The sequence below is a fragment of the Brevibacterium aurantiacum genome (assembly GCF_007558825.1).
GTDB lineage: Bacteria > Actinomycetota > Actinomycetes > Actinomycetales > Brevibacteriaceae > Brevibacterium > Brevibacterium aurantiacum_A.
The window spans coordinates 1-57,671 of sequence record NZ_VLTK01000003.1 but is presented as its reverse complement, the minus strand read 5'-3'; the positions used below and the strand labels follow the sequence as shown (position 1 = coordinate 57,671).

Annotated in this window: 44 protein-coding genes (1 of these 44 running past the window's edge); 16 read left to right on the top strand and 28 right to left on the bottom strand. The window is 58.5% G+C overall.

All coding sequences use genetic code 11. From position 1 onward, the window contains the following. Positions 1-1,049: the 5' portion of a trigger factor gene (gene tig, locus FO013_RS05125; RefSeq protein WP_143921516.1), read on the bottom strand. Its footprint begins 301 nt before the window's first position; the window shows 1,049 of its 1,350 coding nt (coding positions 1-1,049); the start codon lies at positions 1,047-1,049; its stop codon lies off the left edge, out of view. Positions 1,050-1,304: 255 nt separating this feature from the next. Then, positions 1,305-2,678 carry a hypothetical protein gene (locus tag FO013_RS05120; protein WP_260848003.1) on the bottom strand — a complete coding sequence of 458 codons (1,374 nt, stop codon included), beginning with the start codon at positions 2,676-2,678 and terminating at the stop codon, positions 1,305-1,307. A 426-nt stretch (positions 2,679-3,104) separates the two neighbouring features. Between FO013_RS05120 and FO013_RS05115 the strand changes: the two genes are divergently transcribed. Then, positions 3,105-3,551, top strand: a complete 447-nt coding sequence (locus FO013_RS05115) for a helix-turn-helix domain-containing protein (protein WP_186292999.1) — start codon at positions 3,105-3,107, stop codon at positions 3,549-3,551. A 214-nt stretch (positions 3,552-3,765) separates the two neighbouring features. On the opposite strand, the gene FO013_RS23235 is transcribed toward FO013_RS05115, so the two are convergent. From FO013_RS23235 to FO013_RS05100, 3 genes are all read right to left on the bottom strand, one after another. Then, on the bottom strand, positions 3,766-4,185 hold the full coding sequence (locus tag FO013_RS23235) for a DUF2283 domain-containing protein (protein ID WP_186292998.1): 420 nt from the start codon (positions 4,183-4,185) through the stop codon (positions 3,766-3,768). Positions 4,186-5,655: 1,470 nt separating this feature from the next. After that, on the bottom strand, positions 5,656-6,057 hold the full coding sequence (locus FO013_RS05105) for a GlcG/HbpS family heme-binding protein (RefSeq protein WP_143921513.1): 402 nt from the start codon (positions 6,055-6,057) through the stop codon (positions 5,656-5,658). A 31-nt stretch (positions 6,058-6,088) separates the two neighbouring features. Continuing rightward, positions 6,089-6,865, bottom strand: a complete 777-nt coding sequence (locus FO013_RS05100) for an SDR family oxidoreductase (RefSeq protein ID WP_143921512.1) — start codon at positions 6,863-6,865, stop codon at positions 6,089-6,091. Between the two features lie 99 nt (positions 6,866-6,964). Between FO013_RS05100 and FO013_RS22620 the strand changes: the two genes are divergently transcribed. Beyond that, positions 6,965-7,279, top strand: a complete 315-nt coding sequence (locus FO013_RS22620) for a TetR/AcrR family transcriptional regulator (RefSeq protein ID WP_222103583.1) — start codon at positions 6,965-6,967, stop codon at positions 7,277-7,279. Positions 7,280-7,533: 254 nt separating this feature from the next. Here FO013_RS22620 and FO013_RS05090 read toward each other — a convergent pair whose 3' ends face one another. The 13 genes from FO013_RS05090 to FO013_RS05035 form a co-directional block, all read right to left on the bottom strand. Beyond that, positions 7,534-8,922, bottom strand: a complete 1,389-nt coding sequence (locus FO013_RS05090; RefSeq protein ID WP_186292997.1) for an Ig-like domain-containing protein — start codon at positions 8,920-8,922, stop codon at positions 7,534-7,536. A gap of 202 nt (positions 8,923-9,124) precedes the next feature. Further along, a complete protein-coding gene (locus tag FO013_RS05085) occupies positions 9,125-9,616 on the bottom strand; it encodes a hypothetical protein (RefSeq protein ID WP_143921510.1) in 492 nt (163 codons plus the stop codon). A gap of 37 nt (positions 9,617-9,653) precedes the next feature. Further along, entirely contained in the window at positions 9,654-12,014 is a 2,361-nt protein-coding gene (locus FO013_RS05080) for a hypothetical protein (protein ID WP_143921509.1), read from the bottom strand. Beyond that, positions 12,011-13,750 (bottom strand): FtsK/SpoIIIE domain-containing protein, encoded by a 1,740-nt coding sequence (locus FO013_RS05075; RefSeq protein ID WP_143921508.1) that lies wholly within the window; start codon positions 13,748-13,750, stop codon positions 12,011-12,013. Before FO013_RS05075 ends, FO013_RS05080 begins: the two co-directional genes overlap by 4 nt. A 34-nt stretch (positions 13,751-13,784) precedes the next feature. After that, positions 13,785-15,047, bottom strand: a complete 1,263-nt coding sequence (locus tag FO013_RS05070; RefSeq protein WP_143921507.1) for a hypothetical protein — start codon at positions 15,045-15,047, stop codon at positions 13,785-13,787. A 143-nt stretch (positions 15,048-15,190) separates the two neighbouring features. Further along, positions 15,191-18,592: an ATP-binding protein gene (locus FO013_RS05065; RefSeq protein ID WP_143921506.1), complete on the bottom strand. Its 3,402-nt coding sequence runs from the start codon at positions 18,590-18,592 to the stop codon at positions 15,191-15,193. 26 nt (positions 18,593-18,618) lie between these two features. Next, positions 18,619-19,761: a hypothetical protein gene (locus tag FO013_RS05060; RefSeq protein ID WP_143921505.1), complete on the bottom strand. Its 1,143-nt coding sequence runs from the start codon at positions 19,759-19,761 to the stop codon at positions 18,619-18,621. Between the two features lie 3 nt (positions 19,762-19,764). Next, entirely contained in the window at positions 19,765-19,893 is a 129-nt protein-coding gene (locus FO013_RS22785) for a hypothetical protein (RefSeq protein WP_257930295.1), read from the bottom strand. Between the two features lie 177 nt (positions 19,894-20,070). Then, positions 20,071-20,697 carry a hypothetical protein gene (locus FO013_RS05055; RefSeq protein WP_143921504.1) on the bottom strand — a complete coding sequence of 209 codons (627 nt, stop codon included), beginning with the start codon at positions 20,695-20,697 and terminating at the stop codon, positions 20,071-20,073. Positions 20,698-20,813: 116 nt separating this feature from the next. After that, a complete protein-coding gene (locus tag FO013_RS05050; RefSeq protein ID WP_143921503.1) occupies positions 20,814-21,329 on the bottom strand; it encodes a hypothetical protein in 516 nt (171 codons plus the stop codon). A gap of 50 nt (positions 21,330-21,379) precedes the next feature. Further along, positions 21,380-23,050: a RecB family exonuclease gene (locus FO013_RS05045; RefSeq protein ID WP_143921502.1), complete on the bottom strand. Its 1,671-nt coding sequence runs from the start codon at positions 23,048-23,050 to the stop codon at positions 21,380-21,382. Between the two features lie 158 nt (positions 23,051-23,208). Next, entirely contained in the window at positions 23,209-27,474 is a 4,266-nt protein-coding gene (locus tag FO013_RS05040; protein ID WP_143921501.1) for a hypothetical protein, read from the bottom strand. A gap of 40 nt (positions 27,475-27,514) precedes the next feature. After that, the gene (locus tag FO013_RS05035) at positions 27,515-28,231 is read right to left on the bottom strand and encodes a hypothetical protein (RefSeq protein ID WP_143921500.1); all 717 of its coding nucleotides are present in this window, start codon (positions 28,229-28,231) and stop codon (positions 27,515-27,517) included. A 1,489-nt stretch (positions 28,232-29,720) separates the two neighbouring features. Here FO013_RS05035 and FO013_RS22310 point away from each other — a divergent pair. Genes FO013_RS22310 through FO013_RS05015 form a run of 4 tightly spaced genes read left to right on the top strand, consistent with a single transcriptional unit; the run spans position 29,721 to position 33,247 of the window. Next, on the top strand, positions 29,721-30,809 hold the full coding sequence (locus FO013_RS22310; protein WP_186292996.1) for a ParA family protein: 1,089 nt from the start codon (positions 29,721-29,723) through the stop codon (positions 30,807-30,809). Next, complete coding sequence (locus FO013_RS05025) at positions 30,799-31,893, top strand: hypothetical protein (RefSeq protein ID WP_143921498.1); 1,095 nt, start codon at positions 30,799-30,801, stop codon at positions 31,891-31,893. The genes FO013_RS22310 and FO013_RS05025 overlap by 11 nt, the downstream gene beginning before the upstream one ends. Positions 31,894-31,923: 30 nt before the next feature. Beyond that, positions 31,924-32,397 carry a hypothetical protein gene (locus FO013_RS05020; protein ID WP_143921497.1) on the top strand — a complete coding sequence of 158 codons (474 nt, stop codon included), beginning with the start codon at positions 31,924-31,926 and terminating at the stop codon, positions 32,395-32,397. Beyond that, entirely contained in the window at positions 32,390-33,247 is an 858-nt protein-coding gene (locus tag FO013_RS05015) for a hypothetical protein (protein WP_143921496.1), read from the top strand. The genes FO013_RS05020 and FO013_RS05015 overlap by 8 nt, the downstream gene beginning before the upstream one ends. 184 nt (positions 33,248-33,431) lie before the next feature. Here FO013_RS05015 and FO013_RS05010 read toward each other — a convergent pair whose 3' ends face one another. Genes FO013_RS05010 through FO013_RS04985 form a run of 7 tightly spaced genes read right to left on the bottom strand, consistent with a single transcriptional unit; the run spans position 33,432 to position 44,444 of the window. Then, complete coding sequence (locus tag FO013_RS05010; RefSeq protein WP_143921495.1) at positions 33,432-33,926, bottom strand: hypothetical protein; 495 nt, start codon at positions 33,924-33,926, stop codon at positions 33,432-33,434. A 44-nt stretch (positions 33,927-33,970) separates the two neighbouring features. Further along, positions 33,971-34,798: a metal-dependent hydrolase gene (locus FO013_RS05005; RefSeq protein ID WP_260848038.1), complete on the bottom strand. Its 828-nt coding sequence runs from the start codon at positions 34,796-34,798 to the stop codon at positions 33,971-33,973. 26 nt (positions 34,799-34,824) lie between these two features. Then, positions 34,825-39,564, bottom strand: coding sequence for an FtsK/SpoIIIE domain-containing protein (locus FO013_RS05000; protein WP_143921493.1), 4,740 nt, complete (start codon positions 39,562-39,564; stop codon positions 34,825-34,827). Continuing rightward, positions 39,561-40,313 (bottom strand): nuclease-related domain-containing protein, encoded by a 753-nt coding sequence (locus tag FO013_RS04995; RefSeq protein WP_143921492.1) that lies wholly within the window; start codon positions 40,311-40,313, stop codon positions 39,561-39,563. Before FO013_RS04995 ends, FO013_RS05000 begins: the two co-directional genes overlap by 4 nt. 10 nt (positions 40,314-40,323) lie before the next feature. Further along, entirely contained in the window at positions 40,324-40,494 is a 171-nt protein-coding gene (locus FO013_RS22305; RefSeq protein ID WP_186292995.1) for a hypothetical protein, read from the bottom strand. A gap of 39 nt (positions 40,495-40,533) precedes the next feature. After that, the gene (locus tag FO013_RS04990) at positions 40,534-41,934 is read right to left on the bottom strand and encodes a hypothetical protein (RefSeq protein WP_143921491.1); all 1,401 of its coding nucleotides are present in this window, start codon (positions 41,932-41,934) and stop codon (positions 40,534-40,536) included. Then, entirely contained in the window at positions 41,931-44,444 is a 2,514-nt protein-coding gene (locus tag FO013_RS04985) for an ATP-binding protein (protein WP_143921490.1), read from the bottom strand. The genes FO013_RS04990 and FO013_RS04985 overlap by 4 nt, the downstream gene beginning before the upstream one ends. A gap of 1,046 nt (positions 44,445-45,490) precedes the next feature. Here FO013_RS04985 and FO013_RS04980 point away from each other — a divergent pair. Both FO013_RS04980 and FO013_RS04975 read left to right on the top strand, forming a co-directional pair. Beyond that, the gene (locus FO013_RS04980) at positions 45,491-45,760 is read left to right on the top strand and encodes a hypothetical protein (protein ID WP_143921489.1); all 270 of its coding nucleotides are present in this window, start codon (positions 45,491-45,493) and stop codon (positions 45,758-45,760) included. A 194-nt stretch (positions 45,761-45,954) separates the two neighbouring features. Next, positions 45,955-47,592: a zinc-ribbon domain-containing protein gene (locus FO013_RS04975; RefSeq protein ID WP_143921488.1), complete on the top strand. Its 1,638-nt coding sequence runs from the start codon at positions 45,955-45,957 to the stop codon at positions 47,590-47,592. A 197-nt stretch (positions 47,593-47,789) separates the two neighbouring features. Here the strand turns inward: FO013_RS04975 and FO013_RS22300 are convergent, their stop codons facing one another. Further along, entirely contained in the window at positions 47,790-47,963 is a 174-nt protein-coding gene (locus tag FO013_RS22300) for a hypothetical protein (protein WP_186292994.1), read from the bottom strand. Positions 47,964-48,735: 772 nt separating this feature from the next. Between FO013_RS22300 and FO013_RS04970 the strand changes: the two genes are divergently transcribed. From FO013_RS04970 to FO013_RS04950, 7 genes are all read left to right on the top strand, one after another. Then, a complete protein-coding gene (locus FO013_RS04970) occupies positions 48,736-49,467 on the top strand; it encodes a hypothetical protein (RefSeq protein WP_143921487.1) in 732 nt (243 codons plus the stop codon). 198 nt (positions 49,468-49,665) lie between these two features. After that, positions 49,666-50,838 (top strand): FUSC family protein, encoded by a 1,173-nt coding sequence (locus FO013_RS04965; protein ID WP_143921486.1) that lies wholly within the window; start codon positions 49,666-49,668, stop codon positions 50,836-50,838. 137 nt (positions 50,839-50,975) lie between these two features. Then, positions 50,976-51,293 carry a hypothetical protein gene (locus FO013_RS04960; RefSeq protein ID WP_143921485.1) on the top strand — a complete coding sequence of 106 codons (318 nt, stop codon included), beginning with the start codon at positions 50,976-50,978 and terminating at the stop codon, positions 51,291-51,293. A gap of 101 nt (positions 51,294-51,394) precedes the next feature. Continuing rightward, positions 51,395-51,565, top strand: a complete 171-nt coding sequence (locus FO013_RS22295) for a hypothetical protein (protein ID WP_186292993.1) — start codon at positions 51,395-51,397, stop codon at positions 51,563-51,565. A 75-nt stretch (positions 51,566-51,640) separates the two neighbouring features. Next, positions 51,641-51,823, top strand: coding sequence for a hypothetical protein (locus FO013_RS04955; RefSeq protein ID WP_143921484.1), 183 nt, complete (start codon positions 51,641-51,643; stop codon positions 51,821-51,823). A gap of 1,215 nt (positions 51,824-53,038) precedes the next feature. After that, a complete protein-coding gene (locus tag FO013_RS22780) occupies positions 53,039-53,167 on the top strand; it encodes a hypothetical protein (RefSeq protein WP_260848002.1) in 129 nt (42 codons plus the stop codon). Continuing rightward, complete coding sequence (locus FO013_RS04950) at positions 53,157-53,516, top strand: hypothetical protein (protein ID WP_143921483.1); 360 nt, start codon at positions 53,157-53,159, stop codon at positions 53,514-53,516. Before FO013_RS22780 ends, FO013_RS04950 begins: the two co-directional genes overlap by 11 nt. Positions 53,517-53,768: 252 nt before the next feature. On the opposite strand, the gene FO013_RS23230 is transcribed toward FO013_RS04950, so the two are convergent. Further along, complete coding sequence (locus FO013_RS23230) at positions 53,769-54,620, bottom strand: helix-turn-helix transcriptional regulator (RefSeq protein WP_143921482.1); 852 nt, start codon at positions 54,618-54,620, stop codon at positions 53,769-53,771. Between the two features lie 101 nt (positions 54,621-54,721). Here FO013_RS23230 and FO013_RS04940 point away from each other — a divergent pair, with 101 nt between their 5' ends. Further along, positions 54,722-56,215 carry an MFS transporter gene (locus FO013_RS04940; protein ID WP_143921481.1) on the top strand — a complete coding sequence of 498 codons (1,494 nt, stop codon included), beginning with the start codon at positions 54,722-54,724 and terminating at the stop codon, positions 56,213-56,215. A 348-nt stretch (positions 56,216-56,563) separates the two neighbouring features. Here FO013_RS04940 and FO013_RS04935 read toward each other — a convergent pair whose 3' ends face one another. Further along, positions 56,564-57,052 (bottom strand): hypothetical protein, encoded by a 489-nt coding sequence (locus tag FO013_RS04935; RefSeq protein WP_143921480.1) that lies wholly within the window; start codon positions 57,050-57,052, stop codon positions 56,564-56,566. Positions 57,053-57,671: the final 619 nt, after the last annotated feature.

Here is a 57,671-nt window from a genome sequence, read left to right as displayed (position 1 = left end):
TCGGCTTCGGCGATCGAGTCGAGGATGAACTGGGTGCGGAGATTGCGCTCGGTCTCCTCGGTGACCTCCTTACGGTGCTCATCGTCATCCACGCGGCTCTCGGACTCGAGGTGACGCTCAACCTCGTCGGTGACGACCTTCTCGGGAACGGGCACGTTGAGGGTCTCGATCAGTGATTCGAGGACCTTGTCGCGTGCCTGTGCACCCTGGTCGGTCTCCTTCTGCTTCGCAGCCTGCTCGCGCAGGTCCGTACGCAGCTCGTCGATCGTGTCGAATTCGCTGGCCAGCTGAGCGAAGTCATCGTCAGCCTCTGGCAGCTCGCGAACCTTGACCGCGCTGAGTGTGATGGAGACTGTTCCGGTTTCGCCGGCGTGCTCTCCGCCCGCGAAGGTGGTCTCGAAGGTGGTGGTCTCGTCTGCCGACAGACCGTCGAGGGCTTCGTCCATGCCATCGAGCATGGTCCCGGCGCCAACCTGGTAGGAGATGTCGGAGGCGGTGTCGATCTCTTCGCCGTCGATGGTGGCGACGAGGTCGAGGGTCACGAAGTCGTCCTTGGCTGCAGGACGGTCAACGGAGCTCAGCGTTCCGAAGCGGGTGCGCAGCTGCTCAAGCTCGGCATCGACGTCTTCATCGGTGACCTCGATCGGGTCGACCTCGACACTGATGGTGTCGTAGGCAGGCAGTTCGATCGTGGGGCGCACGTCGACCTCGACAGTGAAGGTCAGGTCGCCGTCTTCGGTGCCGTCGAGGCCGGGGACTTCGGAGATCTCGACCTCGGGCTGGCCCAATGGCTTGAGATCGTGCTCTTCGACGGACTCGCGGTAGAACCCGTCAAGACCGTTGTTCACGGCCTCCTGGATCACTGCGGGTCGGCCAACGCGCTGATCGATGATGCGCGCAGGGACCTTGCCCTGGCGGAAGCCCGGAATGGTGACCTGGCCACCGATGGTCTTGTATGCCTCGTCGATGCTCGGCTTGAGTTCGGCGTATGGGACATCCACGCTGATCTTGACCCGCGTGGGGTCGAGTTGCTCGACGGAGCTCTTCACAGTGCGACCTTTCAATTTCGACAGTCATGCATAATCGGCCATCTGGTGACCTGGAGGGAGCGAAAGTCCACGATGAGATCGCGCACGTCCGCAAGACGCAGTCACCCATATTACGCGAAACACGGGACAAAACACGAAACAGACGGGCCGCCGCAGTTCCGGAGTTCGCGAGGAGCGCAATCGATGCCGGTTCTGATGGACAGCGGAGCCGTGCACCGTGAACACATGCCGCCACGGAGGCACCGGCAGCTCGGGTCAGGATCGGGGGCGATGGAGCTCGTCGAGAGTGATGATCACATTGGATGCCGTCCACGACAGAGGTGCCACGGACACTGCCGCGCCTTCTGCACTGACCTTCTCGGGAAGGGAGCCGGCTTGCGTGCGATGGCTGCCCAACCAGTCGAGCACCCCATCGGCCTGTGTTGTGGCGCCGATGCGGGCGAACCCGACTCCCATGAGTGATGTCGACGGAGTCCAGCTCGTGTGATCGAAGATCCACCCATGCCCCGGTTTGATCCCGCCAGCGGGTTGGCGCAGTCTCTCCCAGACGTGATCAAGGGTCGATTCTCCAAGGTCCAGGCCCGCCCCGGCCGCGGGCAGATAGGCCACCGCCGAATCGAGTCCTCCCGAGGTCGGGTAGCGTTGCAGTCCATTGGCGATGAATGTTCGAGAGAATGTCGCTTCGAACGCATTGCAGCTGTCGCCGAGCGCGTCGGCTCCCCCATCGATGTGATCCCACAGTCCACTGCTGTGCTCTGCCAGTCTGACAAGTGCCTGCAGGCCCAACAATGTGGGTCCCGCTGTGCCGAGCGTGACTTGGGATTCACTGACCTCCCAGTAATCGGACGACACCGGGGGCAGCACTGTTCCCCGCTCGGTGAGGTGAAGCAGGCGCTGGGAAGAGCGACGCAGCATCGGTGCCATCGTCTCGAGGGCGACCACTCCCTCATTTCGTCCGGTGGTCCGGGCCCCCACAGCATGGACGTCGCTGACGGCCCAGAGCAGGAGTCCAAGCGCGTCGAACTGAGATGGGCGCTCGTCCGGGGCCAGCCCCAGGTCTGGGGTGAACCGTGCCGCGAATGACCCGTCCTCCGATTGCAGTGACTGCAGGTGAAGAAGGTGCTGCCACGCCAGGTCGAGCATTCCGACTCGGGCCAAAGCAACCGCAGCGAACGCCGCATCCCGCGGCCAGATGTATCGCCACGGCCGGTCCCAGCTGGCCACCGTCGCCGGAAGGGAGTCGGTGAGCACCCACAGATCGAGAAGCGCCGAGGTGGCAAGATCGCGACGGTGTTCGGGCAGCTGCGTGATCCATGCAGTGCACCGGTCCAGGAATTGCTGTTGTCGTGCCGCCGGCCCCAGGTCTTCTATTCCGGGCATGACACGTGAGTTCGCCTCCAAGTGCTGCGCCATCTCGATGCCGATGCCTTCGCGCGCGGTCCCAGAGGTGAAGGCGACGGTGGCGGAGCGGAGGGGATCAGTCCGGCGCGCAGGGGCGAGAAAGTCCGTGCCTGAGGAAGTCACGAAGCCTGCGCCGAGGAGACCTGCACCTGCGAGTGCACCTGTGAGGACCTGTCGGCGGTTCAGTCGGGGCCAGGGCACTCGCCGCTGCTGGGGCTCGGGACTCATATGGGAAATGGCTTTCTGCCGTGGGCCACCATCAGTGATGAACGGTGCCGCCTCGGTCGTGCAGAATTGATGCGGGAACCCGGGCACACGGTGCTGGGCAGAAGGAGATTCTACCGGAACCCACCGCGCTGCGGCCGACAGAGCGATCGGGAACCGAAAAACCGGCCGGACCACATGGTCCGACCGGCAGCTGGAGGGGATGACGGGAATCGAACCCGCTTGAAGCCTCTTTTGGCACCATATCGTTCGTTGGATTCTAGGGGTTTAACGATGATGATGGGTTTGGAATAGCAGTTCGTTCAGCTCCATTGGCCGCATGATGCGGCCACCGTGCGGCACCCCCTTCGGGAGGCTCCCGAGTGAAGATTTTCAAAGAATTTGCGAACTTCTACGAACATGAGCCGAACTGCCGCACGTAGAGAGGGTATGAGCAAAGAATCGCAGACTTCAGTAGATGCACCCTCGCTTGAGCCCACCCACTCTCCCCTGGCCGTCATGCACACCCAGGGGCAGGACATTTACGTTCCCAATGGAATGCCGTGTGTCTATACCCCCGAGCAAGCCGCGACCATCTTGCAATGCGGTGTCCATTTCCTTCGCGATGGGACTCGCAATGGCGAACTGCCGCATTTGCGCATCAATCGATCTGCCGTCCGATTCACCTCCGATGACATCAAAGAGATCATGTCGATGTTTGCGGTCAAGCCGATGCCACAGGACGAACCGGAGCAGACGACTCCAGAGACGATGGCCATCCCCGAAACGCATGAGGACGAAGACCTTTCCGAATACCCCGGTGGAAGTCTCAAAACCAGGCGTCGGATGAAGAAGCTCATCGACGAACGCAACGCTGAGCTCGCCGCTAAGAAATAGACGAATCCAGGGCAAGGGATAGCCGCATTGATTCAAATCGATGCGGCGACCTGCTTCGCTGACCACGAGATTGGCGGCAGGTGGCCGCGATGCACATAAATTACCTCGCCCAGCTTTCAATTCCCCGCGAGCAAGTTTAGAAATCGACGCGGAGACACAGAATATCCGTTGGGAACCCTGGCAGAGAAATCAACACACGATCCTAGCATGATTGCTAAAAACGCACTGCCTCCGAAAACTTTATACCAACGAGAACTCCCTGACTCGAAAATAAACAGCGAGCCTCCAGATCGTTTAACGAGCTGCGCAAAGTCGTTTGCGAGACCGGTTCTAGCGTATCGGAATTATCGAATATTATATAATCACTTAACAATGTCAAAGTAAGTTTACCGGAAGAGCGGCTTCCCATCTCTTGCAGCACAAGTTTAGGAAGATATTTGTCGAAAGAAAGTATTTCAATTCCAGCTAGTCGACCGTCATGAAAGATATCCACGTTGATTTGAGGATCATCGCGCTTGACTGAATGTAAGGTAATGACCGAATCGGCTGCAGCATGCGCCTTAGAAAAGTTTATATACGTTATATTATGCTCAGAGTCAGTAGTATAATGAAACTTTTCGAAATCATAATTCATGTAAATCACAACCGAGTAGCTGTAACACATGCACCGCTGTTATTGAGCGAAATAAGTACGCTTTTGTCTTGATATTGCCAAGTTCCATGCTGCCTGTCTTTATAAGCCTTGCGCCAGTTCGTCTCAACCACAGACTCGGCATGGCCCTTGCTTATACCGCGTTGCTTGAGTCGCAGTTCACAGTGGCTAGTATAGCCCGTAATGTATCTTGGCGCGCTAGCGAGCACGTCTGCTGGAGCGGCGACGCTGTCTGCTCCGCGTGAAGCTGGGCTCGAAGTACTATTAAGAGCATGAGCGCTTGCAGGTGCAGCAATAACGGCCGTGGCGATTAAGGCCGTGCAAGCCAGGCCAAGCGCCAATTTACGGTGTCCCTGTCGGTATTTTATAGACATCTTTACGGTCACTCCTTGCCGGATAGTCACGATTGGAATACATAAGCCTTAACGGTCTTGCCGGTGCCACGGAGTTGAAACGACTTTTTGCTACCTTTCGGGCAAGCGCGGGGCGACAATTTTGTAGTTCCATTGCTCCATGTTGCCTTAACTTGAATACATTTTCCGTCCGACCGCGTATCTTGTACCCAACCGCTTATGCCTGCGTTTCCGTTTACACAGTCGATAGTCCAATGAGCTTTTCCGCCCCTGATTGTTGGATTGAAGGATTGCCCGCAAGTCCGCTGGGTCGGTACAGATATAACTCCTAAGGCTTCCCCGGAATACGCGGCGTCTTCGGCCGCAGACGCGGACCCAGCGGTTGAGAGCGAAAGCATTCCTGCGAATGCTATGGCTGTCACCAGAACCCGAAGCTGGCTCTTCTTGCGCATTGGAACCTCCATCGTGTGTAGATGTGAAGCGTATCACTTCGGGAGTTGTATAGGAATAGGGCGGTACAGTCGCTGTAGTGTGCGATTAGGTGCGGTGCGTCTGACTACCAGGTTGGAAGCGGCTAGGTTGCCAAGCATGTACATTCGAAATTTTGAGATGAAGGCAGGAAGCCTTCGGCATCGGCCCCTCCACCGGTACGAATCCCATGGCGGGTTCGCCGACAGCTAGGTCCAAGTTATTTTGCAGTGAATATCGGCACGCAATGGCAGAGAGAGTTGAGAGAAACCCACCGGCAGGAGATCGCCTACGCTTTGATCGACGCGGTCGAGTGCAGCCTATTGCCTTTCGGTTCGCGCTTGTTTCTATTCGTCGGCTCCGATAAGTTCCCGAACCGTGCGAATCCCATCCATGCTTGAATGCTGGCTGTTAAGCCATCGGAGCATCGGTGAATGACGCTGAAGGCAGCCAATGCTCATCCACGCAACTGAGCATCCAATCTTGGCTCGGTTGACATAGTGCCTCCTGGCCGAATGAAATGCTGTCGTTGAATAGAGGAGTGGGGAACCGAGATGGCTCGATTCCCCACTTGCCTGTTGATTACTTCAACGCTTCGCTCGTCGTACAGTCATGCGGCAGTGGATGTTGCTTAGCTGGTTGCTGCTTGGGCGATCTCAGCATCCTGCTCCGGAGTCCCACCCGAGACTCCGAGCCCGCCGATGAGCTGTCCCTCGTCGTCGAGTATCGGGACTCCCCCACCCATAAGAAGGAGCCCTCCGTTCGTATGGTCAAAGTGTGGGAACGGCTCTCCAATTTGTAATGGCGAGTTCAGGGCCTCGCTCGGTGCTTCGAACATGACCGAGGTTCGCGACTTCGCCAGTGCAAGGTCGTTGGACGCCAACCAAGCTCCGTCCATTCGTTGGAAGGCGACAAGATTCGCTCCGCCATCGAGTACTGCAAAGACGGCGTTCAAGCCGAGATCGCGCGCCTTCTCTTGCCCGGCGTCGATGATCTTGCTCGCGGCTTCCAGTGTGATCGTGGGGTGTGACATATGATCAATTCCTTTCTGGTGATACCTGGTCTCAGGCCTTTTGCGTCCACTCAGTTTCCTGCCACTGCTTGGCGGCCTCAATGGTCTCCAGCGGTCTCATGGTCCTGTAGTCCGGGTCGTCGGAGATGATTGTCTCGACCATTGCATCGACCATCTCTTGAGGGTCCGCCTGATCCGCAAGCGAGGGGCCAAAGTCAGGCATCGGAACGTGCGCGGTGTCGGCATTGTGCCACTGCACGTAGCTCTCGGCGCCAGTGTCGTTGAACCCGGTTCCGAAGACACCTGGATTGACTGTGGCGACCTTGATTCCGAATTGCTCGAGCTCGGCCTTCATCGAACCGGCGACAGCTTCGATCGCGTGCTTGGTGGCACAGTAGGCACCAAGGAATGGCACGACGAGTATCCCGCCCATGGACGACGTCCACACGATTCGACCACTCTTGCGGGCGATCATCTTCGGCACAATTGCCTGGACCAGTTCGAGGTGCCCGAACAGATTGATGTCGAACGATTCCCGCACGCGCTGCATCGGAATGTCGACGACGGCTCCGCCTTCCATGACTCCAGCGTTGAGAACGAGCACGTCCACGTCGAATGTTCCTGCATGTGCGACATCGATACTGTCGAGCAGGTTGAGCTTGATGACTGTCAGCTCGACTCCAGCTGCGACAGCATCAGCACGAAGGCTGCGGACCTGGGGCCAAGTCTCAGCTGCTGCGATCACCTCGTTGCCCTGACGGGCGAGTTCAAGTGCGGCTCCCTGACCGAATCCGCTGCTGGCGCCGGTGATGAGGATCTTCTGGGACATGACTACTCCTTAGGTAACTATCTGGATACTTACGGACGAAAGCTTGTCACAGGACGACCCTGCCGTCAATAACCAGATGGTTACCTTTAGACTGGGGGTATGCCACCAGATGCCACTGACACCAAGCGACGTATTCTCAGCGCAGCGCGTGCCGAGTTTGCGCAATTCGGTCTCGCTGGAGCCCGTGTGGATCGGATCGCTGACGAAGGGCGGGTCAATAAACGATCGATCTACGTCCATTTCGGACCGAAGGGTGACCTATTCGATCTGGTAGTGGCGACAGCGCTGACGGAGATGGCTGAGGAGGTGCCTTTCACTGCCGAAGACCTACCTGTGTATGCAGGAGCACTCTTCGACTACCTCGTCGCTCATCCGGAGATTCTGCGACTCACCTCATGGGCGAACTTGGAATGAGCTGAGGCATCGGCCGATGAGATCGAAGCCTACGCGCCTAAGGTCGCTGCCCTCACTGAATTCTTTGGTGACAACGCAGTCGACGTGCTTGCTCTATTGCTTGGTCAGGTCACCTCCTGGCAGTACGCATCTTCTGCGCTTCGAGCCCACTCAAAAGATGATGAGTGGGCTACGAAACGTCTTCAGCAACACCGCGAAATACTCATGGTTTCGGTACGAGCACTAGTTAGTACCACCTCCACCGTCAATCACGCCTATTGAGCCGGAGCTGACTCTTTCGCTGACTGAGCAGTCGGCACCGAGACTGGAACAGACTTTGTTGGCTCTGGCTCGCTGGACTCATCAGACCGCTCGATGGCGATCGTCACCTTGGCTTCGGCGGTCTTTCCGCGGGAGTCAGTGAGCGAATATTTCAACGAATCGCTGGTTGAGTCTCCGCCTTCTGGTGTGTAGCGGATTGAGGTGCCTTCGACGGCTGCCTGGCCATATTTCGGAGCATCGACAATTGCGATAGTGATGTCACCGTGGAAGTCATCGTTGCCAGTGACATCGATGAGCGCTGATTCGTCTTTCGCAGTGTCAATGGTGGCTTCATCGTCTTCGGCAACCGGCTCAATCGGAGTGAAGACCTCGTAACTGACGCTGACACGAATGCCGTCGGCACTCTCCTCGGTCTCGACATGAACCACGACGACAGCATCCTCGCCATAGTCACGCAGGAGGTTAAACCGATCGAGAGCTGAAGCCAACAGCTCATCGATAGCATCGCCGTCCGTGACTGTGACCTCGATCTGGCCGAACGGGTCCGAGGTCTCAAAGGCGTCCTTATCCTCCGGCGCCTCGGTCACAAGAAGTGTGGCCCCAGCTTCGCCGCGCTTGTCATTGAGCCCGTTGACTACCGAATCTTCGGCCACTGGCGGGTACTGCGGGTCAGGATCTTCACCGTCGTCCCCGCCACCGGTGTCGGCATTGCCATTCGCGTTGGAGTCGGAGCCGTCGCTATTGCTGGATCCATCCGAGGAGCCAGTCGAGCCACCGTCTGAACTCGAGGCGTCGGATGAAGCGTTATCGCCGCTGCTGTCATCGTTGCCGTTCTGGGCAGAATCGGACCCAGCATTCGAATCGGGGTCACTGCCACTGCCGTCGGAATCGTTGTTGGCGTTAGCCGAGGCTGAAGCTGAAGCCGTGTTGGTGCCATCGTCACCGTCCGACGAACCGCTGCCGGCATCATCGTCATCACCGGGGTTCGGGTTCGGTGGGCCTGGAGGGACGATGGGCGAACTGCCTTCGCGATCATCAGAGCCCTTGTCCCCCTCATCGCCTTTCGTGCCCTTGTCGTCTTCTTCGTCGTCATCAGAGCTGCCAGGGCCGGTCGGGTCAGGAATATAGGGCGCGTTGTCCGAAGGTGCCTGCGGCATCGCAAAAGTGTCACTGCCATCATCTGGCTGGCCGCCCGAGGCATTGTCACGGCCTGGGTCACCAAACGGATTTGAAGTGTCTGACGGCTCGTTCGAGGCTGACTTATCCGTCTCGTCATCGTCGCCCTCATCACCCTCATCGGCGGGGATAGTGAAAGACGGGTTCGGCGTCTTCGAATCTGTGGCCTTCGACTGAGAAGTCGGGTCGGACAGCAGCGTATTCACGGAACAAGACACCGCTGTGACCAGTAGCGCAAGCACAATCGCAACAATTGCTCCGATCTTCACTTTCGTCGAATTGCCCTTGGAAGTCGTCCCATCAGCCATATATTCAGTGCTCCGTGTATTGATACGAAAAAGTCCCTACCCCTATCTATGCGCCGATTCTCGGCGCAGTCGACAGGTGCAGGGACTCGTTCGGTCTTCCTCAGCCGTTGTTCTCCATCACGTTGAGGATCTTCTTGCTGGCCAGAGCACGGATGACAGCCAGTTCGTTGTCGACCTCGATGATCTCAACATTGCCCGTAGGTCGTGGAGTATCGGTGTTCGGCGAGAACTGTGTGCTGGCGACGATGAGCGGGATCTCCTCATGCGTCCAGTCGATGATTCCGAAATCATCCTTGAAGCGCGAGAGCAGAATCTCCTCGTCACGCTGCTCCAGATGCTTCTGCCCGTTCTCGGCAAGGTAGCCGCCGTAGATAAGCTCGGTGACGACCGGAATAACCGAATCCTCGATCAGAGAGATGCGGGCCTTGAGCGCCTCCGTGTCATCGAGGTCAGAGTAGCCGTCGATGACGAAGTCGAGGACCTCGGAGGCAGATGTGCAGCCGTGGTACTCCGTCTCCTGGGTGCCCTTGTCGAGGGTGATGACGACGAAAGGAAGTGCGGTCAGGTCGGTGTCGTTGTCGATGATTGTCATGGTGTGTCCTTCTGAATTGGAATTGCGTTCACTAGGTCTATGCCCCATCACCTGATGTTTGTCCGCCACCTTTCGATGGGGCTGGACTCGAGCTGCTAGGCTCCGAGGACTTGGCCCCCGATGGAGACGCTGAGGCACCGGTGGACTGGCCGGATTTCGCCTTTGGTGCGGGCGCCTTCTCGGCACTCGTACCGCCGTCTGATTTCGCCGGAGCCTTCGGAACCGAGGACGGAGAATGAAGCGACTTCGGATTCGAGGCACGTTTCGTCGTCACGCTACTCGATTTCTCGGGAGCCTTGGGCGCTGGTGCTTTTGCCACGGGTGCCTTTGGCTGTGTGGGTGAGCTCGCTGGCTTTTCCACCGTTTTCGTCGGAGCCTTAGCGACAGCCTTCTTCGGAGCCTCAGCCTTGGGCGCCGGAGCTGCCTTGTTTTTAGCGGGCTGTATGTTGACGGCCTTCGGTGCAGGTTCAGACTTTGGCTTCTCGGCAGGCTGAGTCTCGGTGCCTTTTGGTTTGCTCGACTTCTTCTTCGACGAGCTGTCGCCCGTGGAATCGACCTTCTTCTTAGCTGGCTGAGTATCGACAGCCTTAGGAGCGACCGACTTCTGATCGTCATCGGACTTCTCGTCCTTGGGCGCCTCTTCACCGCTGGCATCAGGCTTCTGCGACTCATCGTCATCAGTCGACTCAGGATCCTCGACAGTCCCGTGGGCCATATCGTTCGATACCTTCTCTGGGCTCTTGCCGGCATCATCCGCGGTGGTGGATTCGTTCGAGCCCTCAGAATCCTCTTCGTCGACCGGCGCGATCGCCATATCGTTCGAGACCTTCACCATGGAATCTGGCTTCTTCTCGTCGTCATCGCCAGCTTCATCTGAAGACTTGGAATCATCAGCGTCATCAGATGAGGTCTCATCAGCTTCGGCCGACTTCTCATCATCGTCTGGTTTCGCATCCGCGAGCTCGGCGCTCTTGGACTTCTCGGCTGGGGCGCTGGCGTGGGCTTTGCCGTCCTCACCAATGGTGATGGTGACCTTTCCTTCAGCCTCGTCATTCTGACCGGAGCGATTCTTGTCTCGATCCTGGGTGTGACGAACCTTGTAGGTGAACGTCACTTCTTCGCCGGGCTCATATTCCGAGGCGTCGAAGGAGATCTCACCGGAATTGGCATCCCACGTCAGACCTTTGACGTCGTCGCCGGTGACTTCGGTAACTTCACCGTCGAGGACCTTGTCGTTCTTCGTCAGGTCATCAAACGTCAGCTTCACCGACGAGCCTGCATCGACGCTGTAGTGGTCATCTTCTGTCTCCGGTGGCTTGAGGCGATACTCGGTGATCGTCATGGTCGACTTCTCACCATCGCCGACTCCATAGAGAGTCAGATCATCGGCATTCGGGTAATTCTTGAGGAACTCCCGCTTCTGCGCGAAGTCCATTTCCGACCACACTCCTAGTGGTGTGCCGTCAGCATCGGTGACCACGATGTCTTTGGACTCGTGCTTCTCATACAAGTCAGCATCCGGGTCTTCGGTTGAGAACTTGTCCGGGGTGGTGAATGGTGAGTCGCCCCGCTTGTCGTTGATGAAGTCAACGAGGTCTGCGACGTCGACGGGGCCATGTCCGACATCACCACCGTCGTCTCCGCCATCACCGTCTCCGGGGTTGTCCGATCCATCGCCGTCGTCACCTCCGCCGTCATTGCCTCCGCCATCGCCAGGGCCAGGATCCTCGCCGTCAGAGCCGCCCCCGTCTCCAGGGTTGTCTCCTCCGTCGCCAGGCTCGTCGGTCCCGCCACCGGGGTTGTCGTCGGACCCATCAGAGCCGCCATCACCGGGGTTGTCGGTCCCGTCTCCGGGTGTGTCGTCAGAACTGCCATCGCCAGGCTCATCGCCTGCATCTGAGTCGGACCCACCGTTGTCGCCGGGTGGCTGCGACACGTCGTCAGGATCTTCGGTTGTGCCGCCGCTGTCTTGATCCTTAGCGCCACGCTTATCGTCTGACTTATCGTCTTCTTTGTCCTCGGTCTTTGGACCAGCTGGATCCGGGAGCTCTGGTAGACCTGAGTTGGTGTCTGGCAGGGCGTAGTTCTGCTGACCGGGCTCGTCACCACGTTCAGGTCCATACCTGCCATCATCACCGTCGTTACGGTCGGGCAGCCTCGACGTGTCACTGGGATCGTGTGGGGCCGCCCGGTTGTCCTCGCCATCACTCGATGGGCTCTTGGTCGGCTCATCATCGGCGTTGATCGTGTATTTCGGCTTGTAGTCGCCACTATCGGACTGAGCCTGTTCGTCATTGACCTGCTCGCTGATGGCATATCCACCGGCGAGTACGACGGCGAGGCTGGCAGCAGCGGCCGCGCCAAGGACGGCCTTGCGTTTCCTGTTGTTTTCTTTCACTGGTTTTCTCCGCTCATCTCGTCAGCGTCGCCTTTGCGCACTGACAGTCGTTTTTGCTTGTTCGCGTATTCGAAAGGTGTCATCTTCTCCCCGGTTTCAGGGTCGATCATGGCTTCAGCCTCCATCTTCTTGCGACGCTTGGCGGTCTCGTCCCCGTCGTCGGACGGGCCTGAGGTGGGGACAAACTGCTCCATCGTGGCCCGTGTCGGTCTCTGCCCCTCGAAAGTGGGCACTCCAAACTTCTTGAGGAAGTCTCCAAGCTCTTGTGTCGAGGCGTAGTAGGGCTTGAACACGCACGCTTCGTCACCTTCGTTGGCAGCCGTCCCCACGCCCTTGCCCACCTTGGCGTTGGACCTGATGTGCTCGGGCACCTTCGGCACCGCGGCAGGGTCGGGGAATACCAGCTTTCGGTTGCCTTCGGTGGGGTTCACGCCGAGGAGGATCTTGTTCTGATGATTCGTCCTCAGCGCCGTGCCGATTCCGGTATCGGTCGAGGCAACTTGAGAGGAAAGAACCAGTTTTATGCCCACGAACCTCATCTCGGCAGCAGTCTTCGAGTACTTCAGTTTCAAGATCTCTTTCGCAGTGTTCGCGTCCTGGGCCTCAATCCGCATGGGATGATCCTTTTCGAGGCCCTTGGGCACTGTCTCCAGTGCCCACAGACCGGTGACCTCGTCCATGATGAGGAAGATGGGCCGCATCTTGGCGGCCTCTTGAGCATCGGCTGGGAGCTGGGTCCAGTTCTGCACTCCGTACTCTTTGAGTACCTTCGCCCTCTTGTCGCCTTCGGCGTAGATCTTCGACATGACGGCGGCTGCCTCGTCGATCGATTCGCATCCCCACCCTTCAGGGCGGACATATTGCTTGCACCACTCGAAATCGACAGCTTTCGCCGGGGTGTCGATGATGGCCAGCTCTGCACCTCGGGCGAGAACTCCGGCGACGATGTCATTGAGGAAGACCGATTTTCCTGAGTTACTCGTTCCGCCAACCTGAGAATTCATTCCCGATTCGAAATCGATGATGAAGGTTTCTCCATGCTTCTCCCCCGGTGCCGGCAGGCGCTCACCCAGTGGAATCTTCGCCCACTCTTTCGACCCAGGTGCGAACGCAGTGACCTTGGCATCAGTGGGATACGGGATCAGCTGGGAGAAAGTCGGCGGGTCCGAGGGGATGATGGAAGCTTCGAGGGAACGAGGGTCAATGCGGGTGAACCAACCGGGTCCGCCGACAATGTCTGTCGCGACTTCTTCAAGCTTCTCGTCGTGCTTGGACGGCGTGTAGGAATCTGGCAGCTCAAGATCGTATCCGCCATCAGATCGGTTGTTGATGACAATCGCCCAAGGTTGGACGCCGAGGGCGTTGGCAACAGCGCCTCGGGCGCGCTTAGTGGCCTTGTCGAACTTCTGCATGGTGGCTCGGCCAGGCTTGAGGAATGGTTCGAACTTTGTCAGGTAGTAGCCGGGTTTCATCTTCTCGAACCGAGCGGCAATAGCTGGGGCATCTGACATCTTTGTGCCGTTGGCCAGCTCAAGAACGACAGTCTCACCCTCATCGTTCATTGATGTCATCGAGGTGTGACGTACGGCGACAAGGCGCCACCGCTGTTTGTCGATGTGACTGATCGACCAGTCGCTGCCGAGCTCTTCCTTAACCTTGCGCTCCATAATGGCGGCGTGTTTGGCCGGGTCGAACTTAGCGGGGAGTTTGAGTTCCTTCGTGTTGGGGTTGCTCACAAGCCTGCCTTCATCGTGGTGTCTCTTTATCTATCTATGCGCAAAGTTGCGTCTCAGTCGGACCCTCGCCTTCTCCGATGACTTCGGCGAAGGTTTTCGAGAGGTTGTCACGGTGATAGGCCTCCTCCCAGATGTCGATGAACACGCCGGTGATTTCCTCGACCGTCTCGCCCAGCGGCTGCCCGGAGAAGTCGATGACCTGCTGGCACAGCGTGTTGAACTCTCCCGCCAGAATCTGGCGTTTCGCATGGATGTCCTCGTCCCCGTTGATCGAGTTCCACAACGGCGAATGCCTGGACGCGGGTTCGCACTCCCTGGCAAGGAACGAGTCGAAGAGGTCCTTCGACAGCTTCTTCCACTGCGTCGAGTCGTTGGAGGTGACCATGTTCTTCAGATTTGACTGCATCGCCTTCACAGCCGTCTTGGCTGGGATGAGCAACTGCATGACGGCCGCCTCGGCGACGACGGCGATATGTTTGGCCCCGGCTGACGTGAGCAGACGTTTTACGTCAGTAAAGCTCAGGTCATCCCACAGTGCCAATAGGTCGTCGCCGATGTCACTGGGGATCTCGCGGCCCTGAATGAGGTCATAGAAGGCCAGTAGTGACCGGTGTGCCAGCTTCGGCTCCTCCCTCAGGCGAGCCAGAATGGACAGTCTTTCCGCGGCGTCAGTGGGCCTCACAAGCGGTGGGAGGTGGAGTTTGCGATGAAGAAACTGGGCGCAGACGTAGATGCGCTCTTCGCGAGACCGGTAGCGCTTGAGGAAGCGTTCGCTCTGGTCGGCGAACTCTTCGAAGACATCGGCTTCGGGTTCGAGGCTCTTCAGTGCTTCGGTCTCCACTTTGGGCGTGGAGGTGAACATCGGCTCCGGCTCCTGGTTGTCCGCGAAGTACTCACCGACAGATTCGACAGGGCAGTAGCGGTCTTGGACGATGCGGTGCTTCTTCTCCAACGCGGGCTTGGCAGAGAGCATCATGCCAAAGACCCAGCTGGAGAACTTGCGCCCGTCGGCCTTGTTGAAGTCGTAGAAAACAGCATCGTTGAGCAGCTTGTCGAGGACCAGGTCTCGACCCGAATCGGCGAGGTCCACCATGTCTTGGGTCGACCGGGCACGGAAGTGATAGCTGATCTGTGCACCGACGTCGGAGCTTAAGAAGATCTCAGCAACCTGCCGGCGACCGGCGTCTTCGGGCAGGTCGCCCGAAAGTACGGCCTGGCCAATTGCGGCGATTTCCGCATCGGCCTGAGCGCGGCTGAGCTTTCGTCCGAGAGGCTGCGTAGCTGTCTGTGTCGTCATACTCTCTATAGAGTTCGCTGACAGTCGTGGCTACTCAGGCCCGGAAATTCTCATATACTCCAAGGTCAACGGCCTGTAACACCATGCTGCCTCCGATCCGGCCACTCGCACTTCGCCCGTGTTGCAGGTGACCGGATCGGGCCTCAGACGGCCATCTTGGACGCGTCACGCTGATGAAGTCGTTCGTTGCGGCGTGCAATATCGAGTGGATTAGTCGAGATCAGCTCGAAGAACTCGGAAGGAATGTTGATCTCCGTCGGCACTGCACGTTCACCCGACAGGTCGGCGTAGAGGGCCACTGCACCGCGAATGACTTCTCCCGCTTCATCTTCGCCTCCCTCACGCAGAGCTTTGAGCGAATTGAAGTTCGGGATGAGCTGACCGCCATTGCTGATGTGATCCTCAGCTGTGATACGCCCGATCCTCTCCTCAGTGGGCTCGAGATTGAACAACTGGCAGGCCAGTCGCGCCTCGGTCTCATCCTTGATATGCATGATGAGGCCGCGCGAGATGTAACCACTCAGACCTGCATCGACGGCATCTTTGACTCTCTGGGAGTACAAGATGGGCAGGACTTCCTGGCTTCGAGCCAGGCGACCCAGTCGCTCGACCTCCGAGGCTGACGATTGCAGGAACGTCCACGCCTCATCAAGGTGAAGGACTCCCCCGCGTCCCGTCAGGGCCATGGCCGATCCGTAGACCATCATGCGCACCAACGCCATCGCCGCACGCTGCTGCATACTCTGCGGGTCATGACCTGGCTGCGGTAGATCGAGGTGGGATTCTCCGACTTTGATCAATGTCGTTCCCTCAGCAACACCCAGCGGCGCTGTAGTTGGGTCCATCCCGATGACCGACCGGATTGCCGGGGAGTGCGTCGCCTGACGGATACGGGAGATAATTTGGATGAAGTCCTCACGGTCTCGATCGGTGTGAGCGAGTTCGCCCAGATTAGCTTCGACGAAACTCAGCGCCTGCCCCGTACATTGGGCGCCATTGTCGACGCCGAACAGCAGGCCCCTGTTGAGGAGAACCTCGTAATCATCGGCATCGCGGCCGAAAGGGTTGATCTGCAAGATCGCTGAAGCGGCAAGATCGGCAGCTGATTGGACGGAACCAGCCTCACCCTTGTCGGTGTTCTGCTTCATCATGAACCGGATCGGGTCAAAGACTCCGTCGGACTTGGATATGTCATCCAAGCTTGCAATCTGACCACCGGAGGCCAGTACCGCCTGCGAATGGTCTGAACCTGTGTTGTGGGTGACGAGGAAGCCGCCTGTGAGATACGAGTGGTCGGGAGAATCAACGGAGATGCATTGGACTGGTTCGTAGTCGACTTCGGAGATCGAGACCACTGGCATCGCGCGCTCGGAGTCTGGGACAGACTCGGCAAGCACCGAGCCGTCGTCGGTGAGCACGTTCAGTGTTCTATCGGCGACGAATGTGATCGCCTCGTCGGTGGTGAAGACGCGGTATCCGAAGGTGCGAATGAAGTCGACGAGATCGTCTTTGGCCACGCTGGCCGTCATATCAATGGTGACTCGACCACTGCCGGCGACTGTACCCAGCCGCGCGAGGATTGGTGCGATGAGACTCTGACGTTGGGCAATGCTGGAGCGGTGGTAAGCAGCCGGAATCATGCGTGATTCAGGACTGCGTGTTGCCATTTCTGGCCAAACGGCAGAGACGGCGTCACCGACATCATCTCCGGCGATCCAGGAGCCGAGAGTCTTCGGTTCGACGGGCAGGTCAGTCTCGCGGCCAATGAGCGGTTCGGGCATCGGCAGGCAGATGTCACCAGTGGCGAAGGGATGCTCCCCATATTCAGTCAGGATCTGCGATGTGGTCATGACTCGACGGTTGCCGCCGTCAACGATGATCCACCGGTGCGCACCGTCGGCGATGGTGGACTGTCCATCGCCTGTGTGGACACGGTAGACGGTGGTTTCGTCTTCGGTGAAGATCTTTGACTTCGAAGTCACCTGGTGAACATTGCCGGTGGAGTCGATGATCTCGTCGCCGGGCTGGAGTTCTGCAATCGTCTTGCACCCGGAAGGTGTGACAATCGGAGTGTTCACTCCAAGGGCTTTGGGGTCGATGATGATGTTGGGACGCTTCATCAAAGAGAACTGGTGAGCCAACCACAGAAGCAGCAAACTTTTTCCTGAGCCAGTCGCGCCCGGCACGAGCGCCACGGGAAGTCCGTCCTTATTCGACGCCGCGGTGGGCGAAAGATAGGCCATGCGCGAGTCACGTTCGGTCAGTCCCACGCTGGCACCTGACTTGTCGCCGACGCGCGAGAGGTCGTTGATTCCCGAGGCGGCGATGGTCGTCATCGGCAGCTCTTGAGCGTAAGGGTTGGCACGCACTGACGAGCCCAACCAAGTCTCAGCCATGGCCTGCGGTTGGCGATTAATCATCGGATTGAGCTCGACGATGGAATCGTTGCCCATGAGCGAGAAGTCCTTTTTGCCCGAGAACCCGACCACGATTGAGCAATCGACGATTGTCGCCGGTGCCCCGCGTCCGGCATAGGCGCCTTCCATCGATTGGAGCATCCCATGGTGCTCTTCCTCATCAGCCTGGCTCATCGCGCCTTGTTCCTGGCGTTCCTTGATGTCCTCCACGTACTTCTTGCGGTTGCGACGCAGTTCAGACCGCGTCTGTTTCGCCGGTTCGATCCGGCCTGAAATCGAGACCACCAGGGCACCGGACTGAGTCAGCTGGGAGGCCCATGAGGCTTCTGGACTGATTGCGGTGAACTTGTCCGTCGGTTCGATGTCGACTGATGAAACAGCCGCGAAGCTGACGGAAAACTGTCCTTGCATTCTTGGCCACTTCGAGCAGTCGTCAAGGCCGGCACGATCGGCAATAGCCATCGAATCGGTGTCGGAGAAGACATGCAGGTGGTCAGAGTGAGGCATGAACGGGGTATCTGAATGGGATCCGTGATTCCACCAGGCATCGAGGATGCGCATTTCGCCTTCGTCTGGAGCGACCAAACCTGCTCGGTGAAGGGCGTTGGAGACGGTGGCTGCATCTCGGTCGAAGTCTTCGAGAGGGATGCCACCTGTGACAAAGGATTGCCACGCCGAATCCATAGCACCCTTGATGTCGCGGCCTGCGCCCAGCGAGTCAACGAGCTTCACGGCCATGACGCAGATCTTCTCGCGCACAACCTTGTCACCGAACCACTCGTTGAGCTTTGACCGAATGGGGTGATCTTTCGGTGCTCGGTAGAGGACTGGAGTGTTGATCGACAGGAACTTCACGACACGGTATCCGGACTTGTTCAGTGCCCGATTCTTGCCAAACGTCGCAGTGATGTGAGCGAGCTCCTGCGTGGCATTCATGATCGGCACACCCGCGGCGTAGCGCTCTTCATCGGACTTCGCATCCGTCATGGGCATGAGGGGGATTTTGCGCACCAACCACACGCCGTCATTGATCGTGCGAATGCGCCCGTCCCTGTATCGGGACTTGATTGCAGTCGGCCACAGCGGTGACTGGGCAACTTCCAGGGCATTCATCTTCTTCTTCGCCATGAGTCTCTCCTCGTTGTCGCGTCTAGTTACTGATTGCCGTCAGCGTCGGCATCGGAGGCAGAGTCCTCACCGTCTGGCAGTGGTGCTACGTCATCGCCGGGCTGGTCACCGGACGAATCTTCACCGGTCGTGTCGTCGGATCCATTGGCGTCATCTCCGCGGACAATCTGGTCGTTCATTCCGGTGACAGCATTGCCATACTTCTTCAATTCCTGCCCCTCTCCGGGACCGCCCCAGGCGACGACTTTCGGTGAACCCGATTGAGCGTCGGTGATGAGCAGGTCATAAGTCAGTACAGGCATCTGAGCGGTCTGGTCTGTGGCACTTGCGCCGGTGCTGGCCCATGTCGGTGTGATCTCGACTCGAGCCAGCATCGTGGGTCCAGGGACGTCATCTCCGTCTTCGTTTTCGGTAAAGAACGCCGAATTGGTGACTTCGGCTTCAGCGGACTCCACACCTGCCAGCGGCAAGTACACGTGAGATTCGTTCTGATCTCCGACGATCTGGCGCAGCTCGTCACTGTTTCCGGAGACGAACGCTTTCTGCCAGGACACGATTGCCGTGTTGACCGAGTCGGGGACATTGCCCGAGTCAGTCATCCCCGGCCACGGAGAGTCGGGTTGAAAATCGGTTTCAGTGATCGGCCGCGGCATGAGGGAAGGGTCGCCGATGATGTGCGGACCTGTTGATTCGTCGACGGCAACCTGCACGTCGACCCGGTACAGGGCGTTGTCTGGACCTTCGACGCTGAAGTGGTGGCGTTCAACGCTGTAGGTCGGCGGCTCATAGCTGGATTTGTTCTTCTCTTCGTCGCTGACTTCGGGGAACGGAACGTCGGTGTAACCGTCCCAGCCTAAGAATTTGCCTTGCGGCAGAGGTGAGGGTTTCTCAGCCAGCCAGCTTTGGACTTCGGAGACGGCGACGGCTTTGCCCTCAGTAGTCAATGTCGGCTCAATAGGGTCCGGCTGTTCGGGGATGAGTGCCAGGCTGCCGAAGGCCGCACAAGCGGCGACGATCGCTGCAACTGGCGAGTATTGCGCCGCTACACGCAGTCGGCGGTACTTCTTGGACTGTTGGACGAGGTCTTCATCGCCTCGGGGCAGGCTTGCGGCTTCCTCGGCCATGTCGAGGAACGGATCGTGATCGTCCTTCTTCTTGAAAAGTCCCATATCTTAGAGTCCTTGCATCCGTCGCATGTAGGTGCGTTCGGCGGCTTTGGCGACGCCGGGGTCGTGGTCGGTCATCAGGAAATCGAGAGTGTCGTCGGGGGTAGCGGCGTCAGCAGCCAGGGCGGTGCGCACGAGTCCGAACGGGTGTTGGGTCAGGCGCTCAAGGCAGGTGTCACAGTAGGCGGAACCGTCATCGGATTTGCGAAAACAGGGCTTCCAACATTTGCGGCATTCACCAGGCAGATGGTGGGCGTGCTGTTCCGGTACGACTTCCAGCGGCCGCCAACTGTGACACCTCGACATGAGCTCTTAGGCCTTCTTCATGAGGTCTGCGACGGCAGTGAGCGTGAGCATATCGTCGTCGGAGACGTCCTTGGAGATGATCTTTGCGATCTGGATGGCCGCGGGAGCGATGCCGGCAGGCAGAGAACCTTCAGCCTTGCCGAGATCACCCAGCAGCGACCACAGAGCCTTGAGACGGTCTTTGCCCAACGCGGTGGCGTTGGCAGACATCTCAATGGCGTCGGCCTCCATCAGGTCTTCGAGGTCAGACATCGGCTGATTGGTCTTGCGCGAGTCACCCGTCAGAATCGTCACGACCAAACCTTCAACATCAGCCTCGTCTTTGCTCAGCAGTGAGGCCGCGACGTGGCGCACATCGTCTTCAGCGCCCTGGACGTCGAGCATCTTGCGCACGGTACGGCGAATGAGGGTCTTGTCGCGGCCCTTCGACTGCGCCTGAGTCCGTGCCTTGGACTTGCCAGAATCCGCGTCCTCGTCGCTCGCACCGAGGTCAAGTGCCTCGTCATCTAAGTGCTCGGGCTCGGCCACTGCCTCTTCGACGTTGTCTTCGGTGTCGGTCATGTCGGTTTCAACGTCTTCGACGCTTTCGTCAGCATTGGTGGTCTCGTCTGCCATCCACGCGGTGTCAGTCACTGCGGTCTCCTCTTCGTTGTTGGGCGCCAAATGCGCTGCTACTTGTATCTATGCGCAAAGACCGCCGATGAGTCGCACAGTGGACGAATCGGCGGTCTTTGATCGGCGTTGGCGGCCTACTCGTCGAACTCTCGTGCCTCACCGAGATCTTTGATGTCGACGAGAATGCGGAAATCGCGGCCAGAGCCGTCAGTGGCAGATTCCATGTATTTGAACACCAGCACACGGCGGCCAACGAGCGATCGGGCCTTCGAGGCCATGGGGCGTCCGCCGTCATCGAACCTGTCGGTGCGCACTGTCTCTGAGCCTTCGGGGTTCTTCTTCGACGGTTTCGTCTCTAGGGTCACAATTGCTCGGTTCGACGACTTCTCCTTCTTGACCTCGACAACATTGGCCACATATTTCACTGCCTCAGACAGGCGACCTACTGCCTTGACCACGGGTGATTGGTCGTCATTGATCAGTGAGTAGATGAGTCGGGCGTTCTCGCCGACCCGACCGACCCAGTTCTCTTCGGTCTCTTCGACGAGTGTGACCTCATCGCCGTCTTCGACTTCTTCGACTTTGCGGGGGCCGGTGGCATTGATTGCGGCAATGACGAGCGGCTGGAGGTCTGCGGTGGCTTCACTCATGGTTTGTTCCTTCGTGTGTTGTGGTTGTCTAACTTGATCGGGATGGGTTTTCAGTCGTCGAACATGGCTGATTCGTCAAAGGCTTCGTCATCGATGTCGTCGAATGGCACATCAGTATCGATCGCCTCGTCTTCGCCGGATTCGGTCTCGTCTTCGGTCTCGGTCTTGGTGGCGTCGTCTGCTTCCTCGTCGGCCTCTTCCGGGGCACCTGCCTCGGATTTGGTGCCGACTTCGGCTACAGGCTCGGCGCTCTCGCCGTTGTCGGAGGTGAACAACACCCACCCGCCAGGCTTGATCGCGTCGTCATAGATGGCCTCGGTCGTGGCGATAATGCCGACGCTGGCATTGACCAGCCGGGTCTCCCAGGACTGCCAGTCGCCCGCGCTGGCACCGAACGGAATGGGCATCTCGTGATCAAGAAGGCGCCACATGGTCAGGCGCACCAGGCTGTTAAGACCCGATCCCCATTGCGCACCGTCGTGACCGGCCAGACCTGACTCGATACGAGCGATGAGGTTGACCAGGGTCGATGACAGTGCGCGGATATTCTTCTTGTTCACTGCGTATCCGGCAGCATTGAGGTGCTGAACTGAGTTGGTGACAACACCGGCGATACCACCGGCAGCCCACGAGTTGGGGTTGAGACGTCCCTTCACTTCGGCTTCCCAGGGCTTGTCTTCTGGCCAACGTGTCATTGTGCTCTCTCCTGTCTGGTGAATGTCTTCACCCACAACAGAGTCCGCCTCAGCAGTTGGCTCACTTAGACCCACTTCAGCTTCGGATTCGTCGGTTTCTACGGGTTCTTCGGCCACATTCGGATAGACGGCGACTGCATCGGGCTCGACCTGCGGCACGGCGACTGCATCTGCGTCGGTGACCTTTGATGCAGGGCAGATTCGCGCCAGAGGACAGTAGGCGCACAAGCCAGATGGGGTGGTTTCAAACGTGGCTTCATCGGAGCATTCGCCCAATTCTTCCCAGGTATCGACGAAGAGCCTCTCTGTCTTCTTCAACTTCGGCGCGCTCATGGCCACACGCTGAGCTTTGGAGTATTTCGTATAGAGGACGAACGCATTCTCGATCTCTTGATCGAAGTGCTTCGCACCGGCCAAGGCGTAGATGCGCAGCTGGTCGCCGTGCGGGTCTCCAAAGATCGACGATGACTTCTTCTGTTTGCCGGTCTTGTAATCGACGACTCGGAGTTCGTCGTTGATTCGGTCAACACGGTCGATGAAAGCCACGACCGGAACGCCAGCGATGTCGACACCGCTGAGTTTGGCTTCGGTGGAGAAGACATTGACGGCTTCGGGATCTTCGATGTCAAAGATCCCTCGGTAGGCCGTGTGGACTTCTCCCTGGACAGTGGCCCTCACCGCGGCCTTCTCTGATTCGCTCGCGTGCGCGAAGTCGAACCCGTTGATGTTGACTGTCGACAGATCAACTCCGCCAACGTGCTTGGCTGCAAATTCTGTCGCCTTGAAGACTGTTCTCTCCGGGCCAGGGAGGCCGTAGAGATCTTCGAGGACCGAATGGGCGACAGTTCCAATGGATGAAGCTGTCAAAGCAGACTCGTCGCGCGGGACGATCTTCTCGATGGCAAACCGTGCCTGGCACCCATTGCCGCCCAGCGCGTTCATTGTCGACGGTGACATGGCCTTACGTCGGACCTTGTCATCGACGAGCTCCTGGTCGATTTCAAGACGGTCGCCGACGAATGCCATCCGTCCTTTCGGAATTATGGCCGTTTGGTCGTTCTCTTGATTGCTCACACTCTGTATATGCCTCGAAGACCTTGATGTGTCGGCGCATGAAACAGGGGTCAGGCCTCCCCTTATCCGGAGAAAGTCTGACCCCTATTGGCTGTAGATCACTGGCTACGTCACAGCGTCGAGTTCAGTGTCTCCAAAGGTACTGGCACCGTGGAGAAGCGCCGCCCGTTGATCATGACCTGCACCGACCACCGCTTAGTTCCAGAATCAGCGGACATTCGCTTGGGTATGCCTTTAATCCCCTCGACAGCCAATCCGTCATCCCACATCGACTGCCATGCGGTTCTGGTCCCTGACCCTGGCGGCACGAGCTCAGGAGACTCCTTCTGCGCCAGCTTGAACGCCGTCGCCGGGTCTAGCAGCAGGACAGCGTCATCTTGGCCCTTCGGCCCCCGGTAGAGCACCCCGATCTCTTTACCGATCGGACGGGCTCCCTGCCCTTCGATGAATGCCCAGCCCAGCGAAGAATTGATCGCCTTCGCCTCTGCGTCATCAGAATTGTCGGAGACGACCATCGGCGGCATCTGAGGGTCGCTGGCATTGGCAATATGGGCGGATTTAGTGTTCAGCAGACGCTTGACCGCTCTGAGGAGAGCATGACCGGGACCACCCGTGCGTGACTCCGAGAAGCTTTCCACAACCAGAGACGTGACCTTCTCCCCCAGTGAGCCCTCAGCATGGATGGCCAAGCGATCAATGTACTTCTGGTCAACACCGTAGGCGATGGCCATCTCTCGCAGCGGTTGGACAATGAGCATGAGGTCGGCGAGCAACTTCGCCTGACGCTCGAACTCCGAGTCTGTGAACCCATACTGAGACTTCACGACGTACTTCAAGTCGCCAGTGAGCATATCGAACTGGTCCTCGATGACTTGCTTGACCGGTGCCCTCTTTTCCGAATCGTCGAGGTGGCGCTTGTTGGCGATGAAGTCGATGAGCGCAGCAGTCACAGTCGGGGCCTCACCCGTTCCGCGCAGTGACCTCATCTTCTCCATGGCAGCCGTATTCAGCGAGTTCTGCGACATCCGCACTGAGATGATGCGCGAGACAACCGAGTGGATGTCGATGTCGTTTTCCGCTGTGGCGATGAGCATGGCTTGAGGTCGGCGAACATCCTGCTGGGCGCCGGTGCCAGATGAACGTCGCTTACCTGTGTTGTTGTGAATGGCACGCAGGAGCGCCTCAATTCCCTCCCGTTCCTTCTCCGCCTTGCGCGGATCCGACGAGGGCGCCAAGTCGTCAACAACCCAGATGGGTGCCAGTGACACGGCGTTCTCCGTTGCAGCCTTCGTGTCGGAGGCCGAACCCGGCAGGGTGTCTTCCGTCCAGTTCTTTCCCTTGTCCCAGAAGCTCATTGCGGTAGCCGCAGTCCACGAGTTGTGGGTCAGGACGAAGTTGTCGGCGGCGAACTGCCCGTCAAAGCGGTCAACGGTGATGCACTGGCACGTCTCCTGACCGGCTGGGACCACCGCGGTGATACGTGCGCGTTCGCTGATAGGGCGGTAGAGGATTGTGCCATCGGATGCCGCCATTGGAGACCAGCCCACTGAGCGCATGAGCGTGACGATGTCGGCGCGCAGGCCACGGTCGCTGACCTTGATTGCCTCATCCTCCGCGCTGGGCAATTTCAGATCAGGCAGGCCGGCAATGCGCAGGGAGCAGGCGACGAAGCCACGCAGAAATGCCAGTCGGTCATGGATAGGTCCATAAACGAGTTCGTCAGCAAGAGTCTCACCGCTGGTGGCTTTCCCGGCCACCGACTCTGCCGTTTGCACACCGGCTGTGAACCACGAAGAGTTCGCCGACCAGGCCCTGACGTCGGGGGTGATTGCCGCCAACGTCATTCCGGGCCCGAGCTCGGCCGTCGTGACCGATCGGGTGACAACCTGGCCCTCATTGATCAAGGACTCGGCATAAGCCGTGAGCACTTCCCCAATCGGGTAGATCGTATCGACACGAGAGCCTGTGGCTCGGATGGTCGGCTCACCCAATTCCGCCTCGGCTTCCGGACAGAGCGCAATTAGATCATCGTGGGTGATCGTCTCGGCACTCAACGCGATCGGCGACAGGGCTACCTGATCAAGGATCGGCTGAATGTCAGCGGTTCGGTATCCGGGTCCGAAATCGGCGGAAGCATCGTCACTGACGAGTGGCATCGAGGGGATGCGTGCTTGGTCGATGACATCGGCGACGAGGGCGTTGGGCAGCTGGTAATGCTCAGCGATGTCAGTGATCCGGCCTGCCTGACCTGATGACAATGCCGCAGCTTTGGTGGCAAGTTCGAAGGCCTCGGACCCAAGCTCGGCCATGATCGGTGCACGAGCGGGTCCGGGGGCAATCGTGGAGAAGACATGACGGTCGGATGCTCGGAGCGTACGACCATCGGAGAGGTAGACATCAAAGACCTCGGCCATGTGGCGGGCTGATTTCGAGCGAATGGCTGTCGCCTGCCCATTTGACCCGAAGACCGTGTCCCCAGGAGCCAAGTCAGCGACTCGAGCCAAACCGGTCTCTGACGTCGAATGAGGGACCGGAATGTAGCTATCGACAGGCAGGGCCTTGCCCGACCGAGCAGCACCGACCAGGTAGAGAGGCACGTGAGGGCGCTTGGGCATACACGGGCGCAGAGCCGACGCCATCATGAGCGCGCCGATGCGGCTGTCCTTCCACGGTGTGTTGACCAGGAAGAGATCGAAGACCTTTTCCATGCTCTCACGCACGAAGTCACGGTACTCGTCATCAGTGAGGTTGGGGTCTCTCAGCTTCACTCCCAGGCCGGAGACGTTGGGCAGTTCATCCTCAGTCACACCAGGCAGAGCACCGGATTCGACGTTGTCTGGTTCGATGACCTGGTCGCCGATGACGAAGGTCGGCCAGTTCGGCGTCGTCGACGGCACCCAACCCATGCGAGACCAGCGTTCAAAGTGCTGAACCTCGTCACGGCGGGCCGCTTTCATCTCGCGCAGCCACTTCTCGCCTTCTTTGCGTGGCGGCCATTCGGCCAGAGTCAGGATGTCTGAGGGCACTGAGGCGCCCTGTCGCCCCCAGTCTTGCGGCAATGCTTCGAGGATCGACATCGGTGCAGTCATCTGAGCGTGATTATGCCCGGCAGTGGACTCATCGGCGTCGAGGGCTCCCGATTCGGTTCCATCGAGGTAGCCGAGCTCGACGACAACTTCACGGCGGTCGGCCTCCACATTCGATGACCCAGCGATTGACCACGAGTCCTCTTCATCGACCGTCGGCTGGCGGTAGACGGAGGTGCGCATCAGCCTCGCGCCGATACCGACGATGTCGACCCACCGGGCTGGTGACATCTCGTCAGCGGGATAGCACTTCTGCAACGCCGTCGTGGACTCGTTCATGCGGTGCTGACCGACGAAGGCCTCAGTGTCCTTCTGCGGTGGATCGGGAACCGTGTCAGTGAGCATCGCCGGCAAATCATCGAAAGTGCCGTGCTCGGCGAAGAAGTCGTCGAGACCGACCTTATCCTCATCATGGGCAACCGGGACTGAGGCGAGGTCGACGAGGAGAACCTTGTCATCAGACATGCGACGAGAGCGCTTGAGGAAGTCCATGAGCTTCGTCGTCTGGTCCCATACGTCACGATTGACACCGAGGTCACCGTCGAAGGCCAGCCATGCGGTCGAGTTTTTGAGCCTCAGGACCGTCCATTCGGGGTTGGACTTCCAGTTGTAGACACCAGCGATGGACACGATGAGCAACCGGTCCTCGGCAGGCACTGTCTCCAGCATGTCGTGGATTGCCTGGTCGGGGTTGGCTGAGTGGGTGGCGACTTTGAGGTCATCCGCGCTAAAGCCTTGCGACCTCAAGTAAGCGGTCAGGGTGGAATCGCCCTTGATGATGCCTTCCGTGAAGAGCACATTTGCCGGGTTCTTCAGGTAGGAGTTCGGTGTCGACGGGTGAACATCGAGGACTGTCTGGGTGCCCGAATCGAAGACGTACTTGAGTCGCTTGCCCTGGTCGCTTTTCTTCGGATTCGATGGACGGTACTGGTGGGCGATGCCGCTGGGCCGGTGCGAGGGGTCAAATGCGCGGCGCTCGGCGACTGAGTCGAGTGCGTAATTGGGCAGGTAGAGCAGGTCGGCGTTGTTGGCATGACCGCGCACAGCATTCTTCGTCTTCGAAGTGCCACTGCCATAGGTCGAGGCGAGGAAGTCGTTGAAGTCAGTCGACCCTGACACCATCGCCTTGTAGCCACGAGCAACTGCGACAAGCGGGGATACGCGAGACTTGTGCAGCTTCGCAGTGGCAGGATAGAGCAGATCGCCGACGGTGGCGTAGTCCGAAATATCCCAAGCCTCTAGTGGCTGGTGGTACTGGACGGTCGATTGCTGAGAATTGTTTGCACGCATACTTCATCTATGCGCCGACCCCAGTGATGTGTCGAAACCCCTAGAACTCGTCTTCGATGGGAACGTAGGCCATATTCGAGAACTTCTCGCGTTGAACCAGAACGTCCATCGCTTCCAACGGCTCGTCGTAGCCCTTGATGATGGAGGTGGCATTGGTGGCAGCCTGAATGATGGCCGTGGTGGGGAACGTATCCCCGTGGCCTGCGTACTGTCGGCGCCTGCCGACTGCCCATCGCAGAGCGCCATCTCCCACGGAGAAGAGGTACTCACCGTCTGGTGCCGCCGCGTCAGCGAGGACATTCGCCGTCGTCAACCATCCGCGAGAACCGGCAACCAAGACTTTGGCCGAGTCGTCGCTGATCTCGTCGGAGAAGAAGGACAGGTCCATGTCTGTGTCGATGTCATCGCGTACCGGTGGGGTGAGATCGACGACGTCACGCCATGAACCGAATCGAGGCGTCGAAGAGTTGCGTGCTTGAGAGCTCAACGGCGGAGTCACAAGCGGGTACCGGGTTGACCAAGGGTCAGCATCGGGCAATGTTCGCATGATCGCTGACACGCAGCCGGCGTACCAGAACAATGCCCAAGCTGGATACCTGACCGCAGAGTCCTTTGCCTGGCCATCGATTTCCATACGCTGCGACAGCGAAAACAGCGGTTCGACAAACGAGATCGCATAGCGGGCGGCCTGTTCAGTCTCAGGCGGATGAAGCACGTGCGGATTGAAACGCTGAATCAGCTCACTTGGTTGCGCCACAGCGGGTCCTCTCTGCCGGGCGAACCCATCTGGCAACAGTACTGAACATAACCGAAATCACTCTCCCATGTTGTGAGTCTTCGACACACCCACACCTTCGACGCATAGAGAGGGTGTGAGTAAAACAACGCGAATCGGTGTAGCTAACCTGCCTGGCCTTGAAGATGTTCTTGCCGAAGCAGGCTACCACGTGATCTCTGGCCAGAGATTCCGCGATGCTGCCCTGAATATCAAGAAGGCTATGACGAGTCAGGCACCTCCTAGCGTCGTCCTCGTTGGCGACTTCAATCAGGTCGGGCTCAAGGCTTGGGCTGAGAAGCTCTCGCAAGAAACGACCTTACGAGCAATCACCACCTCGTCCGGTGGCGCCTTCGCCGATCACCCAACTGTGAACACGATTTCCGCGCCCACTGATGTGTGGGACGTTCTCGATTCCTTGGGCATTGACACCCCCAATTCGTCGTCGCCCGTCATCGATTCTAACGGCATCGCCCAAGTAGTCGAGGTAGGCACGTCGACACGTATGCAAGCGATGAGCGGGGCAGATGCACTTGGTGACAATGCTCCCCATATGGCACACGGGGGTGTGCCGGATGAGACACGGACTCAGAACGATCCGACTCCGACCGTCGAAGCCCCATTGCGACAGGATGACAGGCCGCAGCCGCCCACCGACCCATGGTCCAATTCCTCGGGCCAGGTGCCCCAAGTCCAACCACGTCGGAGTCCCACGACCGAAGCGGAGCCAACTACTCATGCTGGACCCGACCCATGGGGGCGCAACGAGCCGGTGTCCCAAGATCGACCGGAGCCATCACCACAATCGACCCAACAGTCGGCTCCTGAACCGCCCGCCAGACAGCAGTTCGCCCCGATTAATCAGGGTGGACCAGCAGGCGTGGGACAGACCGTGGGCCAGCCGGCCGCCGAACCTGGACCACCCTGGGACACCGCTGAATCATCCGCCGACCCAGTGCCGACCCAGCCCCAGGCAGGACAACCGGTCCAGCGACAGACACCAGTGGGGCCCGCCATGGACCAGCTCCCGACCCATCAAGGTCAGAGGGATTCGACCCAGCCCTCCGAACAGGAACAGCCATCGAGGAGTAACGACGTGAGGTATGACGACTACCCAGACCCGCCTCCCCCACAGCAGCCGCCCCAAGCGACACCAGCCTATGAGGCCAACCCGCCGACCCAACCGATGCCTCGACTCCAGGAAGGACAGCTGAACTTTCAGCAGGGCGATCACCCTCAACCTGGACCGCAGGCCCCAGCCCATCAGCAGCCACCAGTTCAGCAGTATCAGCAGCAAGCTCCCCCGACTGTGCCCCATTCGGGAGGCGAGTGGTGGCCGAGTGCAGGCCAGCAGACCACCGTGAGTCAGCCGATGGGTCAGTGGGCGAGCCCGGCACCGCCGCCCGAAGCACCGGCACCAGCTCAGCAACCAACATGGGCTACTCAGCCATCGGCACCAAGCTCATCACGGATGCCCAATCAGTGGTCGAGCAACGACAACTACCAGGCAACGTCCCAGGGACTCGATCAGTTCGGCGACGTCTTCGACCAGGCCATCTCCGACTACTCCCCCGACTATGCCCCCGGCCGCACACCGTTCTCTGATGCATTCGCCTCGGTGCTCATCATCGGTGCAGGCAAAGGCGGCGTCGGCAAGACATCATTGTCGATCGCTACCGCCCAGCGCGCAGCCCTGGCTGGGTACAAGGTCATTCTCATCGACTCCAACCGTGGCCAGGCCGGAACAGGTATTCGCCTCCGGTTGCGCAAGTCGAATCTGCCGACGATCGCGGATGCCGCGCATTCGGGCAACATGGCCGATGCCCTCGTGACGCCGAAACAGATCAACCAGGTCCGAAGTGGCGCAAACCTCGAAGAGATCAAGTTCGGTGTCATCCAGGCCCCGCCACCGTCGCAGGCATCTCGGCGACTGGTCACGAACGAGCTCTACGCCAAGGCGATTGCCTTCGCCAAACAGAAGGCCGACCTGGTCATCATCGACACCCAGATCGCCGAAGCGATGGCCGCAGCCGATGACACCATCTACCGCGAGGTCCTCGTGCCGACTCTGCGAGCCAATGATCCCAACTCACCAACAGCCATGCTCATGCTCACCGAACACGGTCGGGAGTCTTACAACCATCTCGGTGATCGGGTCCTGGAGCTTCATAAGGCCGGCGTCCAGCGCAATCGAGTCATGATGCTGCTCAACACGGCGCCACCCGAGCAGCCGATGACGAATCTCAAACAGCTCGGCTTCGATGACTATGGCGAGTGGGTCGGCGTCGTCGACTACGACCCACGCCTGATGCAGACCTTCAACTCCGGGCGCACAGGTGCCGAGCTCGATGGCCTGTCGTCCGTCCTTGACCACTTGCTCTTTCGAGTCACCAACGATAACGAAGCCTTCCCATCTGCCCCGGCTGGACTCGACGGTGCCAGGCGCGTGTCCGCAGTGCCCACTCGCCGAGGCAATCGTGAACAGGAGGCACAGAAGAAGAGGACGAACCGAAAGGGGTTCTTCGCCCGTCTCTTCTCCCGTAGGCGTGATGATGACTGACACTGACATCACGACAGTGCACCAGGACTTCATCGCTGAGGACAGCGACCGAGCCCACCGTTGGATCCGCCGTATCACCAGCTACATCGAGGCGATCGTACGGTCTAAAGACGCACAGATGATCCCGACCCAAACGCTGGCCTCCGACATCAGCCTCGTCACACTCCCGGTCTGGTTGTGGGTGGAGGCTGACCCCAAGATCGTCGGCCGAAAAGCAACCTTCAAGCCGGGCGCGACGAACCGTCCGCTCTTGCCGATTCGGGTGCAGTGGCACGGCGGAACCGTGCAGGCACTGGGTGAAGGTGAGCACGATTTGCGGTGGACCGTAGAGGGTATGGGTCGAAGCGTCAATGGAACTACGCTCCTGACAATCGGACCTGAAACGTTCGAACACCAGTTGCTGTCGGACAAAAGGCCGAGCGAAGACCACCGTTTAATTACACGATTGCCGTTTACATTTAAACGACAAATAATGACCCCGGATCGCATGGCTGGGTCAATGCTCGCGATCGAGAAAATGGCTCAACAATCGTGGTGGGAATTCCTCACTGCACTTGAACGCACGTTGCGCGAGTGTCTTGAACGACAGCATGTGTCATTGATGCGAGACATCGACAAAACAGTGACGAAGCTTGGGCCACAGGACTTCGGGCAGGCGCTCCTGGACTCCGAGACACTCGACGTCATGGCCACCGAAATGACTCTCGGTGAAGAGGGAGAACCGGGGCGGTCATACCTTTCAGAGCTCATCGACAAATGCTGCAATCCCCAGCGATTCGTCCGCGTTGACCCGCAACGATACTTGTACGTCGAGATTTCGCGCAAGGCCGGTTCCGCCGTCCAACAGCGAGTCGGTGACCCGGCGATCGGACGCAAGATCAGGAAGGTCTACGCCGACAGCGGCGGGGCAGATCCCGAGAAGGTCATCGCCCTCTACCGCGAGGAGTATCCGAAGGACGGATTGTCCTACAAGCGCTTAACGGACGCACTCAATGTCATTCGAGATCCGATGGCCGAAGCGGCACGTGTCGATTTCCAATCACTGGACATCGACTACAACGGTCACTCCTGGTATTTGGCGTAAATAACTAAACGAAAGGGGGCGAGTTAACGCATGGAACCAGCATCAAATAGTATTCCCACTAATGCGGCAGAAAACGTCGCACATGGCAATCTCATTGCACCTACAAGAGCAACGGAGCTTTCCCGCTCGGCACGGCACCATCGCGCTGAATGGACAGTTTCCGTCGCTGAAGGACTTTTGAGCGTCAACGATGTTCTCACCAGCGTTGGTGGGAGCAATGAAGGGAGGGTGCTCGGAGCTATCTCTTTGCGGCAGCTTCTGCTCGCGTCCGACGAACATGGACCCCAAACGCGAGTGAATCAACTCATCGAATGGCTGAAGGAAATCTCAGACTCCAGCGATCCCTCCACGCGAAAAATCACACTGGCGTGGTTGTTCGACCCACGCAGTCAAGGCAAGAGACTCGTTGCCTACTGCGATGCCATTCACAACAACCGCCAGGAACCCCCCTGGCCAGGCTTCCCCTTCTCTGAGAACACGGCAGGAGAACAAACACATGAGTGACCGCTACGATCCGGTCAAGGAGGCCGTCGTGACCATCGTGTCCTTGGACACTGATGCACAGACAGTCGCCATCGAAGACTACTCGCGCTCCGCGAGAGAGACCTATCGGCAGATCGCCTTCCACATGTGCCGAACCAACAACCTGCCAGCAAATCGACATCTTGATGATGTCATCCAAATCGTGGCGACGAGAGACTATGAACTCATCCTCGAAGCGATCGAAGACCCCACCATCTTCGATCGCATCAACAGGTGGACCGGTTACCTGCATGATGAGTCGCGCAATAATGTGAAGTCCTACGTCGACACCACTGCCGGTGCCGCACCGATGACTGGCATGACCAATCTCAACCGACGTCGCCGGCTGCTGTCGTCAATGAGACAGTCCATGATCATTGACGGCCACGACAGTCCCACTGACACGGAAGTCGTCGAAGCAACCAACGAACGCCTCTATCGCACGAGAAAGGACCCAGCCAAGAGCGGGCTGATTTGTACCGTTGACGACTTCTACCTCACGGTGTCCCCGCTGGAAGTCGTGCCCGATGTCGCGACGTCGGGCGATCTCGACTCGGTGATTCACTCCACGGAGGGCGCCCAAATTGTAGCCAAAGCCATCGAGGAGGCCACCAGCGAGTCTGAGACGTTCGGCGTCGTCCTCGACTGCTACTTCGGTGAGCTCTTCGGAGACGGTGCGACTGGTCAGATCCCGCAGACGGCCGATGTGGCTGAGATGACGGGTCTGACAAGTCGGGAGTGCACCCGGCTTAAACGTAACGGGTTGCTCATGATGCAACGCCTCATGCGCGGCCACTACGGCATCACCAGCGAAGATTGGGCTGCCTCATGAGCCTCGACGAGCGATCGGCCCAGTTAGCCAGCGCCAAGCGCAAACTCGAGAAGTGCCGCGACCTCGCCAGCCGACCAGGAGAAGATAGTCCCTGGACCGGCGACGAGGCGCGAGAGAAGGTGCGACAACAGCGGATCATGCACGCCTCGGAAGGCCTATTGTGTGCCGCTCTAGTATTGGCCGATCAGCTCAACGACTCGCGTTGAGGGTGTCCTCGGCCCGCGATGAGGTGGGAGACATCGACAACGGCGATGTTGTTTCGTTGAGTCCCGCTCATTTTGTATGCATCCAGTTGCTCGCGACGGGCGTCCAACAGTTCTTGCCCCGTCACTCGCGCAACAACTTCAGTGTTCACGTCCTTGTCTCGGATTTCGTAGTCCCGGTCCGCAGTGACGTTGTTCGCAGGCATCGAGATGAGCTTTCGCCCGTCCTGGGTCCTGCGAATGATGCTTCGATAGTAGCGCCTGCCAGTCCGGCGTAGCCATTCACGCGTAAATTCGAGCTCTTCTGCGATCGCTCGCTGTGTCCCATGCGGACCACGTTCGAGGATGGTCGTCACATACTCATCGAGCTCCTCCTTTGCCTCCAAGTACTCACGTTTGAGATCGTCAGCGGTCCTGGCACGTCGCCGAAGCTCGTCGATCTGGTCCGGGGCAATATAATCGTTGATTCGACTCATGGAGATGATGCTAGGCCACCTGGGGTTGGCATTTCAAGGACGTGCTATCCAAGTGGATCGGTCAGGCCGGTCTTGATCTCGTCGAAGTGCGGCAGCGTTGCCCACGCACCTGGATCGAATATGCCTGCCTCCGTCGTTGCAGCGAGGACAACGTACCCAGTGAAAACGAGGCAGAGTATCCACTCTCGAATCGATCCCGCATTGCCGAGGATGGGGAATCCAAAGCTGCCCTTGTCGTCCCAGCACGAGCCGAGAACCGGAATGTGCTCGAATCCTTTCGGAGCTTTCGGGTTCAAGGGGTAGAGGATCGGACACATGTCAGTCGTGGCCATGTCGCCGACGATATGGATCGCACAGCCCAAGCCCACCGCTAATGGAAGCATGAATGGATCAGTGTCGAACTCCTTCATGACGAACCCAGCAACAGCCAGCGACAGGCCCCATGGCAGGACGGAGAACGGCCCGCTGAGCTTCAAGGCTTTCAGGGCGAAAGAGGTGAGGACGAATCCCATGATCGCGGCGCCAATGGCCAGTTCGCCGTAGCGCAGCTGTCCCAGCAACATCGCCAGGGCGACGAAGGCCGCGATCCCGATGATGCTGTGGGTCCCATGCCGGTGCCCACCAGAGATCTTCCCGATCATTCGGCAGATGATCTCCGATGGTGATGGCAGAGGCCCAAGCTTCGGCAGGGAGTGAGCGATCGTCGCATTGTGATGGTCTGCGTCTGGCAGCAGTGCGGCTCCAGTGACCATCGCGGCGAAGGACGCCAACGACATGCCGCTTCCGGCATCGATGACTCCGAGGCTCACTCCAGTGGTTCCAGCCAAGACCAGAGCTCCAGCGGTGCCAGAGATCGCATGGTGTCCTCCCATCACGGGCGATCACCTTTCCTTTCGAGTCAGAATTCGTCGTCGCTGGGCAGCCGGGATGTCGCAGCTGCGCGACGTGGTCGTTTGGCAGGGCGAGTAGAACGCCGTGTCTTGGCTGGTGCTGGGACGGAAGCCTCTGATTCTGCCTCGACAGCGTCGTCACCCCCTCCGGCCAAGAATGAGTTGATCTCGGCAATCTGCTCTCGGGTCAGGCCCTTCGCCGACTCCGGTTGGACGATGAAGTGGTCATAGCCTGCCTCTGCCAGCACTGTGCCGAGTCCGGCAACTGCCGCGTCATCGTCAATGACGACGATGCGGGCGACGAATGGGACCTCGTCGAGGAAAGCCACAATGGCATTGGTCTTAAACCATTCGTGAGGACCTGGACCGTTGGCAGCCGTATCAATCGCAGGAAGCACCGGCCACCCGATGTGGGTTGCCAGTACGTCGGCATCTTCGACTTCACGTGCACTCGACCAGACGATCGGTGCGTCGATGGTGGTGACAGCCTTCATGATGCGCGGATCCACAGTCATCGAGTCTCCGTAGGTGCCCTCGGCGGGTTCAATCATCATCTGACCACGGCGGGCCGGGCCTCCGAATGGCGCCAGACATCCGTCGATGTCCATGAACACGAGAGCCTCTGCGTCTTCGACTGAGATCGGATTGCGGTTGCTCACCGGCTGCTCGATCACCTCTTCGTTAGACAGTGTCTCAACAACATCGGGCTCGCCTGCGCTATCAGCATCTCCAGTGTCGGTCTCAGCAAAGAAGGCATCCCAGTCGATGTCAGCCTCAGAGGCTTCAGTAGCCACCGGCTCCTGTGACTCGCTGGTCGAAGTACCCTCGGAGTCAGACAGATCAATATCGTCGAGGTCATCGAGGTCCAAGGTGGGAGTCCCATCGTCGTCACCAACGTCCACCGCGGGCTCGGCAGGTGCGCCAGAGCCGATAGCGAAGTCCTTGGCCCAATCCGGGATCTCACTGTCACCAGCATCGTCGACGTCGGCAAGCTCGAGGTCGAGAAGAAGATCATCGGCCACTTCGGTCGGCTCGGTCTCATCGGCAACCAAGACCCGTCCTTCGATGACGTCTGAGGAGTCATCGGGCAGGTGTTCACTGAAGTCGATGTGCTCGATGTTTGCGGGATCGCCCATGAACGAGGCCAGGCTCGCTTCAAACTCATCGACCGGAGAAAAGTATCCCTGCAAGGCGATTGCCGGTGCCGTCACTGATTCCCAGATGAGGCGGCCTTTGGGCACGATCTCGCCAAGGGCCGGCGATGCGACAGGATCTCGCAGCGCCGACATCTTGTCGCCGTAGGACATCTTGCCCAGCGCCACTCGACCCAGGTTTGTTTTGAGGTCTGAGAGGTCATCGGGAAGGGAGTTCGCTGTCATCTTCTGCGTCATCAATGACAGATTGATCCCAGCTGAACGAGCCTCAGCAGCCACACGACCGACCAGGAACGCCAGACGCCGTTTGCTCATATACGACCGCTCTGCGGCCAGGCGAGCCTCTTCAGCTTTCGGATCAGATTCCGGCTTCGACGGTGGCCTGGAACCGGTTGAGACGAGGCCCAAGAACTCGTCGATGAAGACGATCATCCGCTTAGGACGCACGCTCTCAGGCAAATCGTCGAACGAGCTGACACCATATTGGCCGTTGAGTGCCGCCCGGCGCTGTACTTCAGCGTAGATGGACTCCATAACGGCCCTGGCCTCATCGACTGTGGTGCAGAAAGCCGAGGAGTATCGGCGCGCAAAGTGGAAGTCAGCACCGTACTTCTGTGCATCGATGAGGACAACACGGTGGCCGGCAGCTAAGGCCCCGTACATCACCGACTGCGCCAGTACACTCTTGCCGCTTCCCGAACCTCCGACAATGAGCAAATGAGGACTACTCGACCAATCGACACCGTTCGGTCGACCGTCAATACCGACACCAAAGACCTGCTCCTTACCGACGACGGGCGCCTGGATTGGAAAGGCGACATTTTCGGGCATCGGATCAGTCCTCGACGACAGGAGAATGAACTGTCGTGGAGAATTCGGGTCAGCATTGACCTGGAGGAAGGCGTTGCCCGTGGCCGAGGTGAGCTTGCCAATCGCACCGCGAGGCTTGGCCAGATCCATACCGGGCAACGTGAACGTCGTCGATCGGACCTTGTCGTTGTACTCCAACGTGTGAGTGCTTACCAAAGCCGGGACTTCCCCGGTAGAGGCGGATGCGACATTGGCCTCAGCGAAGGCCTTCTGCCATTCGAGGTCGACTAAGAGCGGCCGGTCGCGTTTCTCATTGCCCAGGCTCACGTGTTCCGGGTGGGCGCCCATGACAATACTGACTCCTGTGGTGTTGGCCCCGGAGGTGTCTTTGAACACTGTCGCCCACGGGATCGAGAGGCGTTCCTTCATGCGCGGCAGGTGCTTGCGGATGACATCGGTCGTCACTCCCCCGAGCAGAGTCATATTCACTCGCCACAGGTGAGATCCGTCATCGGCATTCGGCGACGACAACGGGGCCGTCGACGTCACGCCCGGTCGAGTCAGCTTCGCGGCGTCGAATGCCTGATTGATCATCAGCTTGAGCAGCCAATCCTCGGCGGAGACTTTTGAGCTCCGGGCCGGGGGCCTCAGATAGGCCGGGGACTTCGGTACGGGCTTGTTACGATCGGCCCACTGAACGACGATGACCTGGTTGTGCTGGTTGAAGTCATTGCCCGAACGTTCCATGTATCCGGTGACGCCGGCCAATGCAGACGACAGAGCCACCGACAGCGGTTCCTCAATCTTCGGGCTCAAGTAGTCGGAGACACGCTCATTGTTGAGGATCGAGAAGAAGCGACGGTGCAAGGTGGCACCATCGACGAGAGTCGCATCCTGCTGAGGGGTGTCAGGAATCGGAAACGGTGCGTTGATCTTTGAGTCCAGCGCTGTCATCCATTTGCCGTTCCACCAGTCTTCTTCGCGGACACCGGCGACCTCAGGCAGCATCTGGCGACCGGGGTCATTGGGTGAGAGCTCGTCACTGTCGAAGGCTCCGACATAGAGAGCCAGACCACCCTTGCGCTCTGGGTTGTCGTTGAGTGCCGCGACGCAGCCGAGCTTTGCCGCGAACTGCGATTGCAGACCACCTTTGAGTCGCATGTGGCGGACAATGCCAGGGTCAATCGACAGGCCGACGTACCAGGCAGCAACAGGCGAGGACTCGTCATGGAGAGGGACGATGGAGGCGATGTCGGGGCGGGCGTACTGGGCGTCGTTGCAGACGGTGGCGATGACAGACTCCAACGCGATTGAGAGCTCCTCGTCTCCAATTGTTGGGTCGGTAATCGCCGAGGCCTGATCGGTCTTTGAGGCCACGACACGGAACTGGGTTGGGTGAACCCCGTTCTGGTCGGCGATGGACAGGATTGCACCAGAGACGCCAGCGCCCAGCGTGGGGGTGACCTTAGCTGCATGGGTGGTCATGAACTCAGTGGCAGAGCGTCCCTGTGGGGCATCAAAGGTGTCGACTGCGAAGGAGCCGACGATCTCACGCGAGATCAGACGTGGTGCGGGTTTGAACTTCAGCGACGCCCACCTTGGCTTCCATGACAAGATCGCGGCCAAGCGGGCAACCTCAGGATCAGCCTCGGTGTCGAAGGCATCAGGAACGGAATCGGATGGGATCTGGACAACACGGAACTCATTCGGGTGGATCGATCCTTCGACTTCTTGACCGAGCGCGTTTACTTGAGGGGACTCGATGACTGCTGCTGACTGTCCGGCTCCGAGTGCTGGGATGATGTCAGACTCTTTGTCGATGAACGTCATTGCACCTTTGCCTGCCGGTGCGCGGAACGTGTCGACTAGTCCGGCGCTGAGCTGGCGACGATCCGTCAGGCCCGGTGCCGGGTCAAACTTCAGATCCGCCCACCGTGGCTTCCATTCGGCCCGAGCAGCTTCACGCAGGCGCCAACTGCTGATGACTTTCGGGCGCACAACTGCGGCGATGAGCATAAGAGTCAGTCCGATACCGCCACAAGCAGCGAAGGCCAATGTTGGCAGGCCGTAGGTGGTCAGCGAATGTCCAATGAACGATTCCCAGAGGGCTGCGAGAATGCGCAGACCGAAACCTGTTGCAATGGTGGCAACAACTCCGACGACGACATAGATGGCCAGGACTATGATTTGGAGACCATGAGCGGCAATGAGTTTGATGAAGTTGGGGACCTCAGCGGTGACCTTCAGTGTCTTCGGCAGTGCCGACTTGAGATCCTTCCAGCCCACAGCTGGTCGAGGTTCGTCCTCGGAGGCAAACCGCCGAGAGGCATCATCGTAGGCAGTGATGGTGATGAAGATGGCGATCGCGTTGATGAGCCCGAATATGTGGTCGGCCACGTCGTAGTCGCTTAGGAGCCCGAAATGATCGAAGTGAGCCGGGATCATTCCCACGATGATCGACAACGAGAGGAAGACGAACCAGGACAGTCGCACTTCGGTGCCTGGCCACCAGGCTTGAGGATTGAAAAACGTTGACTTCAAGGACTGCCGTGCGTGGTACTTGCGCAACTTGGCAGTCTCGCTGTCAGTAGCTGGAACTGGCCGGCCGTTCTTTTTGTCGGTGAGCTCAGGTGGCGAGGCAATGTAGGCAGCAATCGTGACACCAATCGGTACAAGCACGAAGCCTGGGTAGCCGAAGCAGGTGGCGACCAGCGCGAGGATGACGGCACCGGCCAAGATCAGCGGAGAATCATCACCCTTTCGCTGTTGAACCTTCCGACTCATGCTCGCCCTTCTTCATCATTATTGGTCTCGTCACCTGCAATGCCGCCTGCAACGAACGTCACGTTGTTGGTGACCTTCGATGTTGGGGTGACCGGAGCGTCAATGGCCGGCGCCTGATTGCTGACAGGCAGTGTTCCCGTTGAGGTCGAATAGGCGGAAGAGTCTTTGAGCAAAGATGAGAGTGCATCGACGATGCCCTGGTCGGCAGGACCGTTGTCGCGGATTGGGCGGCGGACGCGAGTAGCCAGAGCTTTCTTCGAAACCACCTCGGCCCGTGGGAATCGGAGGAAGTGAGTCGACATGAAACCGGGGCCCGTGGGAACGACCGCGACCAAAGGTGTTGAGATCGTGGCGTAGAGGTTCCGCTTGGACAGCATCGACTGGATCGAGTCGGCAGCGTGACCCATTCCGTTCTTCTGTGCGTGCTTGAAGTGTGAGAACAGTCCCCGGTAGGCAGTCGATCGCAGAGTGTAATAGGCGCTGGGCTTCCACCGTTTTGCGTCGATGATGATGACCGTGGAACCAGTAATGACGATGTGGTCGATGTTGGCCTTCGACCAATGTGCCGGCATGGACAGGTCGTGTAGGACGACGGCACCGTCGCTTGCGACAACCAGGTCGGTGAGCATATTTCCCACGATCTGTTCTCCGATCCGGCCTACCTCAGCGACGGCTTTGTTCGCCGCCCAGGATGTGTCTTCATCCTCACCAAGCGACCCACCAGGGGTCCCGTAACTTGCACCTGACATGGCAGCTCCTTTAGATGAATGCCCGAACGATGGCACCGGCGACGATCAGCGAGAGGAAGATGATTGCCACGACCACACCGGTCGTCGACTGCCAGAAGGAGTTGACCTCGCTGCGCTTGTTCGATCGGACATCGTCGAGCCACCTGGAAAAGCGGCTCTTGTCCTCGTCGTTATCTGCCATGTCGGAATCCTTCGTTGAGTCGAATTGGTTTCACTGTGTCTATGCCCCTTCTCCCTCGATGAGTCGGCGGTAGTCGGCCCACTGTTTCGACGATGTCGCTCGCGGCGGAAGATTATGGGTGATGGTGCGCAAGCGCGGCGGTGGAAGGGTCTGACCGAATCGAGTTCTGCGGCGATCAGGCTCCAGCGCGGGGTGATCGGCCAGACCTGCGGCCTCCACCTCGGTGTCGACGATCTGAGTCGGCTGCTTCCCGGCACGCAACCACAGCGGGGTCTGGCGAAGTCCAGCAGCATTGTCTACGACTGCCAGAGGTTCGAAGCTCGGATTGCGCAAGTCAAGAGAATCATCCAGGAGCAGCGAACATTCCTCGTCCGGGCCGTCGACCTCAACTGACGGTCGATAGGCGACCATATCGAGGAAATCAGTCGAGACTTCGCCACGTGCAGGGAACCAGTCTTGCCAGTCAGTGAAGAACATGCGGTGGCGTGAACGGACTCGACCGGAGCCGGGATTCTGCGACGATGCCTTGCGCAATGCCTGCTTCAAAGATGTGCGGACCACTTTCGAATGTGATGGCATCTCTTGTGTCGGGTTGGCTATGACGAAACAAACGACGACACCATTGGACTCATATGGATAGGCGTCGAAGAATTCGGCCCACTTGTTGACCTTGGCTTCAAACGAACCCGGTGACATGGACGCGGTCACTTCAAACACCACCCGTGTCCCGTCAGGGCGAATGATGACGCCATCACCACGGCGGTTCGTCTTCAGCGGCGCTCGGCCGACGCCGGTACCAAAGAGCATGTCGAAAGTTGAGAACTTCTCCCCCAACATGGTTGCAATGTCGGTGTACTCGGCCAATCGCAACATCAATTCAGTCGAAAGGGTGTTGTGCCGGTCGTAGAATCCACCGGAAGTCCATGGTTGACCACCGGTGACCGACACCAATTCTGGGTAGGTCAGATGCTTGGCGAAGTCACGATCGAAGACGCTCGATCGGCAGGGGCGATAAAGGTAGCCAAGTCTGCCAGCGCGGCCAGGAGCCAACGGCGATGAGACCCGCCCGATATCGACCATGCCGGAGGCAAACATCCCAGGGACAAACGGTGAGGAGTGATTGAGATGGAATGTGCCCCCAGTAATCGCCACCATCTGCTCAGCCGTGACCGTGCGGTAGGCGTCCAGAGTTGAGAGGAACGCCAGCTTCAGCCCCCACTGGTTGGTGCTTGTGACTCGAGCCATCGCCTCCTCTTTGCCAATATCGAGGTACTTAGGCAACCGCACCAACCCCGCACGTTGTTGAGCTTTGGCTTCAGAGAACCTCGTCCACAATCCCTGGGAGCCACGGGTCCACAGTCCGTCATAGAATGGGTCTATACGGTCGTGGGCGGCAAACCCGGTATCGGCGATGGGAGAGGAGAGAGACGAGAGTTTCATGCAGCGCCTTCTGTCGTGGTTGGTAGTTGGTAGCCCTGCCTGGTGGCAAAGGCTGCTCGTTCGGCTTCAAAGTTCTCGACCGAGAGAGTGAATGCGGGGAGATCGTTGACATTGGTCGACGTCTTCACTGCTGCCGTGAAGTTCGGCAGGCTCGTGATATCGCTTGCTCTCCAGTCCTCACCGTTGGGGTCGAGGATGCGCACAAGCTTGTCGATGATGTCTGGGTTGCGCTGCTTGTAGGCGATGAGGGTCTTCATCGACAACAGCATGTCGGCGACCTCGCTCATCAGCTGGGTCTGACGCTGAGTGGCAAAGATGGTTCTCACACCGAAAGAACGCCCCTTGTCCTGGAACCAGACGACTGGCTCAGCTGTTGACCCTGCCAGCAATGAGAGCTCATCGGCGTAGATCGAGACCCACTGCTTCAACTCCTCCCAGCCTGAACAGGTGCGTTCAATCTGACGCTGCAAGGTGTAGAGGGCCATTGACGACATCAGCTTCGTGTTTCGTTCAGCAACCTGTTCACCCGAGATGGACTGACCGAAGTTGAGCACGGTCGGACGGAATGCGGTGACCACCTGATGCCAGGTGACCTTCGACCTCTTGGGGGTGAACCACCCTTCCATCTCGGCCAACTGAGACAGCTTCGTCTGCGAGGACTCAAACATTTTCAGCCGCTCAGACGGGGTCTTCGTGAACGGGTAGGATCCATACGTCATCGCTTCGACGACCGCGTCATTGTCCGGGTTGTCACCGGCGTAGGCCTTGATGGAAGCATGAAGCCGCTTAGCGATTACATCACCGCCACCGGTTCCGCCCGAGAGGACGTAGGCGTAGTAGACGAATGAGCGGCCTGATTCGATGACCGGTTCCAGGGGCTCGAGGTTCTCATTGGCTGAGGCCGTGATCTCTGGTGTGGCTTCAACTGCCAAGGCGAGGGTGAAGATCTGGCCCAGCGATGTCCTCGCGCGTGACTGAATGGCGCCATCTTCGAAGGCATAGACCAGCGCATCGACGAACTCATTCGCCCGCGAGCTCATCGACCCACCCGTGGCGGTGAAGTCGATGCCAAACGTATTGGTGTCTGCAACGTCGATGAGAACAGCCGTCTGCCCAAGGGCGGCCGCCCAGTCAAGGTAGTGCTTGGCCCCATCTGGTCCCTTGTTCTCGAAGGCGATGAGTGAGTTCTTCTCACCGGGGAAGCCGGGAAGCCCGGACGGGCACATCTGTTCGAGGATGTCGAAGCCAAACAGCGCTCTGGCCAATTGCGACTTACCCGATCCTCGTTCGCCGATCAGGGCAACGCCGTACTGGAGTTGGGAGGCGAAGAGGTGGGCTGAGTTACCGTCATCTGGCGCAGTGCCGACGATTGGGCCAACACGCTCAAGCAGCGGCGGTGGAACAATGCGCATCTCCGTTTGCGACTGACCCGACAATGCGCCCGAAGCCGGAGCGGCAATCGAAGTGAAAACGGAAGCCGCGGCCTTGAAAGACCACCGATCGAGCGGGTAATCACCAGCGAATTCTTCACGCTTGATCGTCTTGTCCGGGTTCAGAGTCTCCTTATGAGGCGCCCGGATTCGTCGACTACCCCTCTTCGGTGCAGGGAACACCCCTGCTGTCATGTCCAGCCATAGACCTCGCGTCGAGCTAGGCCACCGGTCAGAGAAACGCAGGTACCACACGATGGCGCAGGCGGCGAAGACGATCCCGAAGACCATGAAGATCATCGTCGGGTTCACCCACGCCGACAACCCCACCCAGAAGTCACCGTCAAGGCTGGCCACTTTCGCACTGATGGCACTGCGGTAGCCGATGACTCCCAGGCTCAACAGCGCAGCCACCTGTGGAATCAGGAGCCGCCTCGACGATTTCACCGCACGAGGATGAGTATCGAGGTCGAGACCAACCATGGAACCTGCGACATTCGTCAAGATGGTGTTGGAATGGTCGTGGCCCTCATGTGAGCCGGAGAATAGTGAGACGATCACGGCATTGGTATCCCGTGAGTGGTGGGAACCTGAACCGTGCCCGGCGTTGAAGTCCAGCCACTTCGTCCACCGCTTGTTCTCCCGTTTTGTCGGGGAACGAAAAGTCACTGCCACCCAGTCGCCGACGGACAGGGATGCTGCAACCTGGCGGGCGAACTCCAAGTGATCGGCACCCACCTGGGCGTAGCGACCGATAGTCGTGTCCTCGTCGACTTCGAGAACTGAAATGTAGGAGCTCTTGAAGTTCTCGGCCCACGTCTCGTCGACGGTCTCGACCTTGGCGCCGAGGGCTCTGCCGACCAGTCCGGCTGCCTGATGAGCGTTGAGGTCACCATCGACGACGAGGTAGGAGGCTACACCGGCTTCCCGCTTTGTGACCACGAGTGCAGCCGAGCCTTTTTCCGCTGCCACCCGGATCGCAGCCTGGGCCGATTGGTTGAACGTCGCCGGGTCTAACCGGGCCTGGGTGGTCGGTACAAAGGTGCGCACGTTGATGTGAGATGAGTCGAAACTGTCCATACCCATATCTATGCGCAGAAGTCCGGCGCAGTCGTCGGAGTGCCAGCGTTGTCCTTCATCCAATCTGTCGATCACACCCACAGGGGTGGCTCCTCACAAAGCAGAATCAGGGTGAACTCATCTGTCGTGCGAGGTCGCAGCCGCGATAGTGGAAGCCAACCAGTCCGGAAAAACCGAGTGATCGGAGGTGAAAAATTGGAGCTGAAAAGAGCGTGTCAATAACCCAATACTTCTTGTTCTACCTCCATTCGAACATCCCCGCTCCTGGCATTCGAAAAGCTCGCTCGGCTGACCCCGGTCAATGACCCTCTACTACAAATAAGCCTCCGGCTATGCCCAACTGGCCGTATGGCGGGGAAGGCGTAAAGGACCTAGATGGTGATCGAACTGGGCCGGAACGGGACTCACGCGCAGCGTGGCCTGCTGCGGCAGGTGTGACATGAAGTCGATAAAGAAAACGGTGTAACCAATCAGGAGAGTCAAGCATCAGCCTCCGGCTGCACACGCAAGCGTGTGACCAAGTAAGTGCGTGGCTGAGTGCAGGTGATGTGTGAAATGGGCGAGTGGGTTGCGTACCGATACCGGTGTGAAGTTGAAGAGAGGTGTTGCTTTGACTGCGTGGCTGGGTTCGGGGTTGGTCTGCCTGCTGGCTTGATCTATAGAGGTTCAGTGTTGCCGGTTAGCTGGCGTACGCGCAGGTTGTCGGGGACGAATAGTTGAACTGTCGGTGACGCATTGGGACTAAGGGACGAAACGAGGCCGCTTCGCGGCGAAAAGAAACGCTGCGCTCCAGGCGACGCCCGCCAGGGCGGAGCCCTCTTTACTAGTCGGCTATCACGCTCGGCGGCTACCGCCGCAGCGTTTGCTCCCGGCCTGGGCAGTCCGGTCGCGTCGGTGACTTTGCCACTACCGTGGTCTGTTCCGAGCTGCCGGGTGGTCGTGGTTGGGTTCATGTCTTCTCTACGTGCGGCATTGTCGAGGATGAACCATGGCGGTGGCCGCATCTCTGATCCGGGTGATGGATTATCTGTTGCTCTGGAGGTCACGTGTCTGTTGTGCGAAATGGTGAGGTTCGGTCAGCGTCGAGGTCGCAGATTCTCGTCCGTTCGGCGTTGAAGCTGGCGTGGGGTCTGCTGTCGGGATTCAGTGTCGGCATGGTTGCCACTCTCGGCTTGGCTCGGTGGGTGCCGGTGCTTGGCGACGTTGCGATTGCCGCGTTCGGAATGGTGTTCATCATCGCTCAGGTGTTGATCGTCGTGTGGGTGATGTCAGTCGTTGCTTGGGTGGTCATAACCGTGAGGTCGGTCAAGCGTTAGACAGTCGAGACCTCTTCTGCCACTACTTCTGTCTATGATCAGAGGTGGTGAGGGCGAGAAGTCTCGTCAACGGTGAGTGAAGGCGGAGGTGGGTGGCGGTGGCCCAAGCGGTCTGTCAGTGGGAAGAGTGCTCGGAGCTGGGTGCATTCTCGACTCGGACGAAACCAACGTGGTGTCTTGAGCATCTTGGGTCTTTGCTCAATCGAGCGGGGCTGAAAGCAGTCGATGACTTCCCCGGCAAAGCAACAGCCTACTGGCTTACCGAATGCCTGGTCTGTGGCACGGTGGCTCACTACCGCCTGGACTACATTATCGAGAAGGTGGACTCTGAGAAGCCGTGTCGTGCGTGCTTCTGGTGGCAGTGGAACCGTTCTTTATACAGCGGCCCGCCTACTGTTGTCGAAGATATCAGTATGGTTCGTCTAGCTGCTCGCGAACGAGGTTACGAATATTTAGGGCCATGCTTTTCGCCGTCGATGCAGGGCGATCCACATCGTGTGCAATGTCGAACCTGCGGGAAGATTGAAGCCCGTAGCGTTGGCAACATGGGCGGGTGCTCATGCCGGAAGAGCAGGGCTCGTCGCACTCCCCCAAGGAAGCCGGGCACTTCGAAGCTGTTCAAGGACTCGAGCTCGGAATATTTGTCCTGGTGGGATCATGACCTCAATTCAGAACAGGATTGGCTGACGACGCAGGAGAAGGCGACCCGGAAGATTCATTGGCGGTGCCCGGAGTTCGGCCATCAATTCGTGAAATCACCGGCATCGATGTGGCGGTGCCCGGAGTGTCTCAAGCGGAGAATGTCCGAGATACATTCTGAACGACGTCAATACGATGATCTGAGCGTGGCCGATGTTCCTGAGGTCGTTGTCTACTGGGCTGACGAACGCGATCCCGCCACCATCCCGATCAACACCTTCGATCAGTTCATGTTCACTTGCGAGGCCGGACATATGGTGCGACGGCGACCAATGCTGAAGAAGTGTCCGGTGTGTCGAGGTCAGGAGACAAAGCGTGCTCTCTTTGCGGAGGCAATAGCTAACCCCGAGGAACCCAGGATGTCTGCCGAGCTTGCCGAGCAGTTTCATCCCAATCGCAATGGGAAGATCCTCATGGCAGCCTTGTCGCCGGATTCGGGGCGAATGGTTTGGTGGCGTGACCCTAACTGTGGCTTTGAGTGGCAAGACACACCGGGGGCACGCGACAAGCGCGAACGCCTCCGCTGCCCTCGCTGTGAGTCAATCCTCGACTCGTTGGCTTATCACTATCCAGATATTGCGGACGAATGGTCACCGTCGAATCCGCAGACGGCGTGGCAAGTTCGACCGACGGGGCAGACTCGCGGATACACCCCTGAATGGGTGTGTAAGTCTGGACATCGCTGGCAGGCGACGACCGCTTCGCGCACGAACGGTTCACTGTGCCCAGAGTGTTCGGTCGCAGGGAAGTCGAAGATTGAGTTGGCATACCTCGAGGCACTGTCGGCGATATTTCCATCGGTGCATTCGGGACTGTTGATCCGGAGCCAGAAGTTCACTCACGCGCGAGCGTGGCGGCCAGACATTGTGATCGAGGCCGATGATGGCAGCCGGTCAGTCGTCGTCGAGTACGACGGTTCGTACTGGCACGCAGAGAAGTCGGAGACCGACACTAAGAAGAGTCTCGATCTCATCGCCGCGGATTACAACGTCGTTCGCTTGCGCGAGCATCCATTGGGCTCATTGCCAGTCTCGTCTGATCACTATCTCGAACTGGTCGCCTATGGGCTCACTGATGACATCAGTCGCATAGTTGCGACTATTGAAGACTGGATGGGGAAGAGACAGAAGTAGCCGGTCTAGGTCACACCGTCGCACAGACCGGCTCGTCGTCGATCCCGAACCAAGTGCCTCCCCCATCTCTTGGTTGGTTGATAGGAAATTTGACCACCTTCGAGGAGGACACCATGGCCCATTATGCGACCCCGACGCTGACGCCTTATGACACCGGCTCTCGCTTGGAGCCCAAGCTGTGGCAGCCCGACCGTAGCTCAGTGATTGCGGCGATGTCTGCGGGAGAGCACGAGGATATCGGCAAGGTCGACTTCGACGACGATGAAGGCGCTACGGCTGTGGTCGTTGTCATGTCTCGAGACGCTGATGGTGGATAGGCCCTCGATGTCCAACCCTTGTGTGGCAACGACGAGCTCACCGTTCGAGTCCATGACGAGACCGAAGCCAGGTAGTCCAGAACTCCCCCAGTGCCATTGCCAAGCCGATCAAGGGGCACCAACTCCTATGACACGAGCGGCAACGGGACTCGGGCTTGGCGCCTGCGGGATCTCCGAATGCCGCTGCCTATAGTTTGCCGCCGAGGTGTGATGGCGAGCCGTCGGACATCCCCACACCAGGTCTAGGTGAGGCGCACTTGGCGCAAGGCATGTACGGAAGGAACCGATCGTGGCAACAACCGCCGATAGCTCTCCCGTGAAAACCATTCAGTTCGGAGTGATGCCTTCACTGGCAATCACGATTTGCCGAGGTGAACGAGGCGAAGCTCAGGAACATCTGAGGCATCGTCGAAAGCTCGGCCATGAGGTGACGCTGGTGTCTCCTTGGAGCTATGAGGGGATAGACGAATCCGACGGCTGGGAGGCCGAGTACGAGGTGTGTTCGGTTGCGTGTGTTGACGGGTGTGGTCAGGTGTTCGATCTTCCTCGGTCTGTCGTTGGCGCTTTCGTATGCCGTCGATGCGGCCGCACCGGGTGATCACCAAACAACCGAGCGGGCCAAGGAGACATCGTGGGCAGCCATAACGAATACCGGAGCTGGTATTCGCGACAAGTCTGGTCCGTGATTTTGGCGGAGACATCCGAGAGTCAACGACCGACTATTGCAGAGCCCGACATCTGATGGTTGGCCAATTGATGTTCGTTGCATCCATCTAGGTCGACCTCAAGATAAAAGACCTCCCCACGGTGCGTGTAGTATCTTTCTATGAGAATGGCAGAGGAGCCCACTAGTTCAGAACACGCTGGCACCTCTCACGCCCCGCGCTTCTCCTCGATTCCTCGTCACATTGAAGAGTGGCTCGACACCTTCTTTGACGGTAGCCCCACTGTCCGATTCACCTGTACTCCACAGTTTTACGATCGAATGTACTTTCGACTCCGGGAAGCAGCCGATTCGCACGGCTACGATCCCGACCTCGTTGTCGGCCTCGGTGGTGCCCTCGAATTTCGACGCCGAAGTGAAGAGCAAGCCGAGAGAGTTCGAGAGCAACCGCGTGAGGAGGTCCTCTCCTCGACTGAGAATGAAGCAGTGGACACTGCAGTACTCGCACCCGACGAATACATTTCACGCCTTGAGTACTTGCGGGACGAGATCGCACGCGACAGCGGTTACCGTCAGGAGATGGCGTGCAGAGCAGTGGCAACAGGCATCAAAAAAGCTCACGTCTATAGCAACTCCGGGGTCACCGCCCCAACGCTCGACAAGTGGCTACGCAACTACACGCCGCAGGAACATGATCAAGAGACTAACCGACTCATATTGAGACGCCTGCAAGTCGTCAACACGCGAATACGGGTCAATGCCGACGAACTCAGAGAGCTCGCAACCGAGGCAGCAATAGCGACAGGCCACGTCGCCATGGTGGCGCGGGCGGCAGGCCTATCCCGACAAGCCATCTATCGTTGGCTCAAGATTCACCACGCGGCCAAGGATTAAGATTCGACCTCTCACATTACGGAGAGGGGTTCATGTTGATTCCTCAACTCACCATTAGCCTGGTTGGATCGTTGCATCACTCGCGGATCGCAGGCCTGCTCCGATGCGCTCAAGCATTGCGAACGCAATAACACTTGCGCCCTCAACGATCTAATATTTGACTACACCTGAGTCCGCCTCTCAACAAAGGAACGACCATTGGCTGAAGGCATGAAAGAACGAGTAGCAGCCCTCGTTAAGCAACCCGAATTCGTCACCGACCTGTTCCAGATCATCAAGAGCGTCGTCGCTGCTACTGGTGCTTGGTGGCTATCTGCCGCTGTCCTGAGCTCGCAGATGCCATTTCTGGCCCCGTGGACAGCACTGCTGACAGTCCATGCCACTGTCTACAGGTCCTTATCTCGAGGAGCACAGTCAACAGTCGCCTCGACAATCGGTGTCGCTTTGTCCTTCGTCATCGGCCACTACCTGGGCGTGAACATATGGACTTTTGCTCTTGCGCTCCTCATCGGTTTGGTCGGTGCAAGGTTTTCGTGGATCCGCGATGAAGGCATCGCTATCGCCACCACTGCGATCTTTATCCTCGGCAGTGGTTTCGGTAGCCAGCAACCTCTTCTCCTCGAACGCATCGGTGAAGTCACATTGGGAGTCGCTGCCGGACTGGTGGTCAATTTGATCATTATCCCTCCACTCCGCGATCGACAAGCCGCGAGATACATCGACAACATCAACCGCCGCATGGGCGACGTCCTCATCAATATGTCTCAAGAGTTCAGCGATTCCTGGGACACTGATCGAGCCGACGACTGGTTTCGCGAAACGGAATCGATGAGCGATGAACTCAGCACTGCCTGGCAATCAGTACGATTCGCAAGAGAAAGCCGGCGAGCCAACCCCCGCGGGAACTTGCGAAGAACGATTCAACCTAACCGCCTAGATGACGAGCAAACGAACACCGACGAAGAGAGCTACGAAAATATCCTTCAGCGCGTCGACGAGGGCATCTCACATCTTCGACATCTGGCCCGAACCCTTCGCGAAGCAACTTATACAAGCGGTGAGTGGGACACACGGTTTCGAAACAAGTGGTCAAAGATCGTCAGAGACGCTGGCCGCGCCATTGCCGACCCTGATTCTGAAGTCGAACCGATCTATGACCGGCTGGAGATGTTGGCCGATGACATGTCCAAGGCTCAGAATCTCCCCGCCACAGCATGGCCACTCTACGGTTCGTTGATCACCAGCATGCGACACATTGCCGTGATAGTCGACGATGTTGCATCTGCTCGAGAGGCACGAGAAGTCAACGATGCAAAAGTTGACAAGCAATCACCCACTGGAACGCTTCTCCACGGCGAAGAGTCTTCATGAGCATTTGCGCAGTCGTCTGGTGTGACCGTGCCCCAGTAGCACGTGGCCTGTGCCGGCGGTGCTATGCGCGATGGTGGCGTGGAGTTGATGACATTGACTCTCCTACACGCTACGCGTCGCGAGAAGACAAAGAACGATTGCGCTACGAAGTCATCCAGCGTCGTATGGCTGGTGAAGGCATCTCCGATATTGCTTCACGCGTGGGCGTCGATGTCGCGACTCTGGGGAAATGGTTTCGCGAATGGGAGGTGACGGTAACGCCCGCTCGTCAAGCACGTGCTCGGGCGCCGAGGCTTTGGCAACCGTGGACCCGCGAACAGGCTAAGCTGGCCTACACTCGCACGGACCTTCCACTCGGCGAACGCGCTGCCATCCTCGGCCGATCGTTTGCGGCCGTCGAGTCATACATTCGCAGATACCGACTCCGACCAGATGACCCCTACGGGATCAAGTAGCGACGAAAGGGCACCACTTGGACGAGCGAGTGATGGTCTCCACGTGGACATCGGCGGTATGATTTAATCCCGGCACCGTCCAGCATTGAAGGATAAGGCTCATGGCTATTCCACGCGATCAAATCAAGCTGGCTATTGCTCTCGCTGCGGCAACGGCGCTGGTGGCTGGCATCACCACTATCGTCGCCTTGGCACGCTCTCGTAGGACCGCGGGAGATCGTGAGTATCATCCCTGGGACCAGACCGTTTCGCCCTCCGACAGTGCCGCGTAGTCTCGAAATGGCCTTGAGAACGACACAGATGCCCTCAGTATAATAAGTGACCCATTCGAACTGTAAGGGTGAATCATGGATCTGACCCAGAACAGCCAAGACGAGTGCACACTCGCCAACAACGAAGGCACGATTGTCTATCACGTTGCGATTACTGGTGACGTGTTTCAGGACATCAATGTTCCGGAGCTTCAACCAGCCCAAGACATCCCGTTTGAACTTGCCCCGACCGCCCAACGGTGTTCGGGAGAGTTGTGAGTCACGTGGGAAATGCACCTCGGAGAAAAGCAAGTGCTCACGCAGGCGCTTCACTGATCCATGGCTGGGAAGCAACGAGGGCGCCGACTGTATTGATAGTGATCGATGCTAGCTGACCGAGTCGAAATCATAGCGTGCCAACTACGCCTCAGAGATTTTCTGGGCTCGAATCGTTCTCACCGTGAAACTCGCAACAAAGAACGCGATCGACAAGACGGCGAAAACAATTAACGTCGGTCCGACAAACAGAAGGCTAGTTTCAAAGGCCCAGATCAACAGGCCGGGCTAACCTGATACAAGACCAGCCACAACGAACACAGCGTATCCCACGACAGCGAGGGCCAAGAAACTGACGCCGGCTATTACGAACCTATTCTTGCGTCGAAATGGTCACAACAGCACGATTGCAATCAGAGGAGCGACCAATATCGATGATGCAAGTGAAGCGACGTCGCCCGCGAGTAACTTGCCGGCCAAGCCATACTGAATAGCATAAACGGCGAAGTGAGTCAGTCCGGAAGCTGCTAGCAAGATGAGTACAGACACGATCCTTCAGTTCTTTCATGCGGCCGAGAGCCGATCGATACTGTTCTGGTCCGGCTTAGGATGGGCCGACGGAGCTTCGGAAGCTTCAGTGAGCGCAGCGTCTTGTAGCCATCGAGGCTACCGATACACAACCATCTATTTCTCATAGATGGGGCAATCCTCCAACCAAATGCCGTTGGGATTGCGGTGGTTGATATCGCTCTGGAGATGCCGGCACGTGTATGCCTGGGTTTGTGGAGAAGATCCCCCTGCCACGTGGCTTGCCATAGTTTCTCGCTATCTGCGATAGGAGACCACAGGAGCGTGAACAGGTGTCCTATCGGGGCCTTCCAAAGTCGTAGCCTCTGCGCTTACTGGCGTTGCCAAGGTTGAGGACAACACTCTCGACACAGCAGCCAACGCATCGTTTCGCCGATTAAACATGCAAGTCACCTTACGGGTTGGTTAACATAGCCTCAAAACCCCCTGAGATCTCAATGAGGAGCCAAGGAGCCTGTGACCAGCTATACGGCTGCAACAGTTCATCAACGGCTGTCCGGTGGTCACGGCGCGAGTCGCAGACCGGTCCGAGCAGTCTCTTGCCATGAACACGAGCCACACCCGAACCCTCCGACTCATGTAAGTAAGCGGGTGCACAAGCGCCCAACGCCCACGGAATGAGGAAGGCTCATGCTCCGCATCTCACTTTCGATCATCGCCATTGTTGTGGTGGCAGTGGCCATCGTTGTCATATTGCCAATGCTTGGTCCCCTACCGGAGACACCCGAAACCACTGAAGAGGGCACCAATGTCCATTGATAGTAGTGGTCTGGTTTCGCTCGACATCGCAGAAGAGGAGGCCTTGGAGCGCGCCAGAATCAATCACACATCAATGCGCGTGGCAGCCGCGCATATTGCGATTGAGCTCAAGGCTGAGGCCGGCTTCATCGTGGCAACGGATCATCCGTCGCACGCGCGCATCGGTGCGCTGGAGATCGTCGCTGAAGACGGCATCGACGATATGGACGAAATGATTGCTTGGATCGCTGCCCGGCCCGAGGCTCCCGATTATGAGGCCGATGTGGCCGTAGCCAATGAGGTGTTCGCCAGGTTGTGGGGTAAGTACATTCGGCTATTCAGCCTCAGACAGCTAGAGGAAAAGCTCTGAGGGACGAAAGCCGTTCAATCGCGTCACTGTCCGCTGTGGCGCATGGAGCTAATCTGGCTACCTCTTGCAATCCCTAGTTATCAGTTGGCCGTTGCCAACTATTTGAGGCCAGAACCAACGATGTGCTCAGTTAATATTCAACGGGGGTGGCGCTTGCGCGCTAATTGATTGGTAGGGTGCCACATGCCCATCGGAGTGCATAGAGAGTTCGCGGGTGGGCCAAGGGCACTAGGGCAATTTCGTGTTCGTGAATCATATTCCTGCATCGACGGTCAGTTCGGACAACTGCGTAAGCCTCTGTGAGGTGGTCTCGTCGGCCGGTGTCATCATGGTGAGCCTGTACCCAGTCTCAGCGACGTTGGTGGTGACGAAGTTGAGATTGAGCTCACCGACGACGGGGCTGTCCAAGCGCTTCGTTTCCAAATGCTGGAATAAAACGTCATGACGGCGCCATAGTTCGGCAAACTCATCAGAGCGCAGTTGCAGCTCTTTGATGGTCGGCCCCGCGCCAGAATTGGTGGAGCTGCCGACAGCTGAGCGCAACTGGGCGACCATCCTGGATGCAACGACCTCGTCGTCGATGTAGCGGCTTCTCCATTCTTCATCGGTGAAGAACTGCAGCGCACAGTTTCGCTCGGGTGGCGGTATCTGGTTCATGTCAGTGAATAGGAAGCGGTAAGAGCTGTTGTAGGCAATGATGTCGAACGCATTGGTCTGCAGACATGCGGGGTACGGATCGAGTTTGTCGAGCACTGGCTGGTATGTCGCCGACATGGGCGCGTCCAAACCCACAGGCCCGTTCGTTTCGGCTCGGACTCCAGCCAGACGCTCCATGTGCCGTAGCTCCGCATCGTCGAGGCGAAGTGCTCTGCCAACTGAGGCTAGGACCTGAGTGCTGACGTTGATAGAGCGTCCCTGTTCAAGCCAGGTGTACCAGGTGACTCCTACGCCAGCCAGCACAGCAACTTCTTCACGTCGCAGGCCAGGGGTGCGACGTCGACCGGTAGTGGGGAGACCGACTTGATCCGGCGTGAGCCGTTCGCGTCGGCTGCGCAGGAATGCACCGAGTTCTTGTTGGGTCTCACGAGGTCGTAGGCCGGTCATGTCTCCATCATGCAATACCCGCACCGGCATATCCAGGTTCTTCCAGTACCCCTATAAACAGGCTTCTGGTACCGGGATGAAACCACTGTCAAAGTCGAACCATGATCTCAAGAACGAACGCGCACAATGATGCGCCCCCGCCCATAAACCAAGACCTCAACGGGGCCACCGTTCCCACCGGTTCCGAAGCGCCTCCCCCGACTCTGGGTCTGGCAGGCCTTTTGACAGCACTGTCAGCGCTACTTCTGTCGGTCGTGAGCTTCGCCGCGACTGGAATTGCCGTGCCGAACATAGGCACTTCGCTGCAGGCAACCGCGGCTGAACAGTCACTGGTGGTGTCGGTGTACACCCTTGGCTTCGCTGCCCCGATGGTCGTCGGCGGTCGGTTAGGTGACCTGTTTGGCAGGAGACGCCTCTTCCTGATCGGCATGGGTGGGTTCACGATGGCGTCTCTCGCCTCGATGCTCGCTCCGACGATCACGCTTCTTATTGTTGCGCGCGCTCTTGCCGGCGTGAGCGCAGCGGTCATGGTGCCTCAAGTGCTGGCCACGATCACAGCCTCCACGCAGGGGCGGGAACGAGCCCGGGCCGTCGGGCTGTTTGGCGCGACTGCAGGCGGCGCTACCGCAGTGGGCCAAGTCCTCGGCGGCGTGCTGTTGTCCGTGCCGGTGTTTGGTGCACCTTGGCGCACTGTCTTCGCAATGAGCGTCATCATGGGCGTCGTCGCGTTTCTTGCAGCCCTTCGCTGGATGCCAGCGACCAATGCTCCAGGCCATCGTTCCCTCGATCTCATCGGAACGGTACTACTAGGTTCGGCGCTGCTGGCGTTGCTGATCCCCTTGTCTCAAGGCGGTGCGCTCGGGTGGCCGGCCTGGTCCTGGTTATCCTTGGGAGCAGTCCCGGTATTGTTCGCAGCATTCTGGATGCGCCAGCATTCTCTGCACCGCAGTGAACTCATCCCTCTCGTGCCGCCTCCGCTGCTGCGTCTGGGGTCTTACCGGCTCGGTCTTGTGATGGCATTGATTCTCCAGTCGGCCTTCGGCGCATTCACCTTCCTTTATGCCCTGACCACGCAAACTGGGCTGGGTTGGTCGCCGATGAACGCAGCCCTTGTGCTGCTCCCATTTGCTCTGTGCTTCTTTGTTGCATCGATTTGGGCGGGGAAGCTAGCACCACGTTTCGGCTTCCGTCGCTTACTCACGATCGGCGGGCTCGTCCAGGCTGCAATGTTGGCGGTCTCCGCGTGGTCCGTGTACGTTCAGAGCGATGACCTGAACCCGTTGACGCTGGCAGCACTGTTGGTCGGAGTGGGTATCGGGCAGGCCCTCATGTTTGGACCGTTGGTTGGTGCCATGATCGCCGACGTTCCGGCAACTTCGGCAGGCGCAGCATCCGGCGTCCTACAGACTGTGCAGCAGGCAGCGATGGGACTAGGAGTCGCGGTTGCCGGCGGATTCCTGGCTACGGCCTTGACCGATTCGACCACAACGACGTCAGGGCAGATTTATGCGACGGCTCTGGCAGTGTGCATGCTTGTCCAAGCCGTGTTCGCAATAGTCTTCGCGCTCTGCGCACTCGCACTACCAAAGAGGTAAACCAACGATGCCTTTCTCAGATCCGGCGGGACGGCATCCAACAAGCCCTATGTGTCAATACAATGTATGATCCACTGCCGACGACTCTCATTCGTCATCGCGCCTTTTACCGGAGCACCAATTCGCATTAGCAACCTTGAATTTCGTTCGCGCCGTATGCCGTTGTGGTCCGTGCGAGGCGATAAGAATCTAGGATAAGAACCTCGAACGAATTGATGCAAGACCCGCCCGGTTGAGTAGACCACTGCACGACAGCGGATATCTCAACCGTCTCATCGCCAACCGACGGCCACTAGCGAACTACTCGCTGGTGGCCGTCGCCATGTTGCGTTCAGGTCGGTCGGGCGATCAGAGAAGCCTTCTGCGTTTCGAGGCCACCCGGCGAGTGCGGGCCAGGGCGAGCTGGTCGGCGAGTTTCGATGCTGCTGGCTTGTGGTGTGTGAGTGGGTCGATGAGGAAGGTCGTGGATTCTTCGTCGCTGTCGTCGATGAGGTGGGTGCGTCCGAAGAATGTGCTCATGAGCTCGTCGATGAACCACTGCCCGGACACGGTCAGGGTCAGAGCCGACAGTGTGAGCTCGACGCATATGTGAACGTTCGGGTCATCTGAATATTCGAGCACTCGGTGTTGGTAGACGTCGTCAATGTAATAGAACGCGACGGCCTTGGCGGCAGCATAGTCCACACCGTGCGCGGGATCTTCGAGGAGAACCTGGGGGACAAAGGGGAACGGTGATGTGTCGACCTGATGGAGGATGCTGTCGAGGTCTGCGCGGTAGGTGGACCCGGAGGTCGTGTGGCCATGCTCTGCCGACCGGAGTGCAGTGATGATGGACATGCCCAATTCCTTTCGTGAAGGGTCGTTGTCACCATCACAAGAGAAGGGGCGTCGACGTGGTTCCTCGCCTCCGCTTCAGGGTCGAAACTGGGGGCTAAGATACGCGATATCCGGGCTGCATTTCGTACCCAAAAATGCCCTCAAAGCACTCGCGACACCAAGTGCGCCAAAAGTGACCGAATTGGCCCGATCTCCAGAACACGAAAAACCCGACCCCTCGATGACGCGGGTGCTCTCACCAGGCATTACAGGCAAAATCCCACCATGTGAACACACAACAGCTCCGAAAAACACCCTCCAGACCCCACTGAAGCAGCAACTGACGATCCGAGCGAAAAACAGCACTTTCGAGCCAAAAACGACTCGCACCAACCACAAACACCCCCAGGGGGTATACCTCTCAGAAACTACCTCAACAAGCACTCACACACAGCTCAACCACAGCCGACACACAGAAACACGAAAACCCGACCCCTCGATGACGCGGGTAGTCCCACCAGGCATTACAGGCAAAAACCCATCATGCGAACACATCTTAGGGCCCGAAGGGCACCATCGACGTACGTCCAACCATGCCGTTTGATGCAGTTTGATTGCGTTTGCAAACGCGAACCAACTA

Coding starts and splice junctions, on each gene's coding strand:
- FO013_RS05105 (WP_143921513.1), bottom strand. CDS start 6,057: ATGTCACACCCCACGATCACACTGGAAGCCGCGAGCAAGATCATCGAC.
- FO013_RS04935 (WP_143921480.1), bottom strand. CDS start 57,052: ATGTCCATCATCACTGCACTCCGGTCGGCAGAGCATGGCCACACGACC.
- FO013_RS05120 (WP_260848003.1), bottom strand. CDS start 2,678: ATGAGTCCCGAGCCCCAGCAGCGGCGAGTGCCCTGGCCCCGACTGAAC.
- FO013_RS23235 (WP_186292998.1), bottom strand. CDS start 4,185: ATGAATTATGATTTCGAAAAGTTTCATTATACTACTGACTCTGAGCAT.
- FO013_RS05100 (WP_143921512.1), bottom strand. CDS start 6,865: ATGTCCCAGAAGATCCTCATCACCGGCGCCAGCAGCGGATTCGGTCAG.
- FO013_RS22295 (WP_186292993.1), top strand. CDS start 51,395: ATGGCTATTCCACGCGATCAAATCAAGCTGGCTATTGCTCTCGCTGCG.
- FO013_RS04970 (WP_143921487.1), top strand. CDS start 48,736: ATGAGAATGGCAGAGGAGCCCACTAGTTCAGAACACGCTGGCACCTCT.
- FO013_RS22310 (WP_186292996.1), top strand. CDS start 29,721: ATGCCCAATCAGTGGTCGAGCAACGACAACTACCAGGCAACGTCCCAG.
- FO013_RS23230 (WP_143921482.1), bottom strand. CDS start 54,620: ATGACCGGCCTACGACCTCGTGAGACCCAACAAGAACTCGGTGCATTC.
- FO013_RS05015 (WP_143921496.1), top strand. CDS start 32,390: ATGAGTGACCGCTACGATCCGGTCAAGGAGGCCGTCGTGACCATCGTG.
- FO013_RS04940 (WP_143921481.1), top strand. CDS start 54,722: ATGATCTCAAGAACGAACGCGCACAATGATGCGCCCCCGCCCATAAAC.
- FO013_RS05000 (WP_143921493.1), bottom strand. CDS start 39,564: ATGAGTCGGAAGGTTCAACAGCGAAAGGGTGATGATTCTCCGCTGATC.
- FO013_RS22305 (WP_186292995.1), bottom strand. CDS start 40,494: ATGGCAGATAACGACGAGGACAAGAGCCGCTTTTCCAGGTGGCTCGAC.
- FO013_RS05040 (WP_143921501.1), bottom strand. CDS start 27,474: ATGCGTGCAAACAATTCTCAGCAATCGACCGTCCAGTACCACCAGCCA.
- FO013_RS04985 (WP_143921490.1), bottom strand. CDS start 44,444: ATGGACAGTTTCGACTCATCTCACATCAACGTGCGCACCTTTGTACCG.
- FO013_RS04990 (WP_143921491.1), bottom strand. CDS start 41,934: ATGAAACTCTCGTCTCTCTCCTCTCCCATCGCCGATACCGGGTTTGCC.
- FO013_RS05060 (WP_143921505.1), bottom strand. CDS start 19,761: ATGGGACTTTTCAAGAAGAAGGACGATCACGATCCGTTCCTCGACATG.
- FO013_RS04950 (WP_143921483.1), top strand. CDS start 53,157: ATGTCCATTGATAGTAGTGGTCTGGTTTCGCTCGACATCGCAGAAGAG.
- FO013_RS05070 (WP_143921507.1), bottom strand. CDS start 15,047: ATGACGACACAGACAGCTACGCAGCCTCTCGGACGAAAGCTCAGCCGC.
- FO013_RS22780 (WP_260848002.1), top strand. CDS start 53,039: ATGCTCCGCATCTCACTTTCGATCATCGCCATTGTTGTGGTGGCAGTG.
- FO013_RS05050 (WP_143921503.1), bottom strand. CDS start 21,329: ATGAGTGAAGCCACCGCAGACCTCCAGCCGCTCGTCATTGCCGCAATC.
- FO013_RS05005 (WP_260848038.1), bottom strand. CDS start 34,798: ATGGGAGGACACCATGCGATCTCTGGCACCGCTGGAGCTCTGGTCTTG.
- FO013_RS22620 (WP_222103583.1), top strand. CDS start 6,965: ATGCCACCAGATGCCACTGACACCAAGCGACGTATTCTCAGCGCAGCG.
- FO013_RS04995 (WP_143921492.1), bottom strand. CDS start 40,313: ATGTCAGGTGCAAGTTACGGGACCCCTGGTGGGTCGCTTGGTGAGGAT.
- FO013_RS04955 (WP_143921484.1), top strand. CDS start 51,641: ATGGATCTGACCCAGAACAGCCAAGACGAGTGCACACTCGCCAACAAC.
- FO013_RS05065 (WP_143921506.1), bottom strand. CDS start 18,592: ATGGCGAAGAAGAAGATGAATGCCCTGGAAGTTGCCCAGTCACCGCTG.
- FO013_RS05010 (WP_143921495.1), bottom strand. CDS start 33,926: ATGAGTCGAATCAACGATTATATTGCCCCGGACCAGATCGACGAGCTT.
- FO013_RS05085 (WP_143921510.1), bottom strand. CDS start 9,616: ATGACAATCATCGACAACGACACCGACCTGACCGCACTTCCTTTCGTC.
- FO013_RS05025 (WP_143921498.1), top strand. CDS start 30,799: ATGATGACTGACACTGACATCACGACAGTGCACCAGGACTTCATCGCT.
- FO013_RS05020 (WP_143921497.1), top strand. CDS start 31,924: ATGGAACCAGCATCAAATAGTATTCCCACTAATGCGGCAGAAAACGTC.
- FO013_RS05045 (WP_143921502.1), bottom strand. CDS start 23,050: ATGGCATTCGTCGGCGACCGTCTTGAAATCGACCAGGAGCTCGTCGAT.
- FO013_RS05115 (WP_186292999.1), top strand. CDS start 3,105: ATGAGCAAAGAATCGCAGACTTCAGTAGATGCACCCTCGCTTGAGCCC.
- FO013_RS22300 (WP_186292994.1), bottom strand. CDS start 47,963: ATGGACTCGAACGGTGAGCTCGTCGTTGCCACACAAGGGTTGGACATC.